The 57,671-nt window shown below is 52.5% G+C and carries 49 protein-coding genes, 1 tRNA gene and 2 pseudogenes (1 of these 52 running past the window's edge); 26 read left to right on the forward strand and 26 right to left on the reverse strand.

Annotated elements, in window-relative coordinates; translation table 11 throughout:
* Positions 1 to 226, forward strand: a pseudogene (locus EV12_RS01930) (photosystem II q(b) protein); the annotation flags it as partial.
* A 175-nt stretch (positions 227 to 401) separates the two neighbouring features.
* On the opposite strand, the gene EV12_RS01935 reads toward EV12_RS01930, so the two are convergent.
* Positions 402 to 1,589 carry a TIGR00341 family protein gene (locus EV12_RS01935; protein WP_036911314.1) on the reverse strand — a complete coding sequence of 396 codons (1,188 nt, stop codon included), beginning with the start codon at positions 1,587 to 1,589 and terminating at the stop codon, positions 402 to 404.
* Positions 1,590 to 2,279: 690 nt separating this feature from the next.
* On the opposite strand from EV12_RS01935, the gene EV12_RS13915 reads away from it, so the two are divergent.
* Positions 2,280 to 2,444, forward strand: a complete 165-nt coding sequence (locus EV12_RS13915; RefSeq protein ID WP_193742114.1) for a hypothetical protein — start codon at positions 2,280 to 2,282, stop codon at positions 2,442 to 2,444.
* 623 nt (positions 2,445 to 3,067) lie between these two features.
* On the opposite strand, the gene EV12_RS01940 is transcribed toward EV12_RS13915, so the two are convergent.
* Positions 3,068 to 3,139 (reverse strand) — tRNA-Thr (locus EV12_RS01940).
* 138 nt (positions 3,140 to 3,277) lie between these two features.
* On the opposite strand from EV12_RS01940, the gene EV12_RS14925 reads away from it, so the two are divergent.
* The gene (locus tag EV12_RS14925) at positions 3,278 to 3,442 is read left to right on the forward strand and encodes a photosystem II assembly family protein (protein WP_413314967.1); all 165 of its coding nucleotides are present in this window, start codon (positions 3,278 to 3,280) and stop codon (positions 3,440 to 3,442) included.
* Between the two features lie 33 nt (positions 3,443 to 3,475).
* Here the strand turns inward: EV12_RS14925 and EV12_RS13395 are convergent.
* From EV12_RS13395 to rimP, 5 genes and pseudogenes are all read right to left on the reverse strand, one after another.
* Positions 3,476 to 4,033, reverse strand: a pseudogene (locus EV12_RS13395) (low-complexity tail membrane protein); the annotation flags it as partial.
* Positions 4,034 to 4,058: 25 nt separating this feature from the next.
* Complete coding sequence (gene infB, locus EV12_RS01950) at positions 4,059 to 7,436, reverse strand: translation initiation factor IF-2 (RefSeq protein WP_036911318.1); 3,378 nt, start codon at positions 7,434 to 7,436, stop codon at positions 4,059 to 4,061.
* A gap of 63 nt (positions 7,437 to 7,499) precedes the next feature.
* Entirely contained in the window at positions 7,500 to 7,778 is a 279-nt protein-coding gene (locus EV12_RS01955) for a YlxR family protein (protein WP_036911320.1), read from the reverse strand.
* Entirely contained in the window at positions 7,775 to 9,229 is a 1,455-nt protein-coding gene (gene nusA / locus EV12_RS01960; protein WP_036911322.1) for a transcription termination factor NusA, read from the reverse strand. The genes EV12_RS01955 and nusA overlap by 4 nt, the downstream gene beginning before the upstream one ends.
* Positions 9,230 to 9,282: 53 nt before the next feature.
* Entirely contained in the window at positions 9,283 to 9,747 is a 465-nt protein-coding gene (gene rimP / locus EV12_RS01965) for a ribosome maturation factor RimP (protein WP_036911324.1), read from the reverse strand.
* A gap of 257 nt (positions 9,748 to 10,004) precedes the next feature.
* Here rimP and EV12_RS01970 point away from each other — a divergent pair, with 257 nt between their 5' ends.
* On the forward strand, positions 10,005 to 11,117 hold the full coding sequence (locus EV12_RS01970) for a mechanosensitive ion channel family protein (RefSeq protein ID WP_036911326.1): 1,113 nt from the start codon (positions 10,005 to 10,007) through the stop codon (positions 11,115 to 11,117).
* A 42-nt stretch (positions 11,118 to 11,159) separates the two neighbouring features.
* Here the strand turns inward: EV12_RS01970 and EV12_RS01975 are convergent, their stop codons facing one another.
* The 3 genes from EV12_RS01975 to EV12_RS01985 form a co-directional block, all read right to left on the reverse strand.
* Complete coding sequence (locus tag EV12_RS01975) at positions 11,160 to 11,633, reverse strand: hypothetical protein (protein ID WP_036911327.1); 474 nt, start codon at positions 11,631 to 11,633, stop codon at positions 11,160 to 11,162.
* A 434-nt stretch (positions 11,634 to 12,067) separates the two neighbouring features.
* On the reverse strand, positions 12,068 to 13,639 hold the full coding sequence (locus tag EV12_RS01980; protein WP_081939856.1) for a DUF1254 domain-containing protein: 1,572 nt from the start codon (positions 13,637 to 13,639) through the stop codon (positions 12,068 to 12,070).
* Positions 13,640 to 13,665: 26 nt separating this feature from the next.
* Complete coding sequence (locus EV12_RS01985; RefSeq protein WP_241466489.1) at positions 13,666 to 15,099, reverse strand: DUF1254 domain-containing protein; 1,434 nt, start codon at positions 15,097 to 15,099, stop codon at positions 13,666 to 13,668.
* Between EV12_RS01985 and EV12_RS14515 the strand changes: the two genes are divergently transcribed.
* Positions 15,020 to 15,325 carry a hypothetical protein gene (locus EV12_RS14515; protein ID WP_241466490.1) on the forward strand — a complete coding sequence of 102 codons (306 nt, stop codon included), beginning with the start codon at positions 15,020 to 15,022 and terminating at the stop codon, positions 15,323 to 15,325. The genes EV12_RS01985 and EV12_RS14515 overlap by 80 nt on opposite strands.
* Positions 15,326 to 15,379: 54 nt before the next feature.
* Here EV12_RS14515 and grrM read toward each other — a convergent pair whose 3' ends face one another.
* From grrM to EV12_RS02015, 6 genes are all read right to left on the reverse strand, one after another.
* Entirely contained in the window at positions 15,380 to 16,543 is a 1,164-nt protein-coding gene (grrM, locus tag EV12_RS01990) for a cyclophane-forming radical SAM/SPASM peptide maturase GrrM/OscB (RefSeq protein ID WP_036911331.1), read from the reverse strand.
* A gap of 19 nt (positions 16,544 to 16,562) precedes the next feature.
* Positions 16,563 to 16,934: a GrrA/OscA1 family cyclophane-containing rSAM-modified RiPP gene (gene grrA / locus EV12_RS13050; protein WP_072014260.1), complete on the reverse strand. Its 372-nt coding sequence runs from the start codon at positions 16,932 to 16,934 to the stop codon at positions 16,563 to 16,565.
* Between the two features lie 124 nt (positions 16,935 to 17,058).
* Positions 17,059 to 17,406 carry a GrrA/OscA1 family cyclophane-containing rSAM-modified RiPP gene (grrA, locus tag EV12_RS02000; protein WP_036911429.1) on the reverse strand — a complete coding sequence of 116 codons (348 nt, stop codon included), beginning with the start codon at positions 17,404 to 17,406 and terminating at the stop codon, positions 17,059 to 17,061.
* A 51-nt stretch (positions 17,407 to 17,457) separates the two neighbouring features.
* The gene (grrP, locus tag EV12_RS02005) at positions 17,458 to 18,339 is read right to left on the reverse strand and encodes an extracellular substrate binding-like orphan protein GrrP (RefSeq protein WP_036911431.1); all 882 of its coding nucleotides are present in this window, start codon (positions 18,337 to 18,339) and stop codon (positions 17,458 to 17,460) included.
* Between the two features lie 178 nt (positions 18,340 to 18,517).
* Positions 18,518 to 19,369: a formylglycine-generating enzyme family protein gene (locus EV12_RS02010; RefSeq protein WP_052039448.1), complete on the reverse strand. Its 852-nt coding sequence runs from the start codon at positions 19,367 to 19,369 to the stop codon at positions 18,518 to 18,520.
* A 119-nt stretch (positions 19,370 to 19,488) separates the two neighbouring features.
* Entirely contained in the window at positions 19,489 to 21,846 is a 2,358-nt protein-coding gene (locus EV12_RS02015; protein WP_036911337.1) for an arylsulfatase, read from the reverse strand.
* A gap of 461 nt (positions 21,847 to 22,307) precedes the next feature.
* Between EV12_RS02015 and EV12_RS02020 the strand changes: the two genes are divergently transcribed.
* From EV12_RS02020 to rpiA, 4 genes are all read left to right on the forward strand, one after another.
* Complete coding sequence (locus EV12_RS02020; RefSeq protein WP_036911339.1) at positions 22,308 to 23,309, forward strand: hypothetical protein; 1,002 nt, start codon at positions 22,308 to 22,310, stop codon at positions 23,307 to 23,309.
* A 195-nt stretch (positions 23,310 to 23,504) separates the two neighbouring features.
* A complete protein-coding gene (locus EV12_RS02025) occupies positions 23,505 to 24,341 on the forward strand; it encodes a hypothetical protein (RefSeq protein WP_241466484.1) in 837 nt (278 codons plus the stop codon).
* 546 nt (positions 24,342 to 24,887) lie between these two features.
* Positions 24,888 to 26,045, forward strand: coding sequence for a trypsin-like peptidase domain-containing protein (locus EV12_RS02030; protein WP_036911433.1), 1,158 nt, complete (start codon positions 24,888 to 24,890; stop codon positions 26,043 to 26,045).
* 42 nt (positions 26,046 to 26,087) lie between these two features.
* On the forward strand, positions 26,088 to 26,804 hold the full coding sequence (gene rpiA / locus EV12_RS02035; protein WP_036911343.1) for a ribose-5-phosphate isomerase RpiA: 717 nt from the start codon (positions 26,088 to 26,090) through the stop codon (positions 26,802 to 26,804).
* Between the two features lie 4 nt (positions 26,805 to 26,808).
* Here the strand turns inward: rpiA and hisD are convergent, their stop codons facing one another.
* Positions 26,809 to 28,137, reverse strand: coding sequence for a histidinol dehydrogenase (gene hisD, locus EV12_RS02040; protein WP_036911435.1), 1,329 nt, complete (start codon positions 28,135 to 28,137; stop codon positions 26,809 to 26,811).
* Positions 28,138 to 28,267: 130 nt separating this feature from the next.
* On the opposite strand from hisD, the gene rpsT reads away from it, so the two are divergent.
* The 14 genes from rpsT (at position 28,268) to EV12_RS02105 (ending at position 45,574) form a co-directional block, all read left to right on the forward strand.
* On the forward strand, positions 28,268 to 28,570 hold the full coding sequence (gene rpsT / locus EV12_RS02045) for a 30S ribosomal protein S20 (protein ID WP_036911345.1): 303 nt from the start codon (positions 28,268 to 28,270) through the stop codon (positions 28,568 to 28,570).
* Between the two features lie 46 nt (positions 28,571 to 28,616).
* Positions 28,617 to 29,450 carry a TatD family hydrolase gene (locus EV12_RS02050; protein WP_036911347.1) on the forward strand — a complete coding sequence of 278 codons (834 nt, stop codon included), beginning with the start codon at positions 28,617 to 28,619 and terminating at the stop codon, positions 29,448 to 29,450.
* Positions 29,451 to 29,732: 282 nt separating this feature from the next.
* On the forward strand, positions 29,733 to 33,026 hold the full coding sequence (gene rpoB / locus EV12_RS02055; RefSeq protein ID WP_036911437.1) for a DNA-directed RNA polymerase subunit beta: 3,294 nt from the start codon (positions 29,733 to 29,735) through the stop codon (positions 33,024 to 33,026).
* A 49-nt stretch (positions 33,027 to 33,075) separates the two neighbouring features.
* Positions 33,076 to 34,980 (forward strand): DNA-directed RNA polymerase subunit gamma, encoded by a 1,905-nt coding sequence (locus tag EV12_RS02060; RefSeq protein ID WP_036911349.1) that lies wholly within the window; start codon positions 33,076 to 33,078, stop codon positions 34,978 to 34,980.
* 47 nt (positions 34,981 to 35,027) lie between these two features.
* Entirely contained in the window at positions 35,028 to 39,152 is a 4,125-nt protein-coding gene (locus tag EV12_RS02065) for a DNA-directed RNA polymerase subunit beta' (RefSeq protein ID WP_036911351.1), read from the forward strand.
* Between the two features lie 59 nt (positions 39,153 to 39,211).
* Positions 39,212 to 39,364, forward strand: a complete 153-nt coding sequence (locus tag EV12_RS02070; RefSeq protein WP_036911353.1) for a high light inducible protein — start codon at positions 39,212 to 39,214, stop codon at positions 39,362 to 39,364.
* A complete protein-coding gene (rlmN, locus tag EV12_RS02075) occupies positions 39,361 to 40,431 on the forward strand; it encodes a 23S rRNA (adenine(2503)-C(2))-methyltransferase RlmN (RefSeq protein ID WP_036911354.1) in 1,071 nt (356 codons plus the stop codon). The genes EV12_RS02070 and rlmN overlap by 4 nt, the downstream gene beginning before the upstream one ends.
* A 42-nt stretch (positions 40,432 to 40,473) precedes the next feature.
* A complete protein-coding gene (locus EV12_RS02080) occupies positions 40,474 to 42,243 on the forward strand; it encodes a sodium:solute symporter family protein (RefSeq protein WP_036911357.1) in 1,770 nt (589 codons plus the stop codon).
* Between the two features lie 51 nt (positions 42,244 to 42,294).
* Complete coding sequence (locus EV12_RS14750) at positions 42,295 to 42,420, forward strand: hypothetical protein (protein WP_011825119.1); 126 nt, start codon at positions 42,295 to 42,297, stop codon at positions 42,418 to 42,420.
* A 34-nt stretch (positions 42,421 to 42,454) separates the two neighbouring features.
* Positions 42,455 to 43,249: a HEAT repeat domain-containing protein gene (locus EV12_RS02085; RefSeq protein ID WP_036911359.1), complete on the forward strand. Its 795-nt coding sequence runs from the start codon at positions 42,455 to 42,457 to the stop codon at positions 43,247 to 43,249.
* A gap of 99 nt (positions 43,250 to 43,348) precedes the next feature.
* On the forward strand, positions 43,349 to 43,558 hold the full coding sequence (locus tag EV12_RS02090) for a DUF2997 domain-containing protein (RefSeq protein WP_036911439.1): 210 nt from the start codon (positions 43,349 to 43,351) through the stop codon (positions 43,556 to 43,558).
* The gene (locus tag EV12_RS02095) at positions 43,558 to 43,950 is read left to right on the forward strand and encodes a DUF1257 domain-containing protein (protein ID WP_036911361.1); all 393 of its coding nucleotides are present in this window, start codon (positions 43,558 to 43,560) and stop codon (positions 43,948 to 43,950) included. Before EV12_RS02090 ends, EV12_RS02095 begins: the two co-directional genes overlap by 1 nt.
* Before the next feature lie 16 nt (positions 43,951 to 43,966).
* Positions 43,967 to 44,347 carry a ferredoxin gene (locus EV12_RS02100; protein WP_011130866.1) on the forward strand — a complete coding sequence of 127 codons (381 nt, stop codon included), beginning with the start codon at positions 43,967 to 43,969 and terminating at the stop codon, positions 44,345 to 44,347.
* Between the two features lie 6 nt (positions 44,348 to 44,353).
* Positions 44,354 to 45,574 (forward strand): aldo/keto reductase, encoded by a 1,221-nt coding sequence (locus EV12_RS02105; protein WP_036911364.1) that lies wholly within the window; start codon positions 44,354 to 44,356, stop codon positions 45,572 to 45,574.
* Here EV12_RS02105 and rsmG read toward each other — a convergent pair.
* Entirely contained in the window at positions 45,571 to 46,314 is a 744-nt protein-coding gene (rsmG, locus tag EV12_RS02110) for a 16S rRNA (guanine(527)-N(7))-methyltransferase RsmG (RefSeq protein WP_036911366.1), read from the reverse strand. The two genes, EV12_RS02105 and rsmG, sit on opposite strands and share 4 nt — an antisense overlap.
* Between rsmG and EV12_RS02115 the strand changes: the two genes are divergently transcribed.
* Positions 46,313 to 46,945, forward strand: coding sequence for a J domain-containing protein (locus EV12_RS02115; protein WP_036911367.1), 633 nt, complete (start codon positions 46,313 to 46,315; stop codon positions 46,943 to 46,945). The genes rsmG and EV12_RS02115 overlap by 2 nt on opposite strands.
* Positions 46,887 to 47,153 carry a DUF3143 domain-containing protein gene (locus EV12_RS02120; protein WP_052039449.1) on the forward strand — a complete coding sequence of 89 codons (267 nt, stop codon included), beginning with the start codon at positions 46,887 to 46,889 and terminating at the stop codon, positions 47,151 to 47,153. The genes EV12_RS02115 and EV12_RS02120 overlap by 59 nt, the downstream gene beginning before the upstream one ends.
* A 34-nt stretch (positions 47,154 to 47,187) precedes the next feature.
* Here EV12_RS02120 and bioA read toward each other — a convergent pair whose 3' ends face one another.
* From bioA to EV12_RS02145, 6 genes are all read right to left on the reverse strand, one after another.
* The gene (bioA, locus tag EV12_RS02125; RefSeq protein WP_036911371.1) at positions 47,188 to 48,516 is read right to left on the reverse strand and encodes an adenosylmethionine--8-amino-7-oxononanoate transaminase; all 1,329 of its coding nucleotides are present in this window, start codon (positions 48,514 to 48,516) and stop codon (positions 47,188 to 47,190) included.
* 460 nt (positions 48,517 to 48,976) lie between these two features.
* Positions 48,977 to 49,132 (reverse strand): hypothetical protein, encoded by a 156-nt coding sequence (locus EV12_RS13920; protein WP_011825131.1) that lies wholly within the window; start codon positions 49,130 to 49,132, stop codon positions 48,977 to 48,979.
* Positions 49,129 to 49,797 (reverse strand): dethiobiotin synthase, encoded by a 669-nt coding sequence (gene bioD / locus EV12_RS02130; protein WP_036911373.1) that lies wholly within the window; start codon positions 49,795 to 49,797, stop codon positions 49,129 to 49,131. The genes EV12_RS13920 and bioD overlap by 4 nt, the downstream gene beginning before the upstream one ends.
* On the reverse strand, positions 49,794 to 50,549 hold the full coding sequence (locus EV12_RS02135) for a methyltransferase domain-containing protein (RefSeq protein ID WP_036911441.1): 756 nt from the start codon (positions 50,547 to 50,549) through the stop codon (positions 49,794 to 49,796). The genes bioD and EV12_RS02135 overlap by 4 nt, the downstream gene beginning before the upstream one ends.
* Positions 50,546 to 51,262: an alpha/beta hydrolase gene (locus EV12_RS02140; protein WP_036911375.1), complete on the reverse strand. Its 717-nt coding sequence runs from the start codon at positions 51,260 to 51,262 to the stop codon at positions 50,546 to 50,548. The genes EV12_RS02135 and EV12_RS02140 overlap by 4 nt, the downstream gene beginning before the upstream one ends.
* Positions 51,259 to 52,401: an aminotransferase class I/II-fold pyridoxal phosphate-dependent enzyme gene (locus tag EV12_RS02145; protein WP_036911377.1), complete on the reverse strand. Its 1,143-nt coding sequence runs from the start codon at positions 52,399 to 52,401 to the stop codon at positions 51,259 to 51,261. The genes EV12_RS02140 and EV12_RS02145 overlap by 4 nt, the downstream gene beginning before the upstream one ends.
* 125 nt (positions 52,402 to 52,526) lie before the next feature.
* Between EV12_RS02145 and EV12_RS02150 the strand changes: the two genes are divergently transcribed.
* A complete protein-coding gene (locus EV12_RS02150; protein WP_036911379.1) occupies positions 52,527 to 55,301 on the forward strand; it encodes a DEAD/DEAH box helicase in 2,775 nt (924 codons plus the stop codon).
* A gap of 19 nt (positions 55,302 to 55,320) precedes the next feature.
* On the opposite strand, the gene EV12_RS02155 is transcribed toward EV12_RS02150, so the two are convergent.
* Both EV12_RS02155 and fumC read right to left on the reverse strand, forming a co-directional pair.
* Positions 55,321 to 56,670, reverse strand: a complete 1,350-nt coding sequence (locus EV12_RS02155; RefSeq protein ID WP_241466486.1) for an MFS transporter — start codon at positions 56,668 to 56,670, stop codon at positions 55,321 to 55,323.
* A 7-nt stretch (positions 56,671 to 56,677) separates the two neighbouring features.
* On the reverse strand, positions 56,678 to 57,671 hold the 3' portion of the coding sequence (gene fumC, locus EV12_RS02160; protein WP_036911445.1) for a class II fumarate hydratase. 404 nt of this gene lie beyond the right edge of the window; only the last 994 of its 1,398 coding nucleotides appear in the window; its start codon lies off the right edge, out of view — the gene reads right to left on this strand; it ends in the stop codon at positions 56,678 to 56,680.

A 57,671-nucleotide genomic window follows, 5' to 3' on the forward strand; every position in this document is an offset into this window, starting at 1 on the left:
CACCTCACTGGGTGTGAGCACGATGGCCTTCAACTTGAACGGCTTTAACTTCAACCAGTCGGTTCTCGATGCCCAAGGCAGAGTTGTACCAACCTGGGCTGATGTGCTCAACCGCAGCAACCTCGGTATGGAAGTGATGCATGAGCGTAATGCTCATAACTTCCCTCTCGACCTGGCAGCTGCTGAGTCCACACCTGTGGCTCTGATTGCTCCTGCGATTGGCTGATCATCCTGCTAAATAAAAGGTTTGGCAGCAGCTGAACCTGAAAGCCCCCTCCTTAGAGGGGGCTTTTTTTTATGATTGTTCTGTTGTATCAGCTCAGATCAGTTAACTCAGGGAGCTGCTGAAATAATCAAAACAACAATGTTCGCATCAGCTTCAAAGTCAAAGTCTTAGGTCTTCAGGGAGTCTTGGCCTCTGCTGGTTGAGTTGTCGCCTCATGAGCTCTTTGTTGCATATCTTTGTTCTCTTGATCTATGCCTAGTTCTTGAATTTGAAACTGTTCTTCTGTGTCTTTAATGGTATTTGTGGTGACTTCTGGAGTGGGATCTTTGATCAGTTTCCCTTCTCCCCCTTTGATCAGATTGGGTTCCTCTGGAGGACCTTCTACAACAACAACGCGTTGAACAATGAGTTGGTAATCCAGCTCTTGGCGTTTGTTGATTTCTTTCTGTACAGCTGAGACCTGCTTGAGGCTGGGCTGTGCAGGATTGGTGACCAGTACCAAAAGACGAATCTCTGGTGGGTTCTTGTCCCAGGCGATCTCAAGGTTTGCCACTTTTGCCTTCGCCTCCTTGCCACCGAAGGTCAGGGTCTCTCGCTTCAGGAAGGTCTTAATCGTGCGTTGAATCTCGTCGCGCGTCTCCTCCCTATCCTTTTCGCCAACAAGGCTCACAAACTGTGTGGTTAGGGGGATCAGCAGTAGTGCTGTTAGGCCAAACGTCACTAAAAATTTGGCCGCGCTGAGATTGTTTTCTCGCAGTCGCTGAAGAAAGGAGGGCTCTTTCCAGGCCATCATCACAAGCCCACCGCTAAGAATGCCGAGCAGGTTGGTAGCGAATAGCAAGCCGGCCCCGAAGGCATCGGCCCAGTTTTGATGGGCAATTAATAGACCCATCACACAGACCGGTGGAACGAGAGCCACGGCAATGGCTGTGCCGGCGAGGGAACTCACGGCGTCTCTGCGCAACTTTGCGTATATGGCCATTGCACCTGCGACTAAGGCGATGCCTAGATCGAGCAGGTTTGGACTCGTGCGGTCCATGACTTCCGAACCCAATTTGGGGAGGTTCGCGACTTCTCCCAGCAAGACGGAGAGCACGATCGTAATCATCACTCCTACGAAGAGGCTTAGGAGGGCATCCATCAACAGTCTTATGTCGCCAATTAACACGGCGAAGGCACTTGCTCGTAGGGGCTCGATCCATGGGGCGACAACCATCGCTCCAATCACCACCGCAGCATTGTTGGCCTGCAGGCCCAGGGTGGCAATCATGCTGGCGCCGATCGTCAGGACGACAAACACTTCATCGAGTTGGGCGTCCGCTTTGTAACTGTCGTGCATTCGCTTCAGGCGAGTGGATTCCATGCCTCTAATGACCTCGCCTAGGTGAACTTCTAGTTTGTTGGACTATTGTCCCAGATGTTTAGAGCTGTAATTGGAGGAGATCTTGTAATACTTATGCAGAACACTGGATTGGATTAGGCTCTATGGCAAGGATTAATTATTGTCTTTGAATTGACAGCTATAGCAAGCTAAGTTCAACCAAAGCTTGCTCAGCACTTGCCTTTTAGAATGTTAATTCTGCAGAGATTATTGCGCTGTATGGCGTTCGATAAGAATGGGTTGTCTTCGAGTGATGCTTAGGAATCTATTGCGCCTATAGTAGGCCTAGGTTCACGAGAATACGATGATGTCAATGACGACTTGCTAATAGCATTAATGATGCTTATGGGCAGTTAGCCTTGTCCGACTAATCTCGGACCTTGTACGATTGAGTGCCACAGATTTCTATTGGGGCAGTTGAATTCTCTTTGCTGCTGCTGCACGCTTGGCTTGTTTAGGTACGCAAAGGCGCCTGCTGGAGGGCAGCGCTGCTGAATGAGCAGCAAAACCAATGCATTTCCAGATGATTGTGAGGCCAATGCCTGCTTTTGCCGGCAGGGCTTATCTCCTGATATGTGATCAATCTCACAATCGCTGTTGACTCAGAACAATGCTTAGTTGGCAGATATGGAAGAGATTGTTTACAGCGATTAGAGTCACACCATGCAAAAGATGAAGCAATCTACTGAGCTTGGCAAAGGAATGATTGCCGTTGTTTTAGCGACAATTATTGGTGCTTCAACAGCGATCTTGTTGGATTCAGTGATTACACAGACTGGAACTGCCTTAATGGTTTTGAGACAGGATCATGTCAGCAAAGTTTTGCTCGATATCTAGGCCCAATAGCTCTGTTAATCAGTTCAGAAATCTGTTTTTTTAATTTAATTCCCTTTCTTTGATCAGCAATGATCTTTTGGAAGATCTGTTGAATCTTCATAGGGACCTTTGTTGATCTGCTTTGATTTATGGTGCATTCTAGATCGATGGCCTGGGCCGAGCAGAAGTAGTATGGGCTGTTTTTGGTTTATTTTAGATAAGTCTTTGCTGAAGCTCTTTGCATGATTCTAGATTTCTTCTCGTATTTAACCTTTTGAGGTCGTTGTCAAGTGCGCCAAACATATGTGACGTGCTCTTTTGCGCTCTTCTTTAGTGATCAGATTGCTAAGGCTTAGGCGATACAAACCTTGGATTATTCTTTAGGAATAGTGCCATACTTGTTTAAAGCTTTCTAAGCTAGATGAAGGGTTTGAAGGTATTCTGTCTGGTAGATCAGCGATGATTTGGCTAGTTGTGGGTCAGATACGCTAAAAGATGGCTGCTGATTGAGGAGCAATCAGGCCTAAGTAAGCCTTTTTTAGTATTTTGCTCATGGTTGGCTTTTGGCTATAGGTATTGGATATGCTTTTGGGTTTTAAAAGGCGTGTTGCTCCCAGTTCTCTGAGAAAGATTGCAAAGAGTGATGCCGGTGACGGGAATTGAACCTGCGACCTACTGATTACGAATCAGTTGCTCTACCCCTGAGCTACACCGGCACTGAGCGGAACTTAACATTCAAGCATTGTGCTTTTGAACTGTTGGGCGATTCTTCCGGTCCTGGCTCAAAGTTGGATCCTGAGCTAAGAGAACGACTGATCCAAGAGTCACTCAGCCCTTGGCGGGGTTTCCGGCGGGTGTTTTGGTTCGCTTTCTTCGCTTCCGCCTGTATCGGTCTGTTGACGATGGGCTTGCGTGCCTCCTCCGGGAGCATTGTTCCCCTCTCCGACCTCTTCATTCAGATCGGAGCTCTTCTCCTTACTGGTGGGTTGCTTTGGATTGACCGCCGTCGCGGGACTTGAAGATGTTGTTAGGAGTTCCGGCATGGTGAGCAGACTCAACCCCAGGCAAAGTCGTTCATTCTGAAGTTGGTCTTCGCTTAGACAGGGGGCCTGGGCAAGTTCCTGGTCGGAGCGGGTCAGAAGCCAGAGGCTCTGGGTGAGCTGTTGCCACTGCCAAAGAACGAGAGCAAGTAGGGGGACTGCCGTAAGCAGTGTGACCAGTCGAGAGCTGCCTTGTAATGGCGAGAGGTCCATCACCAAAATGGAAGATTGATCGATCCACCAGAACATCGCTAGTAGGGCTGTTGATCCGACCAAGAGGCTCAACCGAGGGATCAAGCCCTGCTGAAGACCACTGAGCTGACGCTGGACCTCTGAGCGTTGACTCACTGGGCGCCGCAGCAGCAGTAGTGATCCCCAGTCGGCAGGGCGTTGCCAGAGGACGAGGGTTGGCGTTAACACCGCTACAGCCCAGGTGAGTAGACGCTCTAAGACTGGAACAGGCCCCAGGTCTGCCCCGGCTAAAACCAGTCTCAGTAAAAGCAATTCTATCGGGATAGCCCCAATAGCGATGAGCTGAAGCCAGAGCAGTGGTTCGCGTTGGGCAATCACAACAAGTTGTAGGCGGGGCGAAACCTCATGAGCTACTCAGCGTGCGTCGCTTGGTCACCAGCTTGTGAGCTTCAATGATGTCGCGTTCTTCCCAGTTAGCAAAGCGATCGCAGCCGATGCCGCACTCGAAGCCTGTGGCCACCTCCTTGACGTCGTCTTTATTGCGGCGTAGGGAGTTGAGATCGCCTTCAAATACCACCTGTTTGGCACGCCGCACGCGCACTCTGCAGTTGCGCTGCAGCTTGCCTGTGGTGATGTAACAGCCCGCCACAGCGCTCTTGCCGATGGTAAATACGGCACGCACTTCTGCTTCTCCAAGCGATTCTTCCACCAGCTCTGGCTCTAGTAGACCTTCCATAGCCATCTGGATGTCTTCCAAAAGCTTGTAGATCACGTCGTAATCACGAACGTCTACACCCGTGGCATCCGCGGCCCGCTTGGCTCCAGAGGCCATGGATGTGTTAAAGCCCACAATCACAGCCCCGGATGCAGCCGCAAGATCCACATCAGTTTCGGTGATTTCACCCGGCGCGGAGAGCAGCACGCGGACCTGTACTTCATCCTTCGGCAATTGTTCCAAGGATCCCAGGATGGCTTCCACACTGCCTTGAACGTCGGCTTTGAGAATCAGGTTGAGTTCCTTGAGTTCGCCATCGCTTGCTTGGCCAGACATGGCTGCAAGGGACACCCTCCTTGAGGCCATCTGTTGGGCCAGCCTGGTGGCACGGGCATCGGAGGCGCGTTCTCCCACAACGGCTCTTGCTGACTTCTCATCTGGGTAGACCTCAAATTCATCTCCGGCTGTTGGCACTTCGCTGAAGCCGAGGGCCTCTACGGCACCAGACGGACCAGCTTGTTTGAGTCGGGCGCCGTTGTCGTCGACCATGGCTCGCACCTTGCCAAGCACTGGGCCGGCGGCGAGCACATCTCCGGTTTTGAGGGTGCCGTTCTGGATTAGCAATGTGGCAACAGGCCCTTTGGCCTTGTCGAGGTGAGCCTCGATAACGGTGCCTTTGGCCAGACGGTCAGGGTTGGCCTGCAAATCTTCAACTTCGGTGACCAGCAGAATCATCTCGAGAAGTTTGTCGATGTTCTCGCCCTTGATGGCACTTACGGGAACCATCACCACATCACCACCCCACTCTTCGGAGAGCAGGTTCTGATCAGAAAGTTCCTGCTTGACCCGTTCTGGAGAGGCTCCCTCCTTGTCCGTTTTGTTGATCGCCACAATGATCGGAACCTTGGCAGCGCGTGCGTGGCTGATGGCCTCCAGGGTCTGAGGGCGTACACCATCGTCAGCAGCAACCACGAGTACTGCTATGTCCGTGACTTTGGTGCCGCGGGCGCGCATGGCAGTGAAAGCCTGGTGGCCTGGTGTGTCAAGGAATGTGATCTGGCGGGGCTGACCGCCATGATCGATCTCTACCTGATATGCGCCGATGTGCTGGGTGATGCCTCCGGCTTCAACCGCGGCAACCCTGGCTTTGCGGATTGCATCCAGCAGGCTGGTTTTGCCGTGATCGACATGACCCATCACGGTCACCACAGGTGGACGGCGGATCAGGTGGGCTAGATCAGTCTCCTCAATCATCTCCGTTGTCTTTTTGGCTGCCTCCTCGATGTCGTCCTGAAGGACAGGCACCCCGAACTCCTCGGCCACTGCTTCGATGGTGGGAAGATCTAGTGACTGGGTGACTGTGGCGGTAATCCCTTTGAAGAAAAGGGATTTGATGATTTCGGAGCTTTCTATGCTGAGCATGTCTGCCAGCTCCTGCACTGTGAGGTTGGCCTCCGGGACAATCAGCATTTCTGGCCTTACCTGCTTCGCTTCGCGGGCTGCACGCAGCTCCATTGCCCGTCGGCGTTGCCTTTGTCGGGTGGTTTCTTTTTTGCGCTTGCGTAATGCCGCCACAGGTTTGGAGGCGGGCTTTTTCTGCGCTTTTGGTTTAGCGGGCCGGGCCAGGCTGGCCGTTAGTACGACGGCCTGTTGTTCTCCTGCGTAGCCGCTGGTTTCTGCGGTGAGGGCATCATCATTTTCCCCAATGATGTGCACCTTCTGGCGCTGCTTCTGGGGAGACTTGTTGCGTAGGGCTTCCAGCTTGGCGCTGTCGTCCCACTCCGGTCTACCGGGCCTCCTTGGGGCTCCGGCAGCAGGGGCTTGAGCAGGGCGGTGACCAGGTCTTTTGGGTGCTGTGGGTGCTGTGGCAGTGCGTTCCACTGGTGGAGTTGCTCCCTCGGATCCTCCGCGGGTTCCAACGCTGGTTCCGTCCGGCCGTCGTGGCGGTGGTGTGCCAGGTCGACCGGTGGGCTTTTGAAGCTGCATCAGCTCTCCAGGAGCCACCGGTTTGCGCATGCCTGCAGGCATCCCTGGGCGGGTGGGGGCTCCTGGGCGGTTGTTGTTATCCCGTGCTGCGGAGCCAGCGTCGGATCGATCACGCCGAATGGGCTTGCCCACTAATTCGAGGGTGTTGCCGGCAGAACGAGGCTGTCCTGGTCTGGTTTTGCCTTGCCGTATGGGGGCGCCTGGTCGCTGGGGCGTGTTAGCGCGCTGATTTGGTCCGCCGATCGGTCGTGGACTAATTCCGGGTCGTTTTTTGTCAGGGCGTTGTCCCTCTGGCTCTGGTCGGCTCGGAGGGGCTACGACAGGACGCTTTGGTTTAGGGCGTCCCACCAGTTCTGGCTTTGGAGCTTTGCGATCAGATGGGATTGATGGCTTGGCCGGTGGTGCGCTGCGTCCTGGCGCTGCTGGCGATTGTGGCCTAGAGACGATTTTGGGACGAGGGCCTTCTCCACTAACGGTGGTTGCTTTACTCGAATTAGACGTCTGACCTACGCGTGGGTCTTTGCCCCCCGTGCTTGGAGGCACGGGTGAGGAGGGTTTGTTTGCTGATCTTGGTGCAGGAGCGGTAGGTCGGCTGGGGGTTGCTGGACGACTTATAGGAGTGTTGACCGGTCGAGCTGCTGTTTTAGGGGGCGAGCTTGCCGCGGTGGGAGTGGGGTTTGCTGGGCGAGTCGGTGGAGCAGGATGAGCGACTGATTCCGTTGAGGGTCGCTCAGGGCCTGTGGGAGTGGGGTTTGTAGGGGCGGATGGCTTGACGTGGCTGATCTCTGAGCTGCTTGTAGCTTTTCGCATTGGTGGCGCAACGTCCTTAATGGCAGTGGGCGCTGCTTTTTTCAAAGACAGAATTGTCTTCCCAGGCTCTGACTTGCTTGGTGGAGATGAATTAGCAGCGGAGCCTTGGCGCAACAGGCCACGGATGCGCTTTGCTTCATCGTCACTGATGGAACTGCTATGGCTCTTGGCCGCAATTGAGAGTTTCTCAGCGGCATGGAGCACGTCCTTGTTCTCAAGGCCTAGGTCCTTGGACAGCTCATAAATTCTGATTTTGCCGCTGCTGGTCATTAAAAGCTCCTGTCGGTCCGGGCACGAAGTGCCTCGGGGCTCCAAGCAAGTCGGGGCCATTGTTTATTTTGCCTCAGCGGCGGAATCAAAGGAGTGATTGAGCCGCTTTTGCAGCACCTCCACAACGCTTTTAGGCACCTGGCAACGCAGGGTTTTCTGTAGACGTTTGCGGCGGAGTGCCTCCTCTAGGCAGGCCTCGTTTGGACAGAGATAGGCCGATCGACCCATCCCTTCATCGAGGACTACACCCTCCTGATGGTCGCGTATCACCCGCCAAAGCTGCTGGCGATCCAGCAGTTGACGACAGGTCACGCAGCGACGCAGGACGGGGCGTTGGTTCACCGGGCTCTGTCCTCTTCCTCTACTGATACTGATTCTTCATTTGAGAGTTCTTCGCTTGATTCGTCAGGTTTGCTGCTTAAGTCGTCAGGTTGGCCGTCGGATGCATTTTCGTCTTCAGCCATCGTCTTAGCAGGTTCTTCTTGGTCGTAATCTTCTTCATCTTCCGGTAGGGGGTAAAGCTCTCTTAGGCGTGCATCCTCTTCTGCTCGGGTGGCTTGTTCAGCAGCCAAACGGGTTTCGGCATCGCGTTGGAGAGCCTCTTCTTCCTCTCTCTGAGAAATCAGCTCGGCGACGGTGGTGTCCTCACTGGCCTGGTCATATTCCTGGGAGTTTTTGATGTCGATTTTCCATCCGGTTAGACGAGCTGCTAGGCGTACATTTTGTCCTTCTCGTCCGATGGCCAGGCTTAGTTGATCTGGGGGGACTAGGACGTGGGCATGCTGCCCTTCTGGATCCACCAGTCGCACCATCTCAACGCGAGCAGGGCTAAGGGAATTGGCAATGTATTGACCCGGGTCAGGTGACCAGCGGATCACATCGATTTTTTCGCCGCGTAGTTCATTGACCACTTGCTGAATGCGTGAGCCGCGGGCACCGATGCAGGCGCCGACAGGGTCCACTTCACGTTCAATGCTGTCAACTGCCACCTTGGTGCGTGGGCCCACGGAACGAGACGGAGGATTGGCTTCACGGGCTACGGCCACAATGCGCACTGAGCCTTCTTGGATTTCGGGCACCTCGTTCTCAAACAGGTAAACCACTAGTCCGGCGTTGGAGCGGCTAACGAACAACTGAGGCCCTCGTCGGGGCACTTCGCTGACTTCCTTCAGAAAGACTTTAAAGGTGGCGTTGGCGCGATAATTGTCGTTGGGGAGCTGGTCGCGGCGTGGGAGCTCGGCCTCCACTTCAGGGCGCCCAAGACCAGAACTCACGGCCATGATCACCGAATGACGTTCAAAACGGATCACACGAGCTGTGAGCACGGGATCTTCTAGATCGGCAAATTCCTCCTGAATCATGCGGCGCTGCTGGTCGCGTAGCTTTTGCGCCAGTACCTGTTTGGTTGTGGCGGCAGCCATCCGGCCGAAGTCTTCCTTCTCGGGGGTGACATCGAGCACCACGGTGTCACCGATCTGGGCGTCTTCAGCGACTTGCATCACTTCTTGAAGAGCAATCTGGTGGTCTTCGCTTTCCACCTCTTCAACGATGATTTTGCTGGCTAGGACCCGATAACCTTCATCGTCCAGCTCTAGTCCAACATCGAAGTTACTGAAATACTCTTCTTCGAAAGGGTCCTCACTGATACCTAGATAAAGAGTGCGTCGGTAGCGTTCATATCCTTTGAGGAGGGCTTCACGCAGGGCTGCTTCCACCACTTGGGCAGGGAGTTTCTTCTCCTCGCTGATGTCTTCGATCAGGTTGTTGAGGCCGGGGAGTAGAACGAGAGCCATCGACGATGGAAAGAGTGGAAAGGTGCTGAAGCTGAGCTGATCGTTACGGTGATTTAGCCCGTGGGGTTGGTAAGGCGAACGCAGGTCACAGCCTTACGTGGTATGCGTTGAATGCGTCCCATGATGTTGATGTGCACATGTTCGTCGGATCGTTTGTGCAATAGACCGGCTTGATGAAGGTCTGAATCGTCGTCACGGAAGCTGATCTCCACAGGGAAGCCTCGGAAAGTCAGGAAGTCCTGATCACTGTGGAGCTGATCACCGATCCCTGGACTGCTGATTTCCAGAACATACGCTTCAGTAAAAAGTTGGGAAGCCTCGAGGGCTTCAGCCATAGATGCGCTGAAATGAGCACAGTCGTCGAGGGAGACATCACTGCCATCCTTGCGACGGATCTGCACCTGGATGGTCATAGGAATCAGATGGGTGAATACCTGTACACAGCAAAGTTTGTAGCCCCTTCCAGTAGCCGTCGCCGAGGCGAGGGTTTCCAGGTCCGGGAGCAGAGGATGAGGCAAAAGCAGGGGAAAGGTTGGACTTCTGGCCCGACCGGCTTCAGAAGTGACCTGCCTCCCGAAGGAGGTACCCGCCAGGCATCAAGACAATCTAGGTGATGGCCACTTCATGCTGTGTTCAACTAATGGCGAGGAGGCGATCAAGCCATCGAGCAGCTGGAGGATTCGCTAGTTAGCGCCGCCCGGCCGTTTAGCAGTGATTGGCTGCGCCGAACTGACGCTTCGTAGACAATTCAAATCTGTGCGGATGCATTTTGCTTATGCCTCTGATTACACCCCTTCCCTTCAATCTTCAGGTGCCGATTGTCGGCCTTGTTTTAGCCATTGTCAGTTGGTTGTTGCTAGACACTCTTGGCAGGCGGTTCCGCTCAGGTTCGTTGAGGCGTGGATTGCTGCTCAGTAGCAGGCAAAGCATTTCCCTGAGTTGCGCACTTGTAGGAGTGATTTGTTGGCTGTTGGACTTGTTGGATCCGTCATTGATTCAATTCCCGCGTGATGGCGTTAAGGCGTTTGGAATTCTTGTGGTCATAGGTCTTTCCTGGACGCTGCTGTCTTGGAAGAAGGAGCTCAAGCAAAACCAAGAGAGGTATGCCACTCAGATGTTGCGGGGCTTTGGGGAAAAAGACAGGCGGTTCCTGTTCGATGTTGTTCAGAAGACCATCGGTATTGCAGCGATGGTCATTTTGTGGCTGGAGGTGATGCATCTGATGGGTATTTCACCGGCCGTACTGGTTACCGCCGGTGGGGTTGGTGCCGTTGCATTGGGTTTCGGGGCCAAGGGGATTGTTTCGAATTCCCTAAGCGGCCTAAGTCTTTACGTTAATCGTCCGTTTGTGGTAAGTGACTACATCGATATTCCTTCCGAAAATCTTTCTGGAAATGTAGAACATATCGGTTGGTTTTATACCAAGTTGCGTTCCTCTGATCGCCAACCAGTGTACATACCGAACAACATCTTTACAAGTAAGCCGGTTGTTAATATTGCTGATATAGATAACCGTAGGATTTGGATTGAATTTGGTGTTAATTATGGTGATCGTAGAAGGATTGAGTCGATTGTGAGTGATCTTCAGCAGGTTTTAGTTAATCATCCAGATATAGATCAGAGCAAGAAAATGGCCGTGAATTTTACCGGTTATGGCGATTCTAGTCTGAATCTACGCTTGGTTTGTTATTCCTCTAGTGGAAACCTAAGCGATGCCTGGGCCTTGCAGCAGAGGCTGCTTCTCAAGATTGGTGATGTGGTTGAAGAGCATGGTGCAGGCATGCCATTCCCCACCCGCACTTTGATTCATTCAGGCTCCAATCAAATACCACAAATGATGAATCCTCTGATAGGAATCAATGAAGAATCGGGTGAAGGTGCAAGTTGACCCTCCCCGATTCTCTTGTCAATTTCTAATATTTAGAATAGATTACCGGCAGCCCTGAACAGAAATTCTGTAACTGAATCCTGTTGCTCCTGGATCCTTTGCTGTTCCTATCTTGAAATTCACTTGGCTTACCGCTTTCCCGGGAATTGCTTGGATAGGACCAAACATCTTGCCGGTACCCATTGGTGGCCGCATGGATTCGTTGACGACTTGTAGGTTGCTGCCATCGCTGAACTTGAGGAAGGCCTGAATTGGGTAGCTGGCGGAATCGGTTGAATCTGCAGTGAAGAATAGTTTGTAATTGCGATAGGGCTGATTAACAGCAAAGTCTGTATTCCAGTTTGTGCGGCCAAAGGCACTTCCCATCAACCCCTTTGGACGCTCTACTCTCTTTTTGATGATCTTGTTGCCATCACCGCCAATAGGCATTAGGAATTCACAATTGGCCATGGTTGCCTGAGGGGTAAGCAGTGAGGCCATCACCAGGCCAACGGCCACAAAGCGTGATTGATTCATAGGAAAGGAATATTCACATCCATAATGATGGCGGGATTGGAGTTTTGCAGTGCAATTGTAATTCTAGTTAGCCCTTATCACGCAGGTAAAGACCCGCAGGTATCTGTGAAGACTAGGGTTTGCTGCAATTGGCTAATGATTTGAGTAAATGCGTTCTTCAGTCAAGTCCATCAGTTTGCTTGCAATACTTAGCGTATACATCAGTGCCTAAACTGTTTTGATAGCTGGTGATTGTTAAGCCGCTGCGTGAGCTCCCTCCGATTGATTGTCACCAGTGGCCTTTCTGATGCGATCTCAGGAGGTTTGCTCACGGTGCATGAAGACGTTGGGGCCAACGCTTAGTTCGGTTAATCAGTGACTTGCTAATAATGATAACCAGCACCAAGCTTTATCCAAATCAACCTCGGTTGTCTGAACGATCAACGTCTTGGTAATCAGTTCATCTTTTTGATGGCTCCGAGCCTCCAGGTTTGATTGAACCAGGGATCAAGTGGCCCATAGAGCCGCAGAATCCCAAACCAACCTTTACTGGGGATGGTTTTGATCCAATTTGCTTTTTTCCCTTCTGGTGCCTTGGGGCCGAAGTAAAGATCCACGGAACCATCATTATTCACCAGCATGTCTTGGTTGCGTTTGCTGTTTTTACTTGGATAGGGCTGTTCTTTGCTCTGCAGCATGGAGCGGGTCTGGGGGTCGTAAACCACAAACGACCAGAAATCCTTTGCAGGCGCTTTGGCTGGAATCGTGAGTTTGTATGTGGAACTGCCATCGAGGTAATTGCCATCCGCATCACTTGCGGTGTAGGCGTATTGCGAACCTAAGCCTGGAATCTCAAGCTGCATGGCCGGTGTATTGACTGTTGCGAGATAAAAGTAAAGGCTGCGGGCATCGATAAAGCGTCCGCCTTGCCCCTTGTCTTTAAGCCACTCATAGCTTCCACCAAGGAAACCTGTTTTCCAGCCACCCGTCTGATCTTCATAGATGAAAGTGTTGGGATCACGTGGCAAAAATGTGATTGCGCGAGCAGTAGCGTTACCAATAGCTACTGCTTCGATAAGAATATCTTTCATACGCGCATCGGGATTGAAGCTTTTACCCTTCTCGATCCCAATTGCTGCCAATACTCCAAGTAGCTCTGGAGAAAAAACAGATGATGACTCTCGCTGAATTACATCATTGAGCTCATCGTAGAAGCTGTAGTTGTTGGCGTGGATTGTATTAACATTTTTGCCTGTGAAATTCTTGAATTCCATCGCAGGAGGAGCATTCTTTTCTGCAAGAGGATAAATTTTCAGGCCTTCCTGAAAGTTGTTGATAGCAGTATCAGTCTTTCCTTCCTGATCAAGGAATCCTCGTAAGATCAGCCAGTTAATTCTGCTGGGAGTTTTGGCAACAAAATAGCCCTCTGGGATGACTCCTGAATAGCTCTCAGGGACGATTAAATATTTGCCTCCTTTGCCTTTGTCGGGACCCGGTCCACCCATGTCCACAATAAAGCGGAAATAGGCATCGTTGACGGTGCCAGGACCCATCCCTGGTGGTACTTCAATGACGATCGGGCCATTGTTTAGATCGAGGAAGGTAGAAGCGTAGACCGTGTCAGTATTTCCGGTGAGCCAGAGCGAGTCTGAGCTCATTAAATTTTCAAAAAGCCCTACCTGGTTACTTGATTTGATGCCATAGTCATCACGATGACCTACATACATCATTTCCATGGAAGCTGCAGGAATGAAGTTTAGAAATGCTCTGACTCCACGGCCAAGGTCAACTTGATAACGAGCGCGTTCAATCGTCTGATCATCAGGTAGACCATCAAAATAGTTGAGATCCCCTATGCGGGTTTTCACTTTGTCTGGCGTTAGAATATCTTGAGGGATCGGAGTATTGAAACCCTTGGGTATTTGATCTTTGGCTCTGGCAACTAGGCCACAGGATAATGATGTAAGGGCAAGTGCGGAAACGGCAATTTGGAAAGCATGTGAGGTTTTCATTGGAGTAAAATTCATTGTTGATGAGGTGATGACTGCTGTTATTAGTCGAGTCTTTGGATATCATTTGGCTGCCAACTTTCGTCAAACCAAGACTCAAGTGGCCCATATAGACGCAGTAGAGCGAACCAACCTTTCTCAGGGATTGTTTGAATCCAGTTAGAAGCTTTCCCGTTAGGAGCTTTGGGCCCAAAGTAAAGATCAACCGATCCGTCATCATTGATCAGGATGTCTTTGTCTCGCTTGCTGTTCTTGCTTGGTAGAGCTTGTGTGGTCTGTAGTTCCGAACGAGTTTGTGGGTCATAGACCACAAAAGACCAGAAATCCTTTGCAGGAATATTGGCTGGCAGGTTGAGTCTGTAGTTTTTGCCACCATTGAGAAATTTCTTTTGGGAATCGGTAGCAATCAGGCCGTACTGGGAGCCCACACCTGGCATTTCAAGCACCATGGCTGGAGTATTGACAGTGGCAAGCCAGAAATACATTGCCCTTGCGTCTAAGTTTCGCCCTCCTTTGCCTCCATCACGAAGCCATTCATGACTACCACCAACAAAAGGAGTAGTCCATTGTTTGCCGTCGTAGAGGTATGCCGATCGATCCCTGGGTCTTGTCATCTCTGACCTTGCATAAGCAACGCCAACTTGGACCGCTTCCTCCATCGTGCTTCGTAACGCAGGCGGAGGATTAAAAGGCACTCCTTTTTCCATCCCAATGGAGGAGGCGAGTCCCCGAATCTCTGGATCTAGGAAGTTGATGGGTTCCCTCTGAATAACTTCATTCAGCTCGACAAAAAATTGAAAATTGTTGGCATGAACAGTGTTAAACACAAGATCTCCTGCTTCAATGAATTTCATTTTAGGTTGAGAATCTTTGAGGCGATAAGGATAAATATGGAGATCTGATTTGTAACTCTGAACTGCTTTATCAGGACTGCCATTTTTATCCAAGAATGCCCTCATTATTAGCCAGTTTGAGTATGTGGGAGAACGGAACACAAAGTAGTCTTTGCTGTCCGATGGCTCCTGATCACTGGGACCAAGGATTAAGTATTTCCCTCCCTTGCCTCTGTCAGGACCGGGGGCGCCAGTGTCAGCGACAAAGCGGAAAAATGCATCATTGATCGTGCCTGGGCCAAGGCCCGCAGGGATATTGATTACAAGCGGTCCGGTTTTACTTAGGTCGAAGAAAACGGAACCGTAAACAGTGTCTGTATTGCCTGTGAGAAATATAGGGTTGGATTCTAAAGGCGACATTAACATGACTTCATTGTAGTCATCTACCCCCATCTTTGTATGTCCTTGCCTCAGCATTTCTATGCTCGCAGCAGGCATTAATGACAAGAATGTTTCGTACGCATGGATGAAATCTAGATTTTCATAGGCAAGTTTTGCACTTGCCTTGTCAGGCAGTCCATCGAAGAAATTAAATGTACCTATGCTTGTTTTAACTGTATCTGGAGTGAGGATGCCTGAGGGTATTGGAGTAGTGAAATTCTGGGATACTTTTTTTGATGCCGTTGTCTCTGCAAATCCCATTGGGCTTGACAATCCATTCGCCAATGTGCTTATTAGTATCCCCGCTATCGCCGAAGAAACTCTGCGATTACGGATAGACCGAGTGAATGGACTGATCATGATTACATCGCTGTTCATGTCTTTTTATTATACTGATAAATCTTTGAGGATGGCTTGTACGTTGCTTTAAGCAGCACAAACTTCAACTCTTGCTGCTCGAATATTACTTGAGTTAAAAACGAGTTTAGTTGTCTATTGGAGGGCCAGATTTGAAGCGATCTAATAGAACATCTACAGGTATCTTACTGTTAAAGCGACAAGCATTTGTTTCACTACTGTTCAGGCTTCCGTGCTCCCAGAACTTATTGCTTCCCATGCCACCTCCGCAGAAGCCGAAGTAGTTACATTCTTTCTCGCAGCGTTTCACGCCAGATAGCATATCGCTCCATAATGTCTTGAATCGCTCGGTCTTAGCTGCTTCCATCAGCGAAATCGTACGGATGCTACCAAGATCAAATGTGCCATAGAGCTTTGATGATACTGAAAGAAGTTCAGGGTCAAAGGTTGAGAAATTACCCTGCCAATCCACACTCAGAATTGAGTAAGGTCGATTGAGTTCATTTTGATTGAGCCGCCGATCTTCGCGAATCAGACTGATCACCTGATCAAACTCCCTCAGTACAATTGGGAAACCATCCTGCTCACTTAACTGCCAGAAGGTTTGGAGGAACTGACGATACTGTTCCTCACGCTCGTAGCCCTGCATGGATGAACTTGTATGTTCGCCTTCTTGTTCTTCAACATTGAAGCCAACAGAACGAATTTCATTGTCACGGAAGAATTGATACATCCCATTTGGATCATCCATTGCTGTTGCGGTTACAACGGCAATCGCATGAAATGGGATTTTGTTTCGCTTGAGTGCTTCGATGCCTCGCATTGAGTGGACATGAGAGCCTTCCCCATTACGGAAGCAACGATTGGCATCGTGTATGTCCTTGGGGCCATCCACACTGATGCCAACATTGATCTGATTCCTGCGAAAGCATTCACACCAAGCATCGTTAATCAGTGTGGCATTGGTTTGTACATGTTGTTCAACATGCACTGTTCCATTAGTCCATTTTTCAACAGCTTCGTTGATTAATTGTGTGGCTTTGTCGTAGTAGCTGCAGGGTAAAGTGAGTGGCTCCCCTGCATGCCACACCAGGCTTAGCTCTTCACCAAAGAAGGGGCTTTCAAAGATGCGTTGCATCAGTAAAGGCAAAAGCTCAAGATCAAAGATCTTGCGGCTTTTACGATCTGGTAGATAGCAGTATGAGCAGTCCAGATTGCATAGAGAGGTGGACTGAATAACCACCAGGCCGATTGGGCCGAAGCGACTGATGTTGGGACTTGCTGTTGTCATTGAGATCAATGTTGTCTGCTTACCAGTTCAAGAAACCCCCACTACCATTTTTCCACTTGCCACTGCTTCCATTCCTCCAACCACCATTTCTCCATCCACTACTGTTCTTCCAACTTTTTCCGCTTCCATTTTTCCATTTGCCACTACTACTACCATTCTTCCATGAATTTCCACTACCATTTTTCCATGAGCGTGCCTGATCAGTTTCGCCAGATATTGCATTATTAGGCCCGAGAAATAAGCTCCAACTACTGTTGCGGATGTCTTTGATGCTCGCTTCAATGGGGTTAGAAGTATTTGGTTGGCTGTAAACCGTAGCCTCTGCAGATTGCGTGATTACAGCAGAAGTTGCTAGTAATGCATATAGACTGATTAGAGAGCGAGTTGCCATGGTGTAATTAATACAGTATTCGAGCAGTTTAAGTCAGCACTATTGGTGATAAATGCATCGATCAAAGCATTGATGAGTGTCATTGCTTTGATCGATGATGTCGCTTAGGTGGGCTGATTAATCGTTACCAATTAGCAAAGCCACGGCCCCCGTAGCCGCCATTCATCCAGCCGCCTCCGCCATTGCCCCATCCTCCGCCATTGCCCCAACTTCGGCGAATAACCCCACCACCACCATTCCCCCATGCGCGGCCACCACCGTTGCCCCATGCTCGAGCAACATTCCTTTCATTAGAGTTTGATTGATCCTCTTTAAGTAATGCTTCCCAGCTGCCAGTTCGAACAGTTTGAATTTTCGCTTCGATGGGATTCGAAAGGTTAGGTTTATTGTAAACGGCAGCTTCAGCAGACTGCACGACAACAGCTGATGAAGCCAGAAGTACATATATGCCGAGTAGTGAGCGAGGTGTCATGAGTTTGTAGAAAAGAGGATGTGAAGGATTGGAATTAGAATTTTCAAGCAATCAACGCAAAGATAATTGAGCAGCGGTAGATAAGACTGTGGCGTAGTAGGCCTTGATCAATTCTTGCTTGAGATTCACTGCACTTCCTGGACCAATCCAGCGATTGATCATTGTTTGAACAGGGGCAACATCATTGACATAGCCTTGCAGGATCTTGCCGATGGCGATGTTGCTGTAATTCAGCATTGTGGAGTTGTTTTCTGGAATGATGCAGGCGATACCTGAGCGGCCGTAAGGAACGATTGGCACGATATCGGCGTTTGGCGCCACACTAGCTTTATTGGCCTTGAGCCAGAGACTGTCTCCACCGAGCATGTCAACAGATCCAGAGCGCATGGCGGCAAGAGCTGCTGCTGGAGAGTCGTAGGAGACGTACTTCGCTTGTGGTGCTGCTGTTCCGAGAGTTTGTGCAGCAACGGTGTCTTTAATCACCCCAACAGTGTTGCCAGCAAGAGATGCGGGAGTGCCATCATTGCCGACAGGGGCTAGTACCCTCACCCCGCCCACGGCAAACGGGATGGTGTAGTCCACAAGCATTGCCCTTTCCCATGAGTAGGCAACACCACAGGCGATGTCTGCTTTGCCGCTCAGCAGGGCATCTTTTGCCTCTTGTACTGAGTTCACCTGTAAGGCATTAAGCCTGATCGGCTTGCCGGCAAATGCCTGAAGTTCATTCTTGATAGCTGCAACAACATCTATTGCTAGGCCTTTGAAGCCGGCGTCGCTCTTGGTAGCAAATGGCAGCTCGTCACCGATAACAACCGCGTTCAGCTTGCCACTGCGTACAACCGACTCCATGGAGGTCTCTGCTGAGACTGGCTGGGTTGTTAAGGCAGCTAATGCGAATAAAGAGCTGACAAAGGCGATACCTCGTGTCTTCATCAAGATACTGATTAGTAGATAAGCAAATTTTACTTTGTATGCACAAACAAGAGTGAGCCTATGGAACATTGTTATGAAAACTGACTGACCTGGATTCATCTTTTGTTGCGAACTGCGTACGATTGCAGTTGAAATTTGTCCTAGTGAAGGGGTTGATGCTCTTTAAGTGAGTCAGCAATCAAGGTCCTCCTTTTGCACAGCGAAAGCCCATGTGACAGGTGGCTGTGTCTACTGTCTGGCCTTGTAGTGCAGAGGGTCGATAGCGGACGCAGTAATTATCTGCGCAGAGAAACGATCCGCCTTTGATCGTTCGCCGTTCCTGGTGGCCTGACGCCACGGGATAAACAGAGTTGGTCCATTCCCACACATTTCCGCAAACATCCAAGAGTCCATAGCCGTTGGCAGGAAAGCTGCCAACGGGCGAAGTCCAGAACCAGCCGTCTAACTCCTCGTTGTGCCACGGGAAAGGACCTTGCCAGATGTTCGCCATCCAGCGGTTATTTGGAGTGAGTTCATTCCCCCAGGCGTATTGGGCATCGACAAGACCTCCGCGGGCGGCGACTTCCCACTCCTCAGCAGAGGGGAGACGCTTGCCAGCCCAATGGGCATAGGCCATGGCGTCGGCGTAGGCGACATGCACGACAGGGTGATCATCAAGGCCATCGAGATTGCTTTTGGGTCCTTGGGGGTGACGCCAGTCAGCCCCAGCCACAAGCGCCCACCAGCTCAGGGGTTTGCTGCGATCCACCGTTGCTGGAGGTGGTTGAAATACAACTGATTCAGGGATGCGCTCCTCGGGCGGTAGATCGGGATAGAGCGTTGGATCAGGTGGTAGCTCCGAGACTGTGAGATGCTGCGTGTCGCTTACGAAAGCTCGGAACTGGGCATTGGTGACTGGCCCTACGTCGATCTGGAATGAGTCAAGCTGCACTTCTCGCGCGGGTGCTTCCTCCGGATAGCAGCGAACTGAACCATCCGGATAGCAGCGGTCACAACCAACCCGATAGAGCCCTTCGGGGATGGTTGCCATCTCTACTGATAAAGATGTGGTCACAATTAAAGTCTGCAGGGGGGAATGTGTCCATCTTTAATTGTTGGCTGAAAGCCAAGATGACTAAGCATGAGCACATTCAGAGTGCCCAACCAATGTCACTGTGGATAGATCTCCAATGTCACCTTGTTGATGGTCCCATTGAAAGCACTGAATCGCTGATCCCCAATCACTCTTTGAGCAACAGGTGATCCACGATCCATACCGACATCAGCACCTTCGTCAATCGAAAAACGTGAGCCAACGGTTGCATCAATCCTGCCAGTGGATGTGATTTTGTCATCAACTAGTAGGCGTACATCTGCACCCTTGCCAGCGCCTCCACCATCGTAATCCATCTCAAAGCGAATCTTGGTGCTGCCAGAAGAGAGTTTCTCCTTGCTGCGGAAGGTATGAAGATTGCCGAGGTAGTTATAGGCATAGGCGGGATAACCATCTTCTACATAAAGTGACCATCCGCCAAAGCGGCTCCCTTGGGCCATGATCACGCCGTTGGCATCTTCGATTGAGTCAATTTCAACCTTGGCTGTAATGCTGTTGGAAATGTTCTTAACGTTGAGGATGGCATCTTCAACAAGATCCCACGAGCCTGGGTAGAGATCAAGTTGTGTCCTCGAGCCCATAATTGTTGGCCGGCCTGCAACAGAAGGCAGCAAGCGTTGTAAAAGCCGATCATCTAAGGGAAGTACCTGATTGGCGATTGCTTCTTTCAAGAAGAGTCGTTTCATTGACTCGAGCCGTTCTGGATACTGACTTGCCAAGTTGTTAGCTAGGCTGAAATCATTGCGCGTGTCGTATAACTCCCATCCATCATCTTTGGCGAGGCTATGCATTTTCTTGGGCGCTTCCCATGGCAGGCCAACTGTGGCTCTTGCCATCCAGCCATCTTGATAGATTCCACGATTGCCAACAACTTCGAAATATTGAACCTTGTGACGCTCGGGTGCATCAGCGTTATCGAAAGAATAAACAAGGCTGGTTCCTTGCATCGGGATTTGTGCAATCCCATTGATCTCTTCAGGCATGGGTAAACCAGCAGCTTCAAGGATCGTTGGCGCAACATCAATCACATGGGAGAATTGCTGGCGATATTCTCCTTTTGATGTGATGCCCTCAGGCCAATGAATCACAGTGCCATTGCGTGTACCGCCAAAATCACCGGCAATTTGTTTGGTTAACGCAAATGGAGTATCAAAAGCAATTGCCCAGCCGACTGCCATATGTGGATAGGTGTTTCGATCTCCCCAATTGTCATAATGCTCTAACTGAGCCTCAAGTGTTTCAGGGATGCCGTTAAGCATGTGTCCCCAGTTCCAGTTGCCGGTTTGGTTTCCTTCTGAACTTGTGCCGTTATCACCACTGATATAAATAATCATTGTGTTATCAAGTTCACCAAGCTCATCAAGGGCCTGGATCAGTCGCCCAGCTTGATAATCTGAGTATTCTGTAAAAGCCGCAAACACCTCTGCTTGACGTGCAAACATGCGTTTTTGCACATCACTAAGATCATTCCAGTCCGGCACACTTGCGGGCTTTTCTGCCAATTGTGTGTTTGTAGGTACAACACCTTTTGCGATCTGATTTGCGAGCGTCTCTTCTCTAATAACATCCCAGCCTTTATCAAATTTTCCCTTGTACTTTTGAATCCATTCAGGGCTTACATGGTGTGGTGCATGTGAGCCAGCAGATGCATAATAAATAAAGAAAGGCTTGTCTGGGCGCAGGCCCTGTTGTTGGCGCATCCAGGCAATTGCCTGATCTGTCATATCTTCAAGGAAGTGGTAATTCTCACGATCTGGGTAATCAATGATTGTGACCCCATCGTGAAGCGATGGCTCATACATATTTTCTTCTGCTCCGATGAAGCCATAAAATTTTTCAAATCCCTGTCTGGTTGGCCAGCGGGTTTGTGGTCCCGCAGCAGTGGTTTCACGACCAGGGGTTTCATGCCATTTACCAAAAGCGCCTGTGTTGTAGCCATTGAGCCGTAGGATCTCCGCTACAGGCTCGGCATAGTTAGGCACAACGGTAGTATTACCCGCATATCCAGTCGCAATTTCAGGGATCGAGCCCATGTTCATTACATGGTGATTACGGCCAGCTTTGAGAGCAGCTCGGGTAGGTGCACATAGGGCTGAAGTATGAAATCGGTTATAACTCAGGCCATTGTTTGCTAGTTCTTGCAGGGCCGGCATTTGCACCACTCCGCCAAAGGGCGAAGGGGCACCAAAGCCAACATCATCCAACAAGATGACAACAACATTGGGTGCTTCTTTGGGTGCCTCGACTACATGTTGCCTTGGCATCTTGACTTGACTCGGTAAGCGCTCTTCAACCTTCTGAGGATATGGATCTGCGATAGGAAGGCGCCGGCGATTAATCTCTTCTGCGTTGGCGGCGGATGTTGCAGTGAAACTTATGATACATGCAAGCCAAACAAGTATTCTGAATTTCATGTTTGCTTTGAAGTAGGAGATGTTTTATTACTGATCACCATTTAACAGGGATGTGTCCAAAGTTGGTTGCGTATCCAGACTGACTTGTTGCTAAATTTCAAAAAATCGCAAGGATTTGATCTAAAGAAGTCTTTCCCAAGTTGTGGAAGAGACATGTGAATGCAACTCGCTCAATAGTCTCATCAATCGCTAATGAGACTGGACCGTGACCCATGTCTGAACAATTCTAGAATGATATCCCTTCCCAATGATGCCTTGACGCGCTGATTGGCTTCGTCTTATTTGCTATCAAAAACGAAGCATAAGAGTCATGTGTTCTTCGCTATTCATCAACGGGAACATTCTGGTGATGAGGTCAGTGCTGGGATCTGGATTGCTGGTTGGATTTATCACTTTTTATTACCACTTAATAGGAATTGTCTTTTGGAATAGGCGATAATACCCTGAATTTTTTTCAACCAATGGCAAGAATTGCTCCAGTAGCATTACCACTAAGACGATGTGTGCTGACTGCAGGAGCTGCCCTCAGTGCCATGGTCATGCAACCATCTTTTGCTGAGCATCATGACATTGGTCCTGAGCAGCCATTTGATTTCTCGGCGCTGACCATTCAAGAGAAGATCGCTCAGGCAGATTCTGCAGACCCTGAATCGAGTTCAAAAGCGAACCTAGAGGCTGGAGCAGATCAAGACAACACGGAAGAGTTGGCCAAGGAAGCTCAGAATCCGATTGCGAGCATGATCAGCTTCCCAATTCAGTGGAATGCAACGCCTGGAACTCAATGGGCGCCTTCATTAATTGACCCGTCGGCACGTGATAATCGTACGCAAAATGTTGTCAATGTGCAGCCTGTTGTGCCATTTAAGGTCAGCAATGACCTTACCTTGGTCACACGAACGATTGTGCCAATTGTTAATCAGCCATGGGCTGACGGAGTGGACTTTACAGCCATAGGAGATATCAATCCGAGTGTTTGGCTGGTACCAACTCTTAAGGGGAATCTTACGATCGGCCTTGGGCCAACTTTGATCATTCCATCGGCGACCGATATTCGCATCAGTTCTCAGCGTTGGAGTGCTGGGCCTTCAGTAGTTGTCGTCTATAGCACAGGGCCATGGGTCCTAGGAGGACTTGCTAATAATGTCTGGTCCTTTTCAGGACGTGGAGCCAAAGATGTGAATAAGCTTTTGATCCAGCCATTTCTGAACTACAACATGCCGAAGGGTTGGTACATTACGAGTTCACCAGTTATCACGAATGACTGGAATGCAGATGATGGCAAGGGTTGGATGGTTCCTATTGGAGCTGGGATAGGTAGGGTCTTTAGAATTGGCAATCAACCTGTTAATGCTTCGCTAAGTGCCTATTGGAATGCTGTAAGGCCGGAAATCTTTGGAGAAAAACTTCAAGGTGAATTTACGATCCGTACTCAGGTTCAGTTCCTATTTCCAACTGGTAGCTAAAATATTCTTTTTATTATTCTCCCCACTCATACAAAAAACATGACACCTTCGCGACGCCTAATAGCACTGATTGCAATTTCTACTTTTTCAATGTTGTCCTCTGAGGCCTTTGCAGAGCAATCTCTGTATGAGCGCAATCCTGATCAGGGGCAGGTCTTAGTTTCGATTGAACCAGATCAGCTTGAAGATGATGAGGTGGTTGAAGAGAATGAGGATGTATTGGAAGAGGATGATTGGAGAGTGTATTTGGACCTTTATGGATTCCTGCCATTATCGACCACTGGAGACATCACAATCAATGGAAACACTGCGCCTATAGACTCGAGCCTTGCCGATGTTTTGGCTACGGTTACAGGACTTTTTACAGGAAGAGCTTCTGTGGAGTATGGGCGACTAGGTTTCATGGCTGGGATTATTTATGGCACGTCGTCTGAGGATCAGAGTGGTACAAATAGCTTTGATGGTGAAGAGCTTCATCCTGCAATTGATGGCCTGAAGCTTAATAGTCAATCAACTACAGATTTTAATCAGTCTGTAGTTGACCTTGCTTTGCGCTATCGCCTTGGTGCCATTGAACAGCCAGTCATGAAAACAGGCGACTCAACTTTCATAGGCTTTCTTGGCGCACGAGTCATTGATGCAGGCATGGATATGGATATGTCTTTGTCAGCGGATGTCAAAGTTAATGGCAGGACGTTAACAAAGAAAGAAATACCAGAGTTGGAGAAGAGTGCAAGCGGATCTATTGATCGCACCTGGGTTCAGCCTTTGCTTGGCATGCAGGCGACCTACGCCATGAGCCCAGAATGGCAGGCTTTTATGAGGTTGGATGCGGGAGGATTCGGTCTTTCTGGCAAGAAGGACCTCTCTGGAACTGCTCAGGTAGGACTTGCTTATACAGTTGGGAATTCAGCGCAATTAACTCTTTCTTGGAAGTACTTTGGTATTGAGTACGCTGGTTATGATTCTGATAATAGCTATAGTAATTATCAGAATGGTGTCAACCTTGGCTTGAGATGGTTCTTTCCTTAATGGTTTTTAGCCGGGCCCATTGTCATTGAGAGTTGCTATTGCTATCAGTCATCTGTCTTGAAATCTCTTAATACTCAGAGATTTATATTAGTGCGTAAACTATAAGAATTATTCTCCGTTATGCATCATGATTTCTGTGTGTTCTCACTTTTAATGCTTCGCCAGGCCTTCTAGTCCTTCAATTCTTAACCAAAGCCAATGTAGCCTAATTGACAGGATTGATTTGTAGGATCTTCTGCTGTTTGAATTTTAGATAGCATGGCAGGATTTGATCCCATGCTTCTTCTCCCATCGAAGAACGAATGCTCCCATCCTCAGGGGCTTTGGTGCTGATGATTTGCTGTGGTGTCATCGACATAGCATCGGATTGTTGGAGTTTGCTTGCTGATGACTTCTTGTTGGAGTCGGCTTGATCGTTTGGTCTCAAATCATTAGCAACCTCCTAGGCATAGAAATAGGCACACAAAGTATTGATTTCAGCATTCTTCTGGCAGATCGGTGGCGTGGCTTTGTCTCGCCCCTCTGTTTCGGCTTAGCCTCGAGGCCATGATTTCTTTCAGGCTGTTGCTGCAACAGGGTTGCATTGTTTTGAAGCGCTTTTGGGGATTGTTTTTGATGGCCGTGCTGTTCCCCTTTGCTGCCGGGGTTCAGCCTGTTTGGGCTTTGTCTAGTTTTGATGGGACGAGCAGCCATAACTTTGTTGCTGATGCGGTAAGTCAGGTCGCGCCCGCAGTGGTTCGCATTGATACGGAACGCACTGTTCAGCGTCAGCCTTTTGATCCCACGCTGATCGATCCCTTGCTGCGAGATCTCTTGGGCGAGCCAGGAATTGGGCCAGAGCGTGAGCGGGGTCAGGGTTCGGGTGTCGTGATTGATGACCAGGGGTTGGTGCTGACCAATGCTCATGTAGTTGAACGGGTGGATGCGGTCAGCGTCACCCTTGCCGATGGTGATCAGCACGATGGTTCGGTTGTCGGGACGGATCCTGTTACTGATCTGGCTCTTGTGCGACTGGATGGGGACACCCGTCCTGAGGCCGCTCCTCTTGGTGATTCAGATGCGCTTGAGGTAGGTGATTGGGCGATTGCTCTTGGCACCCCCTATGGCCTTGAACGCACCGTCACCCTTGGCATTGTTAGCAGCCTGCATCGCAATATCAGCAGCCTCGGCTTCTCTGATAAACGTCTGGATTTGATTCAGACCGATGCCGCGATTAACCCAGGTAATTCCGGTGGTCCACTCGTGAATGGTCGTGGTGAGGTGATCGGTATCAACACCCTGGTTCGTTCTGGTCCAGGTGCTGGTTTGGGATTTGCTATCCCGATCAATTTGGCTCGACATGTTTCTGAGCAGCTTTTGACCAGTGGGGAGGTGGTGCATCCTTATTTGGGTGTCCAATTGGTGCCGCTGACAGCTCGTATTGCCAGGGAGCACAATCGTGATCCGAATTCGCTGGTGGAACTACCTGAACGCTTTGGGGCGCTTGTACAGAGTGTTTTGCCGGATAGCCCGGCGGAACGAGCTGGTTTGCGGCGTGGTGATCTGGTGATTGCTGCAGCTGAAACATCAGTCTCTGATCCACAAACTCTGCTTAAGCAGGTTGATCAGGCTGAGATCGGTGTGCCCTTCTCATTAAGGATCATGCGTAATGGTCAAGAGATGAGCCTTTCGGTTAATCCAGCCGCATTACCTGGCCTTAGTTGAAACCCTTGCCCTTGCTACCGTCGCGCCGATGATTCAGAAACGATGGTGGACCTTCAAACTCAGATGAAGCAGGCGGTGGCGGCAGCCGCTGTGGAACAGATCAAAGATGGCATGGTGCTTGGTTTGGGTTCAGGCTCGACGGCAGCTCTGATGATCCAGGCTCTTGGTGACAAGCTGGCCAGTGGGGAGCTTCGGGACATTGTTGGCGTTACCACCTCTTTCCAAGGCGAAGTGATGGCTGCGGAGTTGGGGATTCCCTTGCGCAACCTCACGGCCGTAGATCGCATTGATTTGGCGATCGATGGAGCTGATGAAGTTGATCCCTCTTTTCAGTTAATTAAAGGTGGCGGGGCCTGCCATGTGCAGGAGAAGCTTGTCGCCAGTAGAGCGGATCGCTTTGTGGTTGTTGTTGATTCCACAAAGATTGTTGATCGGCTCAACCTTGGTTTTTTACTTCCTGTTGAGGTCTTGCCTGGTGCTTGGCGACAGGTGCAGGGTCGCTTGGCTGAGTTGGGCGGTATTGCTGATTTGCGTATGGCTCACTGCAAGGCCGGTCCGGTGGTCACCGATCAGGGCAATCTCGTTTTGGATGTGAGCATGGCCGGGGGTATTGGTGATCCTGAGGATCTGGAGTGTCGAATTAACAATCTTCCGGGTGTCTTGGAGAACGGTTTGTTCGTCAATCTCACCGATGAAGTTTTGGTTGGCGAGATTAGTGATGGTGTTGCGGGAGTGCGTCGTCTACAGCGCCGTGAGTAGAGGGTTATTCGAAGCGGATACGCACGGATTCAGCATGGCTGTGCAAGCCTTCGCTGCTGGCCAATTCTCTTACGGCGTCAGCAGTGGCCTCAAGGGCAGATCGATTGAATTCGATCAGAGAGGTGTGCCGCAGAAATGTTTCCACGCTTAGGGCGCCACTGAAGCGGGCCGTTCCGCATGTCGGTAGTGTGTGGTTTGGCCCGGCTAGATAGTCACCTACTGCTTCAGGGGTCCAGGGGCCGATGAAGATGGCGCCGGCATTGTTGATGCGGTCGGCAATGGCGTGCGGGTGCTCGACCAATAACTCCAGGTGCTCAGGTGCGAAGTGATCGCTGAGTTGAGCGCAGGTGTCCAGGCTGTCGCATATCACCACCAGCCCCCAGTTGCTTAAAGAGGCTCGGCAGATCTGCTCGCGAGGATGCCCCTTAAGCTGAGCCTCCAGCTGGGATGGGAGCAGTTCGGCGAGGCTTGCTTCCGTGGTGAGTAGTACTGCAGCAGCAAGTGGATCGTGTTCTGATTGGGCCAGTAGATCGGCGGCCACCTGCTCAACATGAGCACTCTGGTCGGCGATTACTAAAACCTCACTTGGGCCGGCTAGCGAATCAATGCCCACTTGCCCGTAGACGGCCTTTTTCGCAAGGGTGACGTAGAGATTGCCGGGTCCGCTGATCACATCGACCTTTGGCACGGTTTCAGTGCCAAAGGCCAGGGCTGCGATGGCCTGGGCACCACCGAGACGCAAGACCTCACGAATTCCTGCTAGGTGTGCGGCGGCTAGAACGGTTCTGTTGATCTGACCATCCCTTCCAGCAGGTGAAGTCATCACCAGCTGCTCTACGCCGGCTACTTGTGCAGGGACTGCATTCATTAGCACGGTGCTCGGATAGGCAGCTCGGCCTCCTGGAATGTAGATCCCGGCTTTTTGTACAGGGCGCCAGCGGCGGCCCAATTGTTCGCCGTGGATGCCTTGCACCATCAGGTCATTCGGTCGCTGATGCTGATGGAAATCCTGGATACGGCGATAGGCCAGCTCCAGAGCAGATTGAAGGCTTTTGGGAGTTTTTCGCCAGGCGTCTTCCAACTCTTCTGGAGCTACGGTCAATGGCTCTGGACGAAAACCGTCAAAGCGCTCGGTCAAGGTCCTTAGGGCTTGGTCCCCTTGACTGCGAACGGTGTCGAGAATGTCCTCCACCGTCGCCATCGCTTGCTTTTGAGAATTGCCGGTAGAGCGGTTGGCCAGCCGCTCTAGTTCACGCTTGGCTTGTTGCTGATCCCGAACACAATGAATCAGGGTTGAGGGAGTCTCTGACTCGGCCTGGCCGCTTTGTGTCAAAGTCTGCAACCTGAATATCTGAAATCAAGTTAGGGCTTGCTCTTCTGGCTTGTCTTAAAGCGCTTGCAATGGCATTTGAAAAATAGGTGCTGGGTTAATGTGATCGATTGTTGAATCAGCGCAAGGATCTGTGGCCAATAACAAGTCTTCCAAGAAGCGTGTTCAGATTGCCGAGCGCAACCGTCTTGAGAACAAGTCGTATAAATCGGCCATGCGCACATTAATGAAGCGTTGCTTCAGCGCTTGTAGTAATTATTCTCAGCAGCCTGGCGAGACAGCTAAAGCGAATGTGCAGGCCAGCATTGATTCGGCCTTCAGCAAGATTGATAAGGCGGTGAAATGTGGAGTTCTGCATCGCAACACCGCTGCCCATCAGAAGTCTCGTCTTAGTGCAGCTGTGAAGCATGCGATTGAACCGGCGCCAAGCACATAGGGCTGATTGTCATGGTCCCTCGTGAAAGGGTTTGTCCTTTCCCTTGATGAGGGAAGGCCTGCACAATGGGGCCAAACAAGCGTTTTGGGTTCTGGTGTCGTCTCCGATTCTTATCGATAGTCATTGTCACATCGTCTTTCGCAATTTCGATGATGATCTCGATGAGGTAGCTGCTCGCTGGCGACAGGCAGGCGTAGCGAGCCTGCTGCATGCGTGCGTGGAACCTGCAGAGATTCCTGCGATTCGTGCTTTGGCGGATCGTTTCCCTGAGCTGCGCTATTCAGTGGGGGTTCATCCCCTCGACACGCAGCACTGGAATCATCAGACGCAGTCGCTTTTGCGAGATGCAGCTCTTGAAGATTCAAGGGTGGTGGCTATTGGTGAACTGGGGCTTGATCTTTACCGGGATTCAAACCTTGAACAGCAGTTTGCTGTGCTGAGACCGCAGCTGGATTTGGCCACGGAGTTGGATCTTCCCGTGATCATTCATTGTCGTGATGCATTTGATCCCATGCTGTTGGAGTTGCGTCAGCGCCAGAAGGAGGGTCGTTGCCCTAGGGGGGTGATGCATTGCTGGGGCGGCACAACAGAGGACATGAAGGCCTGCTTGGATCTTGGCCTTTACATCAGTTTCAGTGGCACAGTCACCTTCCCGAAGGCTGAGGCCATTCACGCCTGCGCGCGCGAAGTTCCGCAGAATCGTTTTCTAGTCGAGACGGATTGCCCGTTTCTGGCCCCAGTGCCTCGAAGGGGTAAGCGCAATGAGCCTGCCTTCGTCGAGGCTGTGGCTTCTCGGGTGGCTGAGCTTCGAGGGCAGTCTTTGGCCTTAGTTGCAACCAATACCACGGCTAATGCAAGACGATTGTTTTCTTTGCCCTGATCTCAAGACATTGGGCAGGTGTTTGGCGCTCTACAAGTGTAAAATTGTTGACTGGTCTGGCCATGATGCAGTTTTTCTGCGTCCCTGCCGCCCGAAGCGCCCATTGTCTTCTGGTGCATTGTTGACGTCAGTCTTTTTGACTCGAGATCTCTGAGCCCATGAGTGCGGCAGCCTCTCCTTGGTAAGGGAGCGGCTGCCGCTGTCTTTTGTGCTGCCGACTCGGATCTAGGCCCGTCGATTGTTCAGGTCTTCCAATTTCACTTCTCAACTGCAGGTCTCCGCATGAGCAGCAGCGCGATTCAGGTCGCCAAGACCGCCACCTACCTGCCTGATCTTGTTGAAGTTCAGCGGGCGAGCTTCAAGTGGTTTCTTGATGAGGGCTTGATCGAGGAGTTGGATAGCTTTTCTCCGATCACTGACTACACAGGCAAGCTTGAACTCCATTTCGTTGGCAATGAATACCGACTGAAGCGGCCTCGCCACGATGTTGAAGAGGCCAAGCGCCGTGATGCGACGTTCGCCTCGCAGATGTATGTGACCTGTCGCTTAGTGAATAAGGAAACAGGTGAGATTAAGGAGCAGGAGGTATTTATTGGCGAGCTTCCTCTCATGACTGAGCGAGGTACGTTCATTATCAATGGTGCAGAGAGGGTCATTGTTAATCAGATTGTGCGCAGCCCAGGGGTATATTTTAAGGATGAACAGGATAAGAACGGACGAAGAACATATAATGCCAGTGTTATCCCTAATCGTGGCGCCTGGCTAAAGTTCGAAACAGATAAGAACGATCTTCTGCATGTGCGTGTTGATAAAACACGCAAAATTAATGCCCATGTTTTGATGCGGGCCATGGGGCTATCAGACAACGATGTAATCGATAAGCTTCGTCACCCCGAGTATTACAAGAAGTCTATTGAGGCTGCAAATGAGGAGGGAATTAGTTCAGAGGATCAGGCTTTGCTTGAGCTCTACAAAAAGCTTCGTCCTGGTGAGCCTCCTTCAGTAAGCGGCGGACAACAGCTCCTGCAGACCCGATTTTTTGATCCCAAGCGTTACGACCTTGGCCGAGTTGGCCGTTACAAGATTAATAAAAAGCTGCGTCTAACTATCCCGAATACGGTGCGTACCCTCACCCATGAGGATGTGCTCTCAACCCTTGATTATTTGATCAACTTAGAACTCGATGTGGGTGGTGCCAGCCTTGATGACATTGATCACCTGGGCAATCGTCGAGTGCGTTCCGTGGGTGAACTTTTGCAGAACCAGGTCCGGGTTGGCCTCAATCGCCTGGAGAGGATTATCAAGGAACGGATGACGGTGGGTGAGACCGATTCGCTCACGCCAGCTCAGTTGGTGAACCCCAAGCCTCTCGTTGCAGCTGTTAAGGAGTTCTTCGGTTCCAGTCAGTTGAGTCAGTTCATGGATCAGACGAATCCATTGGCTGAGCTCACCCACAAACGTCGTATCTCCGCTCTGGGGCCAGGGGGCCTCACTAGGGAGCGTGCCGGCTTCGCGGTGCGTGATATTCACCCCTCTCACTATGGCCGTCTCTGCCCAATTGAGACACCGGAAGGCCCGAATGCAGGTTTGATCAATTCACTAGCTACCCACGCTCGCGTCAATCAGTATGGCTTCATTGAGACCCCCTTCTGGAAGGTTGAGAACGGTCGCCTGATCAAAGAGGGTGACCCCATCTATCTATCAGCTGATCTTGAGGATGAGTGTCGTGTGGCTCCTGGTGATGTGGCCACTGATGCCGATGGACAGATTCTCGCTGAATTAATTCCGGTACGTTATCGCCAGGACTTCGAAAAAGTTCCACCTGAGCAGGTGGATTATGTGCAGCTCTCGCCGGTGCAGGTGATCTCTGTCGCCACCTCCTTGATTCCTTTTCTCGAGCACGATGACGCCAATAGGGCTCTGATGGGATCAAATATGCAACGGCAGGCCGTACCACTGTTGCGACCTGAGCGTCCTTTGGTGGGGACAGGGCTCGAAACTCAGGTGGCTCGTGATTCCGGGATGGTGCCCATCTCCCGTGTTAATGGCATGGTCACATTCGTGGATGCCACTGCGATCATCGTCCGGGATGAGGATGGGGTTGATCACACCCACTACCTGCAGAAGTATCAGCGTTCAAATCAGGACACCTGTCTCAATCAGCGTCCGATTGTCTGCCAGGGTGATCCGGTGATCGTGGGTCAGGTTCTCGCGGATGGTTCGGCTTGTGAAGGCGGTGAAATTGCTTTAGGTCAGAACGTTTTGGTCGCTTATATGCCTTGGGAGGGTTACAACTACGAGGACGCTATTCTTGTTAGCGAACGCTTGGTTAAGGACGACCTCTACACCTCGGTGCATATCGAGAAGTATGAGATCGAGGCACGACAGACAAAGCTTGGTCCCGAGGAGATCACCAGGGAGATACCCAATGTTGCCGAGGAAAGTCTTGGCAATCTTGATGAAATGGGCATCATTCGCATCGGTGCTTTTGTCGAGAGCGGCGACATTTTGGTGGGCAAAGTGACGCCTAAAGGTGAGTCAGATCAGCCTCCCGAAGAGAAGCTTTTGCGTGCCATTTTTGGTGAAAAAGCGCGCGATGTGCGTGATAACTCTCTGCGCGTTCCCAGCACTGAACGAGGACGAGTTGTGGACGTTCGTATTTACACTCGTGAACAGGGTGATGAGCTTCCCCCTGGCGCCAATATGGTCGCTCGAGTGTATGTGGCTCAGCGTCGCAAGATCCAGGTTGGCGACAAGATGGCCGGTCGCCACGGCAATAAAGGAATTATCAGTCGCATTCTTCCCCGCGAAGATATGCCTTTTCTGCCCGATGGCACTCCAGTTGACATCGTTTTGAATCCTTTGGGCGTGCCCAGCCGGATGAATGTAGGACAGGTGTTTGAGTGCTTAATGGGATGGGCAGCAGCCAATCTCGACTGTCGCGTCAAGGTGGTGCCTTTTGATGAAATGTATGGAGCTGAAAAGTCTCAGCAGACAGTTGAGGCTTATCTCAAGGAAGCTGCCAAACAGCCAGGTAAGGAATGGGTCTACAACCCTGAAAATCCTGGCAAGCTTCAATTGATTGATGGACGATCGGGTGAACCTTTCGACCAGCCGGTGACTGTTGGTTATGCACAGATTCTGAAGCTTGTTCATCTGGTTGACGACAAGATCCATGCTCGCTCAACAGGTCCGTATTCACTGGTAACCCAGCAACCTCTTGGCGGTAAGGCTCAACAAGGTGGCCAACGTTTGGGTGAGATGGAGGTGTGGGCTCTTGAGGCTTATGGCGCCGCTTACACCCTGCAGGAGCTGCTTACTGTTAAATCAGACGATATGCAGGGTCGTAATGAAGCCCTCAATGCAATCGTTAAGGGCAAGCCTATCCCCAGACCGGGGACACCCGAGTCTTTCAAGGTGTTGATGCGTGAGCTTCAGTCTCTCGGGCTCGATATCGCTGTTTATACCGATGAAGGCAAAGAAGTGGATCTGATGCAGGATGTGAACCCTCGCCGTAGTACTCCTAGCCGACCCACTTACGAATCCCTTGGAGTTGCGGATTACGACGAAGATTAACGGCCTTACCTAACTGCTTTTCGTTTCCCAAACTGTTTGCGATTCGTTCATGACTAACAGCAACCTCCGTACAGAGAACCACTTCGACTACGTCAAAATCACACTTGCTTCACCAGATCGGGTGATGGAGTGGGGTCAGCGCACACTTCCTAATGGGCAGGTTGTGGGTGAAGTGACTAAGCCGGAGACGATCAATTACCGCACCCTTAAGCCTGAGATGGACGGGCTCTTTTGCGAGAAGATCTTCGGCCCTTCAAAGGATTGGGAGTGTCATTGCGGGAAATATAAGCGGGTTCGACACCGTGGCATTGTCTGTGAGCGCTGTGGCGTGGAGGTCACTGAAAGTCGGGTTCGGCGTCATCGCATGGGCTTCATCAAGTTGGCCGCTCCTGTCTCCCACGTTTGGTATTTGAAAGGGATACCTAGTTATGTGGCGATCTTGTTAGATATGCCACTACGTGATGTTGAGCAGATTGTTTACTTCAACTGTTATGTAGTGCTCGATCCTGGCGATCATAAGGAACTAAAGTATAAGCAATTACTCACTGAGGATGAGTGGCTAGAGATCGAAGATGAGATCTATGCGGAAGATTCCACGATTGAGAATGAGCCGATGGTTGGCATCGGTGCTGAAGCCCTAAAGCAATTGCTAGAAGATTTAGAGTTAGCTGATGTAGCTGAACAGTTGCGAGAGGATATTTCCTCTAGTAAGGGGCAGAAACGGGCCAAGTTGATTAAGCGTTTGAGAGTGATTGATAATTTCATTGCGACCAATGCAAGGCCTGAATGGATGGTGCTGGATGCAATTCCAGTTATTCCTCCAGATTTGCGCCCCATGGTGCAACTAGATGGTGGACGTTTCGCTACATCCGACCTAAATGATCTCTACCGTCGGGTGATTAACCGCAACAATCGTCTTGCGCGACTTCAGGAAATCTTGGCCCCTGAAATTATCGTTCGCAATGAGAAGCGGATGCTCCAAGAGGCAGTTGATGCTCTGATCGATAATGGTCGTCGTGGTCGAACTGTTGTTGGTGCTAATAATCGCCCGTTGAAGTCACTTAGTGACATCATTGAGGGCAAACAGGGTCGCTTCCGCCAGAACTTGTTAGGTAAGCGGGTTGACTATTCCGGTCGTTCCGTGATTGTGGTGGGCCCCAAGCTGAAGATGCATCAGTGCGGCTTGCCTAAAGAGATGGCAATCGAGCTATTCCAGCCTTTTGTGATCCATCGCCTGATTCGTCAAAACATTGTCAACAACATCAAAGCCGCTAAGAAGTTGATTCAGCGAGCTGATGATGAGGTGATGCAGGTACTGCAGGAGGTCATCGAGGGGCATCCGATCCTGTTGAATCGAGCACCGACTCTGCACCGTCTGGGTATACAGGCTTTTGAACCGAAGCTGGTTGCTGGCCGTGCCATTCAGCTTCACCCGTTGGTTTGCCCTGCCTTTAACGCCGACTTTGATGGCGACCAAATGGCTGTTCATGTGCCTTTGGCGATTGAGGCTCAGACGGAAGCGCGAATGTTGATGTTGGCCAGTAACAACATCCTTTCACCTGCCACTGGCGATCCGATCATCACGCCTTCCCAGGACATGGTGCTTGGCTCCTATTACCTCACGGCGATTAAGCCGGGAGCTTCTGTTCCTGAGTTTGGCGATCAATCCAGAACCTATGCTGGTTTAGGGGACGTCATCCATGCGTTTGAAGATAAAAGACTCCTCCTGCATGACTGGGTTTGGGTTCGCTTCAACGGTGAGGTAGAGGATGAAGATGAAATTGACAAACCTCTCAAGGCTGAATCACTTAGTGATGGCACTCGCATTGAGCAGTGGACTTATCGCCGAGACCGTTTCGATGAAGACGGAGCGTTGATCAGTCGCTACATCCTCACAACAGTGGGTCGAGTGGTGATGAATTACACAATTATCGATGCGGTGGCCGCTGCCTGAGTCACTCCAAAACCAGTTTTCTTCTCTGACCTGATGCGCGTGTAGCCATGACCTCAACCTCCCCGAAATCCCGCAAGCCTTCGACCAAGACCACCAAGCCCAAGGCCAAGTCCAAGTCCAAGTCCAAGGCAGCGAAGGCTGCTGCGGCGAGCGCTTCGCCAGCACTGGCGAAGACTCCACCGCAGTTTCGTAACCGGGTTGTCGATAAGAAGGCCCTCAAGCAACTGGTGGCATGGGCTTTCAAGACACACGGCACCGCTGTAACCGCTTCCATGGCGGACAATCTCAAGGACCTTGGCTTTCGCTACGCCACTCAGGCTGCCGTGTCGATTTCCGTGGAAGACCTCAAGGTGCCTGAGGCAAAGCAAGACTTGCTTTGCCAGGCGGAGGCTCAGATCACGGCCACCGAGGAGTGTTATCGCCTTGGCGAAATCACAGAGGTTGAGCGACATACCAAGGTGATTGATACCTGGACTGAAACCAATGAGCGTTTGGTTGATGCGGTCAAGAAGAATTTCAACCAGAACGACCCGCTTAACTCGGTCTGGATGATGGCCAACTCTGGGGCGCGTGGAAACATGTCTCAGGTGCGCCAGCTTGTTGGGATGCGTGGCCTGATGGCCAATCCGCAGGGGGAGATTATTGATTTACCGATTCGCACCAACTTCCGCGAGGGTCTAACGGTTACTGAGTACGTGATCTCCTCTTACGGAGCACGTAAGGGTCTTGTTGATACGGCGTTGCGAACGGCCGATTCCGGTTATCTCACGCGTCGTCTGGTGGATGTTGCTCAGGATGTGATCGTTCGTGAGGATGATTGCGGCACCACTAGGGCCATCATGGTGAAGGTGGAGGACGGTGGTTTCGGTAGCCGTCTTGTTGGTCGCCTCACTTCAGAGCAAGTCGTCAATGCTGACGGCGAAGTTCTTGCTGAACGTGATACGGAAATCGATCCACCGCTTTCTAAGCGTCTGGACAAGGCAGGCATCACTGAGATCATGGTGCGCTCACCGCTTACCTGTGAGGCCAATCGTTCCGTATGTAGGAAGTGCTACGGCTGGGCATTGGCTCACAACGAATTAGCCGATCTCGGTGAAGCCGTCGGCATTATTGCTGCTCAGTCCATCGGTGAACCGGGCACGCAGCTCACCATGCGAACTTTCCATACCGGTGGTGTGTCTACCGCTGAGACTGGTGTGGTTCGCTCCACTGTTGCTGGCACAGTTGAGTTTGGTCCAAAGTCTCGTGTGCGTGGTTATCGCACTCCCCATGGTCTAGAGGCTCAGCAGGCTGAGGTGGACTTCACTCTCACTGTGAAGCCTTCAGGCAAGGGACGTGCGCAGAGGATCGACATCACCTCCGGATCTTTGCTGTTCGTTAGTGATGGTCAGGAGATCGAGGCGGATGTGACTGTTGTTCAGATCGCATCTGTTGCGGTGAAAAAGAGCGTGGAGAAGGCCACCAAAGATGTGATTTGTGACCTGGCTGGTCAGGTTCGTTATGAGAAGGCTATTCAGCCCAGAGAAGTTAAAGACCGTCAGGGAAATATCACTCTTAAGGCACAGCGTTTAGGGCGACTTTGGGTGCTTGCTGGGGATGTCTACAACCTTCCTCCTAATGCCGAACCTGTAGTCCAGGGCAATGTCAAAGTTGAACGTGGTCAGGTGTTGGCGGAGGCCAGCCAGGCCAGCGAGTTTGGAGGTGAAGTTCGTCTACGCGATTCGATCGGGGATTCTCGCGAGGTGCAGATCGTGACTACCTCGATGACGATGAAAGACTTCAAGCTGCTCGGAGAGTCCACTCATTCAGGTGAACTTTGGCATCTGGAGGCCAAAGATGGTACCCGTTATCGCCTTAACACCATTCCCGGAAGCAAGATTGGCAATGGAGAAGTGGTGGCTGAATTGGCTGATGACCGCTTCCGCACTCAGACCGGTGGTCTGGTGCGATTTGCCCCTGGTCTGGCGATCAAGAAGGCTCGCTCAGCCAAGAATGGCTTTGAGGTGAATAAGGGTGGCACCTTGCTTTGGATCCCTCAGGAGACACATGAGATCAACAAGGATATTTCCTTGTTGATGATCGAGGACGGCCAGTGGATTGAGGCCGGTAATGAGGTTGTGAAGGACATCTTCAGCCAGACCGCAGGGATCGTAACGGTTACTCAGAAGAACGACATCCTGCGCGAAATCATCGTTCGTAGTGGCAGTTTCCACCTTTGCACTGAAACCAAGGCCTTAGAGCGTTTCACAGGTGATGGCCAGATCGTGAACCCAGGCGAGACGATTGCCAAGGGCATCAACTCAGAAGCCATGGTCTTTGTGCAGACCGTGGACACACCTGAGGGGACTGGTCTGTTGCTAAGACCTGTGGAGGAATACACCATCCCAAATGAGGCACAACTCCCTGAGTTGACTCATGTCAAGCAGCCGAAGGGGCCTCATCTGGGGATTAAGGCCACCCAGCGACTCGCCTTTAAGGACGGAGAGCTGATCAAATCGGTTGAGGGCGTAGAGCTACTCAAAACCCAACTCATTCTTGAGACGTTTGACACGACTCCTCAGATGACTGTGGATGTAGAGGCTGTGCGTGACAAGCGAGCTAAGACCATCGAACGATTGCGTTTGGTGATTCTTGAGAGCATCCTTGTGCGTCGTGACACAATCTCAGATTCAAGCCATGGCTCCACTCACACCGAGTTACAGGTTGAGGACGGCCAGTCGGTTAAAGCTAGTGATGTGGTTGCGACAACTCAGATCCTTTGTAAGCAAGAGGGGATCGCCCAGTTGCCTGTTGCCCAGGAGGGTGACCCTGTGCGGCGTTTGATTGTTGAGCGTGAAGAAGACACCATTACGGTGACGACTAAGGGCAGTCCCCTCGTGGGGGTAGGCCAGCGATTGGTCGATGGCGACTCTTTGGCAAAAGATGAGCCGTCAAGTTGTTGCGGAGAGGTAGAGGAGGTTGAAGGCAAAGCAATCACCTTGCGCCTTGGACGTCCTTACATGGTGTCTCCAGATTCTGTATTGCACGTTCGCGATGGCGATTTGGTGCAGCGGGGTGATGCTTTGGCGTTGCTGGTGTTTGAACGTCAGAAGACAGGAGACATTGTTCAGGGTTTGCCGCGGATTGAGGAGTTGCTCGAAGCTCGTCGCCCAAGGGAATCTGCTGTGCTCTGTAAGAAGCCAGGCACTGTGGAGATCAAGCAAGGAGAAGACGATGAATCAATCACGGTGACTGTGATTGAGGCAGATGATGCTATTGGCGAATACCCGATTCTTCTTGGTCGTAACGTCATGGTCAGCAATGGGCAGCAGGTCCATGCTGGAGAACTGCTCACTGATGGTCCGATTAACCCTCACGAGCTACTCGATTGCTTTTTCGAGGATTTACGTGTGCGCAAGCCGTTGATGGAAGCTGCACAAGAGGCGATCGCCAAACTCCAGCACCGTTTGGTCACAGAGGTTCAAAATGTCTACAAGTCACAGGGTGTCTCGATTCACGACAAACACATTGAGGTGATTGTGCGCCAGATGACTAGCAAGGTGCGGATTGAGGATGCTGGTGATACCACTTTGCTGCCAGGTGAGTTAATCGAATTGCGTCAGGTGGAGGACACCAATCAGGCCATGGCGATCACTGGTGGAGCCCCTTCAGAATTCACACCTGTTCTGCTGGGAATTACCAAGGCGTCTTTGAACACCGACAGCTTTATCTCGGCGGCTTCTTTCCAAGAGACCACACGAGTGCTCACTGAAGCCGCAATTGAGGGTAAGAGCGATTGGCTACGTGGTCTCAAAGAGAATGTGATCATCGGTCGGTTGATTCCTGCCGGCACGGGCTTCAGTGGCTTCCAGGAAGAGTTGCGAGCTGAGGCTGGACCTCACCCGGACATCCTCGCCGAGGACCCTGCGGGCTATCGCCGAATGCAGAACTTGCGTCCGGATTACACCGTGGAAATGCCTGCAGCTCCTGCGGCCAGTTCGACTGCTGTGTTGGCTGACCCCAGTGACGCTGATTTGGAGGCCACACGCAGTCGTCATGGTATTGATCCATCGGCTAGCAACTTCGCTGCTTTTGTTCGTCCTACTGGTGAGAATGAACTCGAGGAGGAACAGCTGCCAGATCCCTCCGCTCTCGAGGGTCTTCAGCAGGAGGGGCTGCTCACTGAGGAGTGAGCAAAGCTCTCCTGAACGTTCGTTTCTGCTTTGCAAACGCTTGATTGAGGCCTTCATCCATGCTTGAGCCCACCATCATTCCGCAACGGCGAAAGCCTCGCTACGGCTTTCACAGCCATACCGAGAAGCTCAATGGACGTATGGCGATGCTTGGCTTTATTGCCTTAATGGTCTTGGAGGCAGCACTCGGTCATGGTTTGTTGATCTGGTGAGTTCTACCCATCTGCTTGGGGGCAATCAGGCGTTACTGGGTTGTAGTGCTAGTGAACTAGAGGGCTGGGCTGTTGCAGAAGGCCAGCCAGCCTTCCGAGGCCGTCAGTTGCATGACTGGCTCTATGCCAAGGGGGCCAGAAGTTTTGAGGCGATCACCGTGTTGCCAAAGGCATGGCGCAACTCTTTGCAACAGCGAGGCATCACGATTGGGCGGTTGTCGGAGGTGAACCGGGCTGTTGCGGTGGATGACACGACCAAGTTGCTGCTGGCAACGGTTGATGGCGAAACCATTGAGAGTGTAGGCATCCCCACCCAGCAACGTCTCACAGTTTGCCTATCCAGTCAGGTGGGCTGTCCAATGGCTTGTCGCTTCTGCGCTAGCGGTAAGGGAGGGCTGCAACGATCGCTGGCCACACACGAGATTGTTGATCAGGTGTTGAGCATCCGCGAGGCGATGGATCGCCGTCCTTCCCACGTTGTCTTCATGGGTATGGGTGAGCCTTTACTCAACATTGAAGCGGTCTTGGCGTCGATTCGTTGCCTGAATATTGATCTAGGCATTGCTCAGCGCCGTATCACTGTGAGCACTGTGGGTGTCCCCCATACTTTGCCCCAGCTGGCAGAACTGGCTATGAAACGTCTTGGTCGCGCCCAGTTCACCCTGGCTGTGAGTCTGCATGCTCCCAATCAAGAGTTGCGCGAACGTTTGATTCCTACCGCTCGCGCTTATCCATTCGAGACTCTTCTTCAAGACTGTCGCCATTATTTGGCAGTAACTGGCCGACGGGTGACTTTTGAGTACATCCTGCTTGGAGCACTTAATGATCAGCCTCAGCATGCAGAAGAACTAGCGGATCGGCTTAGGGGCTTCCAGAGTCATGTGAATCTGATTGCCTACAACCCCATCGACGATGAGGGTTTTCAACGTCCTAATCCAGAGACGATTGAGGTCTTTCGGCGTGTATTGGAGCAGCGTGGGGTGGCAGTGAGTTTGCGTGCAAGTCGAGGGCTCGATCAGAATGCCGCCTGTGGCCAGCTCCGCCGTCAGCACGCAGCCATAGGCTGAAATGGACTAGTTGAGTGAGACTGCGATCAACCGCTTAGCGATATGGCTGCCATTGATTGGATGATCCTCGCTGGTTATCTCGCCAGCACTCTCGTGCTGGGGCTTTGGTTGTCTCGTCGCAATCGAAGTGAGGATGATTACTTTGTTGCTGGACGTCGACTCAGTGGCTGGTTGGCTGGGGCGTCGATGGCCGCAACGACATTTTCGATTGATACCCCTCTCTATGTAGCCGGTCTGGTTGGCACACGCGGATTGGCCGGCAATTGGGAATGGTGGAGCTTCGGCCTGGCGCATGTTGCTATGGCAGTTGTCTTTGCTCCGCTCTGGCGAAGGAGTGGGGTGCTGACCGATGCTGCATTCACCGAGCTGCGTTATGGCGGAGCGCCTGCCGCCTGGCTCCGTGGGATTAAAGCATTTTTGCTCGCACTACCGGTGAATTGCATCGGTATCGGCTATGCCTTCCTGGCCATGCGCAAGGTGGTAGAAGCCCTGGGCATAGTGTCTGGCAGCCCTGTGGGAGCGCTTGGCGGCACCTCTGACACTGTTGTGCTGTTGGCAGTCGTAGCTGTGATGGTGCTTATTTACACCGTTGCTGGGGGCCTTTGGGCTGTCGTCATCACCGATTTCGTGCAGTTGCTGTTGGCTCTTTTGGGAGCGATGGCGGTGGCGTGGGCCGCCGTTCATGCAGCCGGAGGGATGGACGCCATGCTCGATCAACTGAGGGGGTTAGAGCGACCTGAACTGCTGGCGATTGTGCCCTGGGAATGGAATGGTGATGGCTTTGATTGGATTGGTGGCGCTGAGATCAGTGTGGCCACATTCCTGTCTTATCTCACTGTCCAATGGTGGAGTTTTCGTCGCAGTGACGGTGGTGGTGAGTTCATTCAGCGAATGTTGGCCACTCGGGACGAGCGTCAGGCTCAATTGGCTGGCTGGGTGTTTCTGGTGGTCAACTATCTGGTGAGGAGTTGGTTGTGGGTTTTGGTTGCTCTTGCCGCTTTAGTGCTCTTGCCAGCTCAGGCCGACTGGGAACTCAGTTACCCAACCTTGGCTGTGACCTACCTGCCACCGGTGGTGCTTGGTCTTGTGGTGGTCTCTCTGGTGGCGGCTTTCATGAGTACGGTTAGTACCGCAGTGAACTGGGGTGCTAGCTATCTCACCCACGACCTTTACCAGCGTTTTATAAGGCCGGATGCTGATCAGAGAGAGCTGTTGCTGGTCGGTCAATTCACCAGTGTTTTGCTGCTTGTTCTCGGGGTGATCACCGCATTAATTAGCGACAGCATCGGCACAGTGTTTCGTCTGGTGATTGCTATCGGTACCGGGCCCGGAGTGGTGCTTGTGCTGCGTTGGTTCTGGTGGCGGATCAATGCTGCTGCCGAATTGGCGGCGATGGTTTGTGGTTTTGTGGTGGGCCTTTGTACATCCGTGGTGCCTTTGTTGACAATCCCTGATTACGGCACCAGGTTGATGATCACCACAGCGATTACTGCTGTGGTCTGGGTTGTTGTGATGCTGGTCACTCCGCCTGAATCGCCGAAAGTGCTCGAGCGCTTTGTGCATCAGGTGCAGCCACCAGGCCCAGGCTGGAGTCGCTTGCGTCAACGCTTGGATATAACTCCGGTGGACTCCCTCGTGAGTTTGTGCTTGCGCTTCCTTCTTAGTGTCGGTCTGCTGTTTGGCGTTCTGCTCGGCACTGGCGCGTTCCTGCTACATCAGCAGCTAGGAGGTTGGATCGGTCTGGTGGTCGCTGTGGCCTGTGTGCTGCCTTTAACCCGTGGTTGGTTGCGCAGTCGGATGGGCATCGCATGATCTACAAGGTCTTGGCTTGGGCGGCAGAATGAGAGAAAGTGTTGATAAACCTTGGATTTCTTACGTTCCACCGTGTTGCCGGCCCTGATTGTGGCTTTGTTTGGGGTGGCTCTTGTGGCAGTAACTGCTCGTATCTGGTTGCCCGGGGACATGCTCGCGCCGGCTCCAATCGGTTGAGATCAGTTGGCCTAATGCCTCTACGATCAAGGTCATGAGTGATGCCTCCGGACAGTTAAGGGAAGAAGGTATGGCCAGCCTGGCCATTGATCCTGATGTCTTGGCCAAGGAGTTGGCGGCTGAACAGTACGTTGATCCGCTTGACGAGATCAATCCTGATGATTCAGACGTGGCGCATGTGTGCGACGCAGGTCTTAACTGGCTGAAGCTGGGCCATGAGGAGCGTCTGCAGGGGCTAAGGGTGTTTTGTGAACATAGGGATCCCAGGGCAGTGGCCTTGCTTTTGCCCTTGTTGAAGGAGCCTTGTCCAGTGGAACGGATGAGTGCTGTTTATGCGTTAGGTCGAAATCCTTCCCCGCCAGCTTTAGAGCCCCTTTTGCAGTTGCTACAGGCTGACTGCAATGCCTATGTACGTAAGGCAACCGCCTGGAGCCTGGGGAATTATGCCGATGCCCGCGTCCTCAACCCCCTCATTCATGTTCTTCAAAATGATGTTGCTGCGGTACGGCTATGGGCCACCGGCTCATTGGCGGAAGCCGGTGGCACCTCTCCTGCCAATGCCGATATCGCTGCAAGTCAATTACTGATTAGTTTGCAGATCGATGGTGAGCCTGTTGTGCGAAGTAACTGCATCTGGGCCCTCGGACGTCTTTACGACACGTTGGTTGAACCTCGTCGGCAGGAGTTGGTGGAGGCTTTTGTTGATTCTTTGCTCAACGATGCAGAGCTCTCGGTACGTGATGAGGCTCGCATCGCTCTTGAGCAGTTGGAAAACTCTGAGGTGATTCAGCGGCTTCAAACTCTTTTAGATGAAGGACGCTTGACCTGAAGGCTCTCTTGAGGTGATTGGTTTCATGGATCTTTTGAAAATCAACACGTCAGCTATCGCCCATGGCCGATAGCATTCGAGTCCCTTCCGATGAAGTGGATGCCTCAACACACTGTGCGATTTCGGATCCGTCAAGACGGACGTGTTGAAGAGAGTGTTGAGGGAGTTGTCGGCGAAGCCTGCCAGCACCTCACCGAGCGGATTGAAGAATCCCTAGGTGTCGTTGAACAAAGCACACCTACCGCCGAGGCGTTTCTTCGTCCTCAGGACCAGTCCCAGTCCCAGTCCATTCCAGCCGAGCTTCTTTGATGTCTCACTTCAGCACCGTTAAGACACACCTGCGCAAACGAGAGCCCCTGGTACAGGCGCTCAAGGATCTTGGTTATGTCCCCCAAGAAGGGGAGCGTTCTGTTCGCGGCTATCGCGGACAAACAGTCACAGCTGAATTGGCTGTGATCATGCCTGAAGGTGGTGATATTGGCTTCCGTTTGAATTCGGCTACAGGGGCCTATGAATTGGTGACGGACCTCGATCTCTGGCGGCAATCTGTTCCGGTGGAACGTTTTCTTGCTCAGCTCACACAGCGCTATGCCCTTAATACCGTGTTGGCATCAACAGCGCAGGAAGGCTTTGAGGTGGCAGAGCAGCGCAATACTGATGACGGCGCTATCGAACTGGTGGTAACTCGCTGGGATTCCTGACATCCAACCTTGACCATTGATTGATCCATCGGCAGCTTTTCAAGTTTCCGCCCAGCTTGATGAGCGGGCGAATGGATCAGAGCCGCTGCTTGGTGGCCAATTGCGTGAAAAGGCTGTCTGGGTTGATGAGGCTGTCTGCATTGGTTGTCGGTACTGCGCTCATGTGGCTACTAACACCTTTGTTATCGAGCCAACAATGGGTCGCTCGCGGGCCATCCGGCAGGACGGGGATAGTACGGAACGCATTCAGGAAGCCATTGCTACCTGCCCGGTGAATTGCATCAAATGGGTGCAGTTTGAGCAGCTAGATGAATTGCGAGCTCAATTGGCAGCTCTTGAATTGCTTCCTCTCGGGTTTCAAAGGACTTCTCGGAAGCGGCGCAATCATGGCTCCTAAGAGTTAATGAAGGCGTCTTTGGAGCAGAGCTTTCTGCCTTGCCGCCGCTTTGGCCGCACCGGTTTATCCATGCCTGTGTTGTCTTTAGGGGGGATGCGCTTTCAGCAGAGCTGGACAGATTTGGAGGCGGAGGTGATTACCTCTGAGTCGCAGAAACTTCTGCAGGACATTTTGGAGCGAGCCGTGGCCTGTGGCTTCCATCATGTGGAGACGGCGCGCCATTACGGCAGCTCTGAGCGGCAGTTGGGATGGGCGCTGCGTGATGTCTTGGATCCACAGCGGCTGTTGCAGAGCAAAGTCCCTCCTCGTGAGGATCCCAAAGTCTTTGAGGCGGAGCTGGCACTCAGCTTTGAACGGTTGGGATGTGAACGATTGGATCTAGTTGCCATCCATGGCCTCAATCTTTCGGAGCATCTGGAGCAGACCTTGCGACCAGGAGGTTGCATGGATGTGTTGCGTCGTTGGCAGGGTGATGGACGCATCGGCCATGTGGGTTTTTCCACTCATGGCCCTACCGACTTAATCGTGCAGGCGATCGAGACGGATGCCTTTGATTATGTGAATCTGCACTGGTATTTCATTTATCAAGACAATGATCCTGCACTGGATGCAGCTGCTCGTCATGACTTAGGCGTTTTCATCATTAGCCCGACAGATAAGGGTGGCCATCTGCATACTCCCTCGTCTCAACTTCTGGAACTCTGTGCTCCACTTCATCCAATTGTGTTCAACGATCTGTTCTGCTTGCAAGACCCAAGGGTTCATACGATCAGTGTTGGTGCCGCGCGACCCAGTGATCTCGATCGGCATCTCCAGGCGGTGGATCTCTTGCAGAGTGCCGCTGAGTTGCTGCCACCAGTCCAGCAGCGACTCGTTGATGCGGCACAGTTGGCTTTAGGTGAGGCTTGGTTGACCAGTTGGCAGAGGGGCCTGCCGCCCTGGCAGGAGTCTCCAGGCCAGATCAATCTTCCGATCCTGCTTTGGCTTCATAATCTGGTAGAGGCTTGGGGAATGGAGGGTTATGCAAAAGCCCGCTACGGTTTACTTGGCAATGGCAGCCACTGGTTCCCTGGAGCGAATGCCGAAGCACTGGATGCAGATGTGAGTGAGGCGGCCCTCAGGGAGGTGTTGGTGAACAGCCCCTGGTGTGATCAGATCCCAGGTTTGCTCCGCAGGTTGCGCAACCGTCTTGGTGGTCATCCTCAGCAGCGACTGACCAGTGTTTAAGACCCGAGCGGGTTCTTGGCAGGTATACCGACTGGCCGTGGGAAGGTCGCTGGGCAAGGGAGCGTTGCGCGCAGGCGTAATTGGTGACGCACCCCGCGATTGTCAGGAAGTTCGCGACGCTCCATCTTGATCAGATTGGCTTGTAGCAATTTGAGAGCCTTAGCGAGATCCTTTGCATCGTTGGGGCTCCAATGGCCACGAAATAGCAGGGCTTCACCATCTGGCTTGAGAAGGGGGACGAGGTATTCGGCGACAACCGGTGCTGTGCTCACTGCGCGAGCCATCGCGAGATCAAACAAGCCACGGCAGCACTGATCCTGCCCGGTGAGTTCTGCCCGTTCGCTACGTACCGTGACGCGCGACGTTAGCCCTAGCGTTGCCGCCATTGCATTTAGGGCAGCTGTCTTGCGCCCTACCGAATCCACCAAGGTGACGCTTGCGCCGGGTAGTGCGATGGCTAGGGCCAGACCGGGAAAGCCACCGCCACTGCCGATATCGATGCAACGACGAGGTTGTTGGGCGTTCTGCAATTCGCTTTGCAGAGGCCAGAGGCTGTCGAACACCTGCATGATCCAGTAGTCACCACCTTCGACCAGGCGGGTGAGGTTGACCCGGGCATTCCATTGGCGAAGCAGGGCTTGTAGAGCGATCATTTGCTCCAGTTGCTCACTGGATGGATGCCATCCAAGGGCATTCCAGAGCTCCGGGCCTGGGTTGCTAAAGCAGGCCTGATTTGACATGGGCAATCAGAACATAGTTCTCTCTAGGATGGAATTGTGCAAGGGGAGAGGTGATGATGGTCTGCGAGTTGCTGATCAACTTCTGGTTTTGACTCTTGTGAAGAGCCATTACGAGCGCCTGGGAGTTGCGCGCTCTGCAGATGTTGACACCATTCATCTAGCCTTCCGCCGTCGCAGTAAGGTTCTTCATCCCGATACGGCACCACTCCCCGCTGAACAGGCTGCCAAGCAGTTTCAGTTGTTGTGTGAGGCTTATGAGCTTCTCACCGACCCGGTGCGTCGCCAGGCGTATGACGCGAGCCTGATGGCAGAAGGGTTGTTGGCTGGGAGCTCCAGTGTTGGCACTGAGGCGCTGCCTTCAATGTCTTCTAGTGCTCCGAAGGGGGTTGGCGTGCGCCGTCCTCTTTCCGGGGGAGAGTGGTTCTCTCTGCTTCTACTGGGGCTGACTTTATTGTTCAGCCTGCTGATTGGCTTTGGAGTGGCTTGGGCTCATGGACGTGAGCTGCAAGTTTGGCCTAGTTGGCTCAACAGTGAACAGACTGCTGGCAGGATTTCAACACCAGGTGTCATCAATGTCGTCGTTGCCTCCCGAACAGACGCCTTTGGATCGCCATTCCCTCGTTTCTCTTGAGAGTTGGCTGCAGCGGCTAGGTGCTGAGCGCAGTTGTGAGGATCCCTGCCGATGGATTTGGCTCAGGCCTGAATGGTCAGCTGAGATCGTTCTGGAGCAGGATGAATTGAGGGTTGCCTGGGAGCAAGGTGGTCAGCGCAGTCAGTGCTGCTTCCCTTATGGTCTGCCGCGCTCCGATGTGGAGGCGGCTCTTTCGGAAGGCCCTTAAGAACGAGGGTGTTGCTTCTGTTGAGCGCTTGAACTCAGAGGGCTTCCAAGCCTGAATGGATGGCTGCATAGCATTGCTTCAGCTGAGCGTCATTGAGGCAGAGCGGAGGCAGCAGATAAACGACCTGACCTAGAGGCCGCAGGAAGACACCATTGTTGATGGCCTGTTGCTTGACGATTCGTCCTGCTGGATTGAGGTAGCCATGGCTCCCGTTTATCGCGAGGTCGAAGGCGGCGATGGTGCCGATCAGTCTTGGTTGCTGCACCTTTGGATGTTCAGCTAGGGCTTTGAGATGAGGTCGATGCCTAGCCTCAAAGTTTTCGTAGTTTTCTGGGTTGGCCTCCAGTAGGTCGAGGCTGGCGTTGGCGGCTGCGCAACCAAGGGGATTAGCAGTGAAGCTATGGCCGTGCCAGAGGGTGAGAGATGGATCATCGCCTACGAAGGCCTCAAACACCTCTTCGCGGGCCATGGTTACGCCCATGGGTAAAAATCCCCCGGTGAGTCCTTTCGATAAAGCGATCAAATCGGGTGCAAGCCCAGCACGCTTGAAGGCGAAGAGGGCTCCACAGCGTCCGAAACCAGTAAGAACCTCATCAGCAATCAGCAAGGCTCCCGCCGCACGTACGCGTTGCTCGACTTCTTGTAGGAATTCCGCTCGCACCATGGCCATGCCGCCTGCCCCTTGGACTATTGGCTCCAAGATGACTGCTGCTGTTGGGGTTTGAAGGCAGCGTTCCAGTTCACTTAGAGCAAGCTGTTCACGTGTTTCAACCTCTTCATCGCCCCACCAGGTAGCGGGCCAGGGCACCCGTGCCACTGGAAACAACATCTCATCAAATGGGGCACTGAATAGGTTGCGCTCCCCTACTGCCATCGCCCCGAACGTGTCGCCGTGGTAGGCCCCGTTGAAGGCGATGAGTTGTTGCCGAGGCTCGCCGCGGTTGTGCCAGCACTGACAAGCGATCTTGAGCGCAACCTCCACGGCGGTAGAGCCGTTGTCGGAGAAGAACAGGCGTTGAAGGCCTGTGAGGGCACTGAGGCGTGCTGCAAGTTGTTCTGCCTGGGGATGAATGAAGTCAGCAAAGATCACCTGCTCCAGTTGCTGTGCCTGGGTTGCGATGGCGGCGGCGATGCTGGGATTGGCATGGCCATGAAGGGTGACCCACCAGCTGCTGATTGCATCAATCAGGGGAGGTGCCCCATCAAGCATCAATAGCGCCCCATCCGCCGCGATGACACGCTGCGGCGGTAATGCCGATGCGATCTGGGTGAAGGGAGGCCAGAGATGGGGATGCCAGTTGTTGGCGCTTGGGGTGGAGAGTGGATCGAAGCAATCCATGACCCGATGGGGTTGTGTTGTCATCTTGGATCGTGATGTTGCAGTCTGAACTGATCACAACGGCTCGTTGCAATCCTTTGGCTAGAAGTATTGCTTGGCGATTGCACCACTATTTGCAGTTTGAGGATTTTGATATCGCTTGCCAGTGCTTTTAATTAAGTGATGAAATCCTTGTTTTCAAAGTGGTGCTTTGAGTTGTCTTAAGCAATTGCGAGGCTTTCCTCAAGCTTCTTTTTGATGATGTCTTGAAAGGCATTTTAGCCGTTCGGCTGTAGATAATTTTGATTCACATTGTAGTTGTTCTATTCTGCTGATTTGGTTTTATTGCTGCTGCAATACGTTTGTAGATGTGCTGACTGAGCAAGAAGGAATGCTGAATTCGGGAAGGCTTGTCGTTGTCGATGCAGAGAGTTTTGCGTTTGAATTCAATTCATCTATCCTTTTGGCCTGCTGCAGGTTGTTGCATTGATGAGAGGGGCGTGATTTAGCGGCAGACCTCGCTTTGTTGTTCCCCCTCTGTAGCGAGAGGGCCGCAGTTGACCCAGCGCACCATGCCAACTTCAATGTCGGTGAATAGCACAAGGATTCCTCCACAGAGAAGAACAACTCCAACGGTGGCCCATGACTGACGCTTGTTCATTGAACTTGACTCCAGGATTGCAATAGCCGTTTGAAGGTAAGGCTCAGGTCTTGCAGATGCCACTGCTCTGCGAGTGTTGCTGCCGTGAGATTGGGTAAGTGAGGCAACTGAGCGATGACTGGAACACCACCAAATTGTTCCAGGGTTTTTGGATTGTCGGGGTGGGGTGGACCATTGAGCACCAAACCTAAGACCTTCAGGTTGCGCAAGCGCAATGCTTCAAGGCTGAGCAGGGTGTGGTTGAGGGTACCCAGGCCACTGCGTGCAACGAGGATTAGCGGTAGTTGCCAACGCTCGAGTTGATCGAGTTGTAGCCATTGACGGTTGAGTGGCACCATTAGGCCGCCAGCAGTTTCTATTACCAGAGGACCAGATACAGCAGGCAATACAAGTTGATCGGGGTTGATGCAGCAGTTCTCTTGTTCTGCGGCCCAGTGGGGTGATACCGCGGCCTGGAAGTTATAGACCTCTGGGTGCCAACGTTCGGCGGGAAGATTAAGGAGTCGACAAACCCTATTGCGGTCTCCACCGTCTTCCTCTAGGCCGCTCTGTATTGGCTTCCAGTAGGTGGCAAGTAATCCTTGCACTAGTAATGCACTCACCACGGTCTTGCCGACGTTGGTGTCTGTGCCGCAGACGATGAGAGGAGTCTTTGCCTCAGTCATCGCTGGATTAAAAGCAGTTGGATCAGCCAGGTGAGTTGTGCATCTCCACTGTCCTGGCAACGTGGCCAGGCTTGTTTGAGATGACGCCAGTTGCCAACCCCCATGGCTGGGCAAGGGCTGGCCTGGGCACCAATTTGGCGCATTGGTTTCAAGAGCTGAAAAACTTCAGGACTCTCTTGGGTGAACTGGTGTAGCTGTTGATGGCGGATGCTATTGCTGGACAGAACCTCAAGCAATGACGCTTGGGAGGGGAATGGCAGAGCGGTGCAGCTCACGCCTGCCGTTGCTGCTGCTTGGTGCCACTGGGGGAAACTTCCTTGTACCGGTAAGGCCAACGCCAGCCAGCCTTGAGGAGCTAAGGCGGCCATCCATTCATTCAGTCGTTCTAAAGGATTAATCAGCCAGTGAAGGGAAAAATTCGAGGCCAACAAACTGGGTGGTGTGGGCCAAGACGGCAGGCCTAAATTGAGATCCCACAACTTTGAGGAGCTGGACTGGTGCTGATGTTTCAGCATCTCGGGACAGCCATCCACGCGGAGGACGGCTTGGTCTGGATTACAGGCTTCTAGAGCATCTGCCATTAGGCCTGTGCCTGAACCGAGGTCTACCCAGAACCCTGCTGGAATCGGCTGCCGAGCACACTGTCTGGCGAGCCTCCAGGCAACGGCACGCTGTAATTGCGCCTGGCCGTTGTAAGTGGTTGCAGCTTGCTCAAAGTTGCTCAACACTTGTTTTGACCAGCTATTGCTCAAGGGGCTGACTCCAGCCACTTGTGCACGCGTTCAATGAGTTCGGGTATCAGCAAGGCATGCCCTGCCTCAGGCAAGATCCAATGGCAAGGGGGGCTTTGTAAATGATTAAGCAGGGTTTCTACCAAGGCGATTCGTGCAGCGGGAACCACGATTGCGTCTTGCGCAGCTTCGACCACCAGCACCCTGGCCTGGGCAGGAAGTCCTGCTGGTAAACCATCAGTTTTGATTAGTAATTCGAGATCAGCCTGCAGTTGCTTGCGGCCGTTTACGGAGAGGCCTTGCTGGATGGGTCCAGCGGGTATGGCGCTAACGGGACTTGGCTGGGCGGCCCGAGCGAGGAAAGTGTGGAGCATGGCGTTTTCAGCTGCTGTGCCGAGGCGCTCTTGCATGCCCTTTAGGCCAGTGCGTAGGGCACGGTTTGCTGGTCCTTTGGGCAAGAAACCCCCGAAGCTTGCCAGCAGCACCAGATCGGTGGCCTGCGCAAGCACTTCGCTGGCGAGCAGGTGTGGACCTAAAGAATGGCCAATCACCACCCGTCGTTGCTCTGGTTGTGGTTCAGGGTTGTTATGCCATTTTGGTTTAAGTGGTGGCAGTGATGCGTAGCCCTGTTCTTGGCTTTGCCACAACCAGCCATGGGCTTGAAAATGGCGGGCCCAGAGCTGCCAGGTGTTGCTATCGCCACACCAGCCGTGCATGGCGATGATCTCTTTCATCCAGTTTCAAGGGCGCTCATCAGCCGTTCCAATGTCTCATCGGGTAGATCCCTGCGCAGCACAAGCCGAAGACGCGCGGTGCCTTCCGGAACAGTGGGGGGACGGATGGCCACGCTAAGTAGGCCGGCTTCCTCGAGTTGACTTTGGCGATTGAGAGCTTGTTGGTCGGAACCGATCACTAGAGAGAGGATTGGCCCATATCCAAGTGGGCGAGCCCATCCTCTAGCTGCCAATTGACCACGCCATTGCTCGGCACGCTCTTGCAGTTGCTTACCCCATTGAGGGTGAGATTGGATCAGGTTTAGGGCAGTGAGGGCTGCCGCCGCTAAGGGCGGTGCCAGTGCTGTGGTGTAACGAAAGGCGCCACTGTTTTGCAGAAGGTGATCGCCCATGGCGCAATCACCCGCCAGGAAGGCCCCACCGCTACCGAATGCTTTGCCGAAGGTGCCGCTGATGATTGCCACTGGTGCAGAGAGCCCATGGCAAAGACCTCGTCCTTGAGGACCGATGATACCCAGGGCATGGGCTTCATCCACGAGCAGCCTGGCACCATGCACTTCGCAGAGCTCGGCCATTGTTGACAGCGGTGGACTGGTGCCCTCCATGCTGAATAGGCTTTCGGTGAGAACAAGCGGCGGTTGATGCGGTTGATGATGCCGGCAGAGCTTGAGGCGACGCTCAAGGTCTGCCAGGTCATTGTGGGCGTAACGCTGCAGCCTGGCGCCACTGGCTTTGACACCCATCAATAGAGAATGGTGAACTAGGCGGTCAGCCAGTACTGGGGTATTGCGGTTGGCCAGTGCGATCACTGCGGCCAGGTTTGCTTGGAAGCCACTTGGAAAAAGCAAGACCCGCTCGCGACCTAGCCAGTCGGCGAGTGCTTCTTCCAGCGCCACATGCACTGACCGGCTACCAGTGACTAGCCTGGATCCACCTGCTCCAACACCTTCTGAATGCAAGGCTGCTTCGGCGGCTTCGATCAGCTCAGGATGCCTACATAGGCCTAGGTAATCGTTGCTGGCCAGGTCTAGTAGAGGTTTTGATTTCCCCTGAGGTGTCACTGCTTTTAACTCAGCTGGCCCTGGCCCTGGACGCCAGGTGCGCAGCTGGCGACGACGTGCTGGGGGCTGGCTTTGCATGGGTCCAGTCTGGAAGCCCTGCGCAGTTCAGGATGGCTTCTTTGGCTTGATTTTGCCTTGTTGGCATGCTGGCTGGTGCCAACGATTGCCAGAAGTGGATTGCAGGGCTCTTTAGGATTGAAACCATGAGTTCAGTGGCGCACGTCACGACTGCTTCCGACGTCGCCAAGCTTGAACTTGATCCATTAGCGATCTTTCCTTTTCCGCTGGATGAATTTCAGCTTGAGGCAATTGCAGCACTTAACCATGGACATTCTGTGGTTGTGAGTGCTCCTACGGGATCCGGTAAGACATTGGTTGGCGAATATGCCATCCATAGGGCGATTGCTCATGGGCAGAAGGTGTTTTACACCACGCCCCTGAAGGCTCTGTCAAATCAGAAGTTGCGCGATTTCCGTGAACAGTTTGGTTCGCAGAACGTGGGGCTGATGACCGGTGATCTGAGCGTCAATCGTGAGGCCTCGATTGTGGTGATGACCACCGAGATCTTCCGCAACATGCTTTATGCGGAAGCAGATCAGGCTGACGATCCGTTGGCTGACGTGGAAGCGGTGGTGCTCGATGAGTGCCATTACATGAATGATTCTCAACGGGGAACGGTGTGGGAAGAGTCGATCATTCACTGTCCAGCGTCTGTGCAATTGCTGGCACTTTCTGCAACGGTGGCCAATGCTGGACAGCTCACCGACTGGATCGAGAGGGTGCATGGCCCTACACAGTTGGTGTTCAGCGATTATCGGCCGGTACCACTGCAGTTCAGCTTCTGCAGTGCCAAGGGATTGCATCCTTTGCTCAACGATGCGGGCACAGGACTTCATCCCAACAGCAAGGTGTGGCGTGCTCCTAAGGGGCACAAGCGCAAGGGGCGTTCCCCTAAGCCCCCTCAGCCAGAACCACCGCCAATCAGATTTGTGATTGCGCAGATGGCGGAGCGCGAAATGTTGCCGGCGATTTATTTCATCTTCAGCCGTCGTGGCTGTGATAAATCCGTTAAGGATCTTGGCTGCCAGTGTCTGGTCTCACCGACCCAGCAAGAGCAGATTCGCCAGCGTCTTCGAACCTATAGCGAGACCAATCCAGAGGCTGTTCGTGATGGCATCCATGCTGATGCCCTGCTGCGGGGCATTGCTGCTCATCATGCTGGTGTGCTGCCTGCGTGGAAGGAACTGATCGAGGAGTTGTTTCAGCAGGGGCTTGTGAAGGTGGTGTTTGCCACTGAAACGCTTGCGGCAGGGATCAACATGCCGGCACGTAGCACTGTGATTTCAGCTTTGTCGAAGCGCACTGAGCGTGGTCACCGACCACTGATGGGCAGTGAATTTTTGCAGATGGCAGGCCGTGCCGGCCGGCGCGGGTTGGATTCTCAGGGTTATGTGGTCACAGTGCAAAGTCGTTTCGAGGGCGTGCGTGAGGCAGGCCAGCTGGCCACCAGCCCAGCAGATCCTCTTGTGAGTCAGTTCACTCCTAGCTACGGCATGGTGCTGAACTTGTTGCAACGCCATGACCTCAAGAAGGCAAGGGAACTTGTAGAACGCAGTTTTGGTCGCTATTTAGCCAGCCTGGACTTGGTGTACGAGGAGGAATCGCTCGAACAACTGCGGCTACAGCTGGGGCAACTGCAGGGAGTTGCTGGTGATGTTCCCTGGCAAGACTTTGAGGATTATGAAAAGCGACGCAGTCGATTGCGTGAGGAGCGGCGTTTGTTGCGGATTCTGCAGCAACAGGCTGAGGAGACCTTGGCCAATGAGCTCACCTTGGCTTTGCAGTTTGCCAGTGTTGGCACCTTGGTGAGCCTGAAGGCTCCCCAGCTGCGGGGACGTGTCACTCCAGCTGTGATCGTCGACAAGCTTGAGGGCCCAGGTCAGTTTCCGCTTCTGCTTTGCCTAACCGATGAGAACGTTTGGCTACTGCTGCCCTGTCAGGCGGTTGTCAGTTTGCATGCGGAATTGAGCTGCTTGCAAGTGACTGAAATGATTGAGCCGGATCTGCAGCGCTCTGGCGAACTTCGCCATGGTGATCAGCAAAGTGGAAGGCTTGCTCTTGCTGTTGCCCATATTGCCAAGCGTCACGACATGACGACTCCCCAATACGACTTGGCAGGTGAGGTGTTGGCCCAGGCGCAGTTGGTTCGTGGCCTTGAGGAAGAGTTAGAGCAGCAACCGGCGCATCGTTGGGGGGATCGCAAACAGCTCAAGAAACATCGCCGTCGTATGGAGGAGCTGGAGCTTGAGATCTGCGAACGTCAGCAGTTGCTGCACCAGCGGGCCAACCGTCATTGGGAGACCTTTTTGAGTTTGATCGAGATCCTGCAGCACTTTGGTTGTCTTGATGATTTGGATCCCACGGAGATTGGTCGCACTGTGGCGGCGATGCGGGGCGACAACGAACTTTGGCTGGGTCTTTCATTAATGAGTGGTCATTTGGATGACTTGCACCCTGCCGACCTGGCGGCGGTGTTCGAGGCGATCAGCACGGAGGTCAATCGCCCTGATCTTTGGAGTGGCTATCCACCACCTGCGAGTGCGGAGGAGGCCCTCCATGATCTAGCAGGTATTCGCCGAGAGCTCTTGCGGGCACAGGAGCGCTGCCAAGTTGTTGTTCCCGCTTGGTGGGAGCCTGAGCTGATGGGTTTGGTCGATGCTTGGGCGCGTGGTGCCGCCTGGAGTGATCTGATTGCAAATACCTCACTGGATGAGGGCGATGTCGTGCGGATCCTCCGCCGCACGGTGGATCTACTCGCACAGGTGCCTTACTGCGAGGCGATCAGTGATCAGTTGCGTCGTAATGCACGTTTGGCACTGAAAGCGATCAATCGCTTCCCTGTGTGTGAGGCAGAGGATCTGTTAGATGCGGCTGCAGTTGAGGCAGAACTCAATCCTGCTACAGAGCGGGTGGCTTGATCAGGAGAGTTCTGGTTGGTTAGTGGGCCATGACAAATTTCTCTTTGCGCGGTCTCGTATCTTTCACGCAGAGGGAGAACCCTGTTGATATGAGCATCAGGACCACCACGAGACCATAGCCTTGGAGCTCCTGGGCCGGGGAGGGGACCAAGCCCTTAGCAACCCCTATTTGAGTAAGGAAGCCAACAGCGGGCTGAATGAATACTGGCAGCACCATGACAACGAAGTTCACGAAAGCTAGTTTGACTGCACGGTTATGACGTTTGGCCACGTCGGCCGTCATCACGAAAGCGAGCACCTGGGCACCTGTTGTCAATCCGAGCGCGATCATCAACACCGCGGTCCACCAAAGCGGGGCTGAGTTCGCAAAGGCAATCGCAACGGCGATCAAGGACGACAAGATTGCTCCAGTGACGAAAAGAATCTTGCGGCGCTTCAAACGATCGGATAAGTGCCCGGTTGCAATTCCTCCGGCAGCGAAACCAATGAAGATGAGAGTGGTTAGCAAACTCGACTGCCCTGTCGACAATCCTGAGTCGATGTGCAAGAAGTTCACACCCCAAAGATCGCCAATCACTGAGATCGGGAGATATAAACCGGCTGCGGCGAGAGAAAGACACCAGAGATTCCGGTCGCGCATGATTTCCTTAAGCAGACTCGCGAGTGGCTGCGGACTCTTTGGATCAAACCCGTCTTCTCGCATCAACTCCACGAACCAATTGGGGCGCTTGGGTAGGAGTTTCCACAGCATGAGCGCGATGATCAGACCCGCCCCTGTACAAACCAGCAAAGGGACGCGCCAACCCCATGACTTCGCCAGAATCAGAAGAGGGTATTGAGCGAAAGATGCGCCCAGAGTGCCCATTGCTACGGTTAAACCCGGGACCATCCCATGACGTTGTGGCGGGAACCAGACCATGGCGAGATAGATGACGCCGAGATAAGCAACTGAACTGCCCAACCCCTGCATCAATCGCCCTAGTCCCATCACCACCACATCGTTGGTGCTGGCAAAGAGTAGACAACCCAGTGCTACGACAACTGCCGCTGGGGCAACGACGGCACGGACTCCGAAGCGATCGAGAAGGCGGCCTACAAGAAGCTGTGAGGGAGCGTATGCGAGAAAATACATTCCCATGGCGAGGCCAAACTCTCCCTGGCTCGAGCCGGTGACCCGCATCAATTCGGGCTGAAGGACGCCCGGTGCGACTCGTGCGAAGAACTCGTAGAAATAGAAAAGGGAGCAAACTAGAAAGAGCATCCAGGGTCGCCAACCCTGGCGGGCTCGATGGGCTTGACCATGAAGACTGCGGATTCGTTTCTGGGCGGAACTCTGGATGCTTTTTGATTCGCCATGATTTGATTTCATCGGCGGTTCATAGCCCAGCAGATGTCATTGATGCCGGATTAACAATGCGATCGAAGTCTTCTTGGCTCACATAGCCGAGTTTTAGTGCGGCTTCACGCAGGCTGAATCCCTTTTCATGGGCAAGGTGGGCAATTTCGCTGGCTTTGTCGTAACCGATCTCTGGGGCTAAAGCCGTCACAAGCATCAGCGATTGTTCTAGATCCTGCTGGATCTTGGTTCGGTTTGGTTCAATCCCTTGCACCATTGCCAGCCGGTAATTGCGGCAGGCGTCATGTAGCAATTCAATGCTGTGAAGCAGGTTGAAGCCAATCAGGGGTTTGTAGACGTTCATTTGGAGATGACCACTACCACCTGCCATGGTCACGGCTGAATCCAGCCCGATGACCTGTAAACAGACCATGGCCATGGCCTCGCATTGAGAGGGGTTGACTTTCCCAGGCATGATCGAGCTTCCGGGCTCATTTTCAGGGAGATGCAGCTCTGCCAGGCCGGCCCTTGGGCCACAGGCCAGTAGGCGTAGATCATTGGAGATCTTGAATAGGGCAACCGCCAACATGCGCAGCTGAGCCATTGCATTCACTAACCCGTCATGGCTCGCCATCACGGCGAACTTGTTTTTGGCTGAGCTGAATGGCAGGCCTGTGAGGCGGGCAAGTTGCGCAGCTGTTTCTTGATCGAAGCGAGCTGGGGCGTTGAGGCCAGTCCCCACGGCGGTGCCTCCAAGCGGCAGGGGGTAGAGCTCTACCAGGCTTGCCTGAATACGACTATGGGCTGTGGCAATTTGATCCCGCCACGCAGAGGCTTCCTGCCCAAGGGTGAGAGGTACGGCGTCCTGTAGATGGGTGCGACCGATTTTGATGATGTCACTCCAGGCATTGCTTTTACTTGCAAAGGCTGCGATTAATCGCTCCAGTTCAGGCAGCAAGCTTTTGGTGATCCCCTGGGCTGCGGCGATATGTATAGCCGTAGGGAAGGCGTCATTGGTGGACTGGGATCGATTG

It is taken from the genome of Prochlorococcus sp. MIT 0701 (assembly GCF_000760295.1).
In the GTDB taxonomy this organism is placed as follows: Bacteria; Cyanobacteriota; Cyanobacteriia; order PCC-6307; family Cyanobiaceae; genus Prochlorococcus.

Coding starts and splice junctions, on each gene's coding strand:
- EV12_RS01935 (WP_036911314.1), bottom strand. CDS start 1,589: ATGGAATCCACTCGCCTGAAGCGAATGCACGACAGTTACAAAGCGGAC.
- EV12_RS13915 (WP_193742114.1), top strand. CDS start 2,280: ATGAAGCAATCTACTGAGCTTGGCAAAGGAATGATTGCCGTTGTTTTA.
- infB (WP_036911318.1), bottom strand. CDS start 7,436: ATGACCAGCAGCGGCAAAATCAGAATTTATGAGCTGTCCAAGGACCTA.
- nusA (WP_036911322.1), bottom strand. CDS start 9,229: ATGGCTCTCGTTCTACTCCCCGGCCTCAACAACCTGATCGAAGACATC.
- EV12_RS01970 (WP_036911326.1), top strand. CDS start 10,005: ATGCCTCTGATTACACCCCTTCCCTTCAATCTTCAGGTGCCGATTGTC.
- EV12_RS01975 (WP_036911327.1), bottom strand. CDS start 11,633: ATGAATCAATCACGCTTTGTGGCCGTTGGCCTGGTGATGGCCTCACTG.
- EV12_RS01980 (WP_081939856.1), bottom strand. CDS start 13,639: ATGAATTTTACTCCAATGAAAACCTCACATGCTTTCCAAATTGCCGTT.
- grrM (WP_036911331.1), bottom strand. CDS start 16,543: ATGACAACAGCAAGTCCCAACATCAGTCGCTTCGGCCCAATCGGCCTG.
- grrA (WP_072014260.1), bottom strand. CDS start 16,934: ATGGCAACTCGCTCTCTAATCAGTCTATATGCATTACTAGCAACTTCT.
- grrA (WP_036911429.1), bottom strand. CDS start 17,406: ATGACACCTCGCTCACTACTCGGCATATATGTACTTCTGGCTTCATCA.
- grrP (WP_036911431.1), bottom strand. CDS start 18,339: ATGAAGACACGAGGTATCGCCTTTGTCAGCTCTTTATTCGCATTAGCT.
- EV12_RS02010 (WP_052039448.1), bottom strand. CDS start 19,369: ATGGCAACCATCCCCGAAGGGCTCTATCGGGTTGGTTGTGACCGCTGC.
- EV12_RS02015 (WP_036911337.1), bottom strand. CDS start 21,846: ATGAAATTCAGAATACTTGTTTGGCTTGCATGTATCATAAGTTTCACT.
- EV12_RS02020 (WP_036911339.1), top strand. CDS start 22,308: ATGGCAAGAATTGCTCCAGTAGCATTACCACTAAGACGATGTGTGCTG.
- EV12_RS02030 (WP_036911433.1), top strand. CDS start 24,888: ATGATTTCTTTCAGGCTGTTGCTGCAACAGGGTTGCATTGTTTTGAAG.
- rpiA (WP_036911343.1), top strand. CDS start 26,088: ATGGTGGACCTTCAAACTCAGATGAAGCAGGCGGTGGCGGCAGCCGCT.
- EV12_RS02050 (WP_036911347.1), top strand. CDS start 28,617: ATGAGGGAAGGCCTGCACAATGGGGCCAAACAAGCGTTTTGGGTTCTG.
- rpoB (WP_036911437.1), top strand. CDS start 29,733: ATGAGCAGCAGCGCGATTCAGGTCGCCAAGACCGCCACCTACCTGCCT.
- EV12_RS02060 (WP_036911349.1), top strand. CDS start 33,076: ATGACTAACAGCAACCTCCGTACAGAGAACCACTTCGACTACGTCAAA.
- EV12_RS02065 (WP_036911351.1), top strand. CDS start 35,028: ATGACCTCAACCTCCCCGAAATCCCGCAAGCCTTCGACCAAGACCACC.
- EV12_RS02070 (WP_036911353.1), top strand. CDS start 39,212: ATGCTTGAGCCCACCATCATTCCGCAACGGCGAAAGCCTCGCTACGGC.
- EV12_RS02080 (WP_036911357.1), top strand. CDS start 40,474: ATGGCTGCCATTGATTGGATGATCCTCGCTGGTTATCTCGCCAGCACT.
- EV12_RS02085 (WP_036911359.1), top strand. CDS start 42,455: ATGAGTGATGCCTCCGGACAGTTAAGGGAAGAAGGTATGGCCAGCCTG.
- EV12_RS02090 (WP_036911439.1), top strand. CDS start 43,349: ATGCCTCAACACACTGTGCGATTTCGGATCCGTCAAGACGGACGTGTT.
- EV12_RS02095 (WP_036911361.1), top strand. CDS start 43,558: ATGTCTCACTTCAGCACCGTTAAGACACACCTGCGCAAACGAGAGCCC.
- EV12_RS02105 (WP_036911364.1), top strand. CDS start 44,354: ATGAAGGCGTCTTTGGAGCAGAGCTTTCTGCCTTGCCGCCGCTTTGGC.
- EV12_RS02115 (WP_036911367.1), top strand. CDS start 46,313: ATGGGCAATCAGAACATAGTTCTCTCTAGGATGGAATTGTGCAAGGGG.
- rsmG (WP_036911366.1), bottom strand. CDS start 46,314: ATGTCAAATCAGGCCTGCTTTAGCAACCCAGGCCCGGAGCTCTGGAAT.
- EV12_RS02120 (WP_052039449.1), top strand. CDS start 46,887: ATGTCGTCGTTGCCTCCCGAACAGACGCCTTTGGATCGCCATTCCCTC.
- bioA (WP_036911371.1), bottom strand. CDS start 48,516: ATGACAACACAACCCCATCGGGTCATGGATTGCTTCGATCCACTCTCC.
- EV12_RS13920 (WP_011825131.1), bottom strand. CDS start 49,132: ATGAACAAGCGTCAGTCATGGGCCACCGTTGGAGTTGTTCTTCTCTGT.
- bioD (WP_036911373.1), bottom strand. CDS start 49,797: ATGACTGAGGCAAAGACTCCTCTCATCGTCTGCGGCACAGACACCAAC.
- EV12_RS02140 (WP_036911375.1), bottom strand. CDS start 51,262: ATGAAAGAGATCATCGCCATGCACGGCTGGTGTGGCGATAGCAACACC.
- EV12_RS02145 (WP_036911377.1), bottom strand. CDS start 52,401: ATGCAAAGCCAGCCCCCAGCACGTCGTCGCCAGCTGCGCACCTGGCGT.
- EV12_RS02150 (WP_036911379.1), top strand. CDS start 52,527: ATGAGTTCAGTGGCGCACGTCACGACTGCTTCCGACGTCGCCAAGCTT.
- EV12_RS02155 (WP_241466486.1), bottom strand. CDS start 56,670: ATGAAATCAAATCATGGCGAATCAAAAAGCATCCAGAGTTCCGCCCAG.